At 56.6% G+C, this 57671-nt stretch carries 44 protein-coding genes and 3 pseudogenes (1 of these 47 running past the window's edge); 19 read left to right on the top strand and 28 right to left on the bottom strand.

Translation table 11 applies throughout. The features are described from left to right. Positions 1 to 7 carry the 3' portion of a ribonucleotide-diphosphate reductase subunit beta gene (locus tag RYA97_RS01085; RefSeq protein ID WP_002554639.1) on the top strand. The gene continues 1241 nt to the left of window position 1, outside the view, so the window shows 7 of its 1248 coding nt (coding positions 1242-1248); its start codon lies off the left edge, out of view; the stop codon is at positions 5 to 7. 1139 nt (positions 8 to 1146) lie between these two features. Here the strand turns inward: RYA97_RS01085 and RYA97_RS01080 are convergent. The 8 genes and pseudogenes from RYA97_RS01080 to RYA97_RS01045 all read right to left on the bottom strand — a co-directional run. Beyond that, positions 1147 to 3207: an AIPR family protein gene (locus tag RYA97_RS01080; RefSeq protein ID WP_316891733.1), complete on the bottom strand. Its 2061-nt coding sequence runs from the start codon at positions 3205 to 3207 to the stop codon at positions 1147 to 1149. Then, positions 3207 to 4223, bottom strand: coding sequence for a PD-(D/E)XK motif protein (locus RYA97_RS01075; protein ID WP_316891731.1), 1017 nt, complete (start codon positions 4221 to 4223; stop codon positions 3207 to 3209). The genes RYA97_RS01080 and RYA97_RS01075 overlap by 1 nt, the downstream gene beginning before the upstream one ends. Further along, positions 4213 to 6975: a Z1 domain-containing protein gene (locus RYA97_RS01070; protein ID WP_316891729.1), complete on the bottom strand. Its 2763-nt coding sequence runs from the start codon at positions 6973 to 6975 to the stop codon at positions 4213 to 4215. The genes RYA97_RS01075 and RYA97_RS01070 overlap by 11 nt, the downstream gene beginning before the upstream one ends. Then, positions 6976 to 8490 carry an ATP-binding protein gene (locus tag RYA97_RS01065; RefSeq protein WP_316891727.1) on the bottom strand — a complete coding sequence of 505 codons (1515 nt, stop codon included), beginning with the start codon at positions 8488 to 8490 and terminating at the stop codon, positions 6976 to 6978. Continuing rightward, positions 8468 to 8899 (bottom strand): very short patch repair endonuclease, encoded by a 432-nt coding sequence (locus RYA97_RS01060; protein WP_316891726.1) that lies wholly within the window; start codon positions 8897 to 8899, stop codon positions 8468 to 8470. Before RYA97_RS01060 ends, RYA97_RS01065 begins: the two co-directional genes overlap by 23 nt. 2 nt (positions 8900 to 8901) lie before the next feature. Then, positions 8902 to 10428 carry a DNA cytosine methyltransferase gene (locus RYA97_RS01055; RefSeq protein WP_316891724.1) on the bottom strand — a complete coding sequence of 509 codons (1527 nt, stop codon included), beginning with the start codon at positions 10426 to 10428 and terminating at the stop codon, positions 8902 to 8904. 97 nt (positions 10429 to 10525) lie between these two features. Continuing rightward, complete coding sequence (mads1, locus tag RYA97_RS01050) at positions 10526 to 10708, bottom strand: methylation-associated defense system helix-turn-helix domain-containing protein MAD1 (protein ID WP_316891722.1); 183 nt, start codon at positions 10706 to 10708, stop codon at positions 10526 to 10528. Positions 10709 to 10851: 143 nt separating this feature from the next. Next, positions 10852 to 11043: pseudogene (locus tag RYA97_RS01045) on the bottom strand (ATPase); the annotation flags it as partial. 431 nt (positions 11044 to 11474) lie between these two features. Here RYA97_RS01045 and RYA97_RS01040 point away from each other — a divergent pair. Then, a complete protein-coding gene (locus RYA97_RS01040; RefSeq protein WP_316891720.1) occupies positions 11475 to 12050 on the top strand; it encodes a Bro-N domain-containing protein in 576 nt (191 codons plus the stop codon). Positions 12051 to 12102: 52 nt separating this feature from the next. On the opposite strand, the gene RYA97_RS01035 is transcribed toward RYA97_RS01040, so the two are convergent. From RYA97_RS01035 to RYA97_RS26360, 5 genes and pseudogenes are all read right to left on the bottom strand, one after another. After that, on the bottom strand, positions 12103 to 12393 hold the full coding sequence (locus RYA97_RS01035; RefSeq protein WP_316891718.1) for a hypothetical protein: 291 nt from the start codon (positions 12391 to 12393) through the stop codon (positions 12103 to 12105). Between the two features lie 357 nt (positions 12394 to 12750). Continuing rightward, complete coding sequence (locus RYA97_RS01030) at positions 12751 to 15867, bottom strand: autotransporter domain-containing protein (protein ID WP_316891716.1); 3117 nt, start codon at positions 15865 to 15867, stop codon at positions 12751 to 12753. A 113-nt stretch (positions 15868 to 15980) separates the two neighbouring features. Next, positions 15981 to 18986, bottom strand: coding sequence for an autotransporter domain-containing protein (locus tag RYA97_RS01025; RefSeq protein WP_316891715.1), 3006 nt, complete (start codon positions 18984 to 18986; stop codon positions 15981 to 15983). Between the two features lie 916 nt (positions 18987 to 19902). Beyond that, positions 19903 to 20937 (bottom strand): methyl-accepting chemotaxis protein, encoded by a 1035-nt coding sequence (locus tag RYA97_RS01020; protein WP_410478501.1) that lies wholly within the window; start codon positions 20935 to 20937, stop codon positions 19903 to 19905. Positions 20938 to 21186: 249 nt separating this feature from the next. Beyond that, positions 21187 to 21456: pseudogene (locus RYA97_RS26360) on the bottom strand (PAS domain-containing protein); the annotation flags it as partial. Positions 21457 to 21718: 262 nt separating this feature from the next. Here RYA97_RS26360 and RYA97_RS01015 point away from each other — a divergent pair. After that, entirely contained in the window at positions 21719 to 22069 is a 351-nt protein-coding gene (locus RYA97_RS01015) for a topoisomerase DNA-binding C4 zinc finger domain-containing protein (RefSeq protein ID WP_316891711.1), read from the top strand. 39 nt (positions 22070 to 22108) lie between these two features. Here the strand turns inward: RYA97_RS01015 and RYA97_RS01010 are convergent, their stop codons facing one another. The 3 genes from RYA97_RS01010 to recQ form a co-directional block, all read right to left on the bottom strand. Beyond that, the gene (locus RYA97_RS01010; protein WP_316891708.1) at positions 22109 to 24316 is read right to left on the bottom strand and encodes a FimV/HubP family polar landmark protein; all 2208 of its coding nucleotides are present in this window, start codon (positions 24314 to 24316) and stop codon (positions 22109 to 22111) included. A gap of 95 nt (positions 24317 to 24411) precedes the next feature. Further along, complete coding sequence (locus RYA97_RS01005; protein ID WP_002552570.1) at positions 24412 to 24846, bottom strand: MarR family transcriptional regulator; 435 nt, start codon at positions 24844 to 24846, stop codon at positions 24412 to 24414. A 93-nt stretch (positions 24847 to 24939) separates the two neighbouring features. Beyond that, on the bottom strand, positions 24940 to 27069 hold the full coding sequence (gene recQ / locus RYA97_RS01000) for a DNA helicase RecQ (RefSeq protein WP_005746239.1): 2130 nt from the start codon (positions 27067 to 27069) through the stop codon (positions 24940 to 24942). Positions 27070 to 27245: 176 nt separating this feature from the next. Between recQ and RYA97_RS00995 the strand changes: the two genes are divergently transcribed. Both RYA97_RS00995 and RYA97_RS00990 read left to right on the top strand, forming a co-directional pair. After that, positions 27246 to 27833, top strand: a complete 588-nt coding sequence (locus tag RYA97_RS00995) for a YecA family protein (protein WP_002552569.1) — start codon at positions 27246 to 27248, stop codon at positions 27831 to 27833. A gap of 10 nt (positions 27834 to 27843) precedes the next feature. Continuing rightward, complete coding sequence (locus tag RYA97_RS00990) at positions 27844 to 28248, top strand: YbaN family protein (RefSeq protein WP_316891707.1); 405 nt, start codon at positions 27844 to 27846, stop codon at positions 28246 to 28248. 52 nt (positions 28249 to 28300) lie between these two features. On the opposite strand, the gene pap is transcribed toward RYA97_RS00990, so the two are convergent. Continuing rightward, positions 28301 to 29797, bottom strand: coding sequence for a polyphosphate:AMP phosphotransferase (gene pap / locus RYA97_RS00985; RefSeq protein ID WP_005779594.1), 1497 nt, complete (start codon positions 29795 to 29797; stop codon positions 28301 to 28303). Between the two features lie 162 nt (positions 29798 to 29959). Between pap and mnmC the strand changes: the two genes are divergently transcribed. From mnmC to RYA97_RS00965, 4 genes are all read left to right on the top strand, one after another. Then, positions 29960 to 31942 (top strand): bifunctional tRNA (5-methylaminomethyl-2-thiouridine)(34)-methyltransferase MnmD/FAD-dependent 5-carboxymethylaminomethyl-2-thiouridine(34) oxidoreductase MnmC, encoded by a 1983-nt coding sequence (mnmC, locus tag RYA97_RS00980; RefSeq protein ID WP_316891705.1) that lies wholly within the window; start codon positions 29960 to 29962, stop codon positions 31940 to 31942. A gap of 174 nt (positions 31943 to 32116) precedes the next feature. Then, positions 32117 to 32785: an ABC transporter ATP-binding protein gene (locus tag RYA97_RS00975; protein WP_316891703.1), complete on the top strand. Its 669-nt coding sequence runs from the start codon at positions 32117 to 32119 to the stop codon at positions 32783 to 32785. Next, positions 32785 to 35265, top strand: coding sequence for an ABC transporter permease (locus RYA97_RS00970; RefSeq protein WP_316891702.1), 2481 nt, complete (start codon positions 32785 to 32787; stop codon positions 35263 to 35265). Before RYA97_RS00975 ends, RYA97_RS00970 begins: the two co-directional genes overlap by 1 nt. After that, complete coding sequence (locus RYA97_RS00965; protein WP_316891700.1) at positions 35255 to 36334, top strand: lipocalin-like domain-containing protein; 1080 nt, start codon at positions 35255 to 35257, stop codon at positions 36332 to 36334. The genes RYA97_RS00970 and RYA97_RS00965 overlap by 11 nt, the downstream gene beginning before the upstream one ends. A gap of 16 nt (positions 36335 to 36350) precedes the next feature. Here the strand turns inward: RYA97_RS00965 and RYA97_RS00960 are convergent, their stop codons facing one another. Beyond that, positions 36351 to 36755 carry a type II toxin-antitoxin system HicB family antitoxin gene (locus RYA97_RS00960; RefSeq protein ID WP_024661723.1) on the bottom strand — a complete coding sequence of 135 codons (405 nt, stop codon included), beginning with the start codon at positions 36753 to 36755 and terminating at the stop codon, positions 36351 to 36353. Between the two features lie 35 nt (positions 36756 to 36790). Then, positions 36791 to 36973 (bottom strand): type II toxin-antitoxin system HicA family toxin, encoded by a 183-nt coding sequence (locus RYA97_RS00955; protein ID WP_003434313.1) that lies wholly within the window; start codon positions 36971 to 36973, stop codon positions 36791 to 36793. Positions 36974 to 37256: 283 nt separating this feature from the next. Between RYA97_RS00955 and RYA97_RS00950 the strand changes: the two genes are divergently transcribed. From RYA97_RS00950 to RYA97_RS00935, 4 genes are all read left to right on the top strand, one after another. After that, positions 37257 to 39029 carry an N-acetylglutaminylglutamine amidotransferase gene (locus RYA97_RS00950; protein ID WP_117139721.1) on the top strand — a complete coding sequence of 591 codons (1773 nt, stop codon included), beginning with the start codon at positions 37257 to 37259 and terminating at the stop codon, positions 39027 to 39029. A 3-nt stretch (positions 39030 to 39032) separates the two neighbouring features. Then, a complete protein-coding gene (ngg, locus tag RYA97_RS00945) occupies positions 39033 to 40781 on the top strand; it encodes an N-acetylglutaminylglutamine synthetase (protein WP_117139722.1) in 1749 nt (582 codons plus the stop codon). Positions 40782 to 40861: 80 nt separating this feature from the next. Further along, entirely contained in the window at positions 40862 to 42058 is a 1197-nt protein-coding gene (locus RYA97_RS00940; RefSeq protein ID WP_002552559.1) for an osmoprotectant NAGGN system M42 family peptidase, read from the top strand. Positions 42059 to 42125: 67 nt separating this feature from the next. Then, a complete protein-coding gene (locus RYA97_RS00935) occupies positions 42126 to 42353 on the top strand; it encodes a YheU family protein (protein ID WP_003314533.1) in 228 nt (75 codons plus the stop codon). Between the two features lie 47 nt (positions 42354 to 42400). Here the strand turns inward: RYA97_RS00935 and csrA are convergent, their stop codons facing one another. The 4 genes from csrA to RYA97_RS00915 form a co-directional block, all read right to left on the bottom strand. Further along, complete coding sequence (gene csrA / locus RYA97_RS00930; protein ID WP_002552557.1) at positions 42401 to 42595, bottom strand: carbon storage regulator CsrA; 195 nt, start codon at positions 42593 to 42595, stop codon at positions 42401 to 42403. A 169-nt stretch (positions 42596 to 42764) separates the two neighbouring features. Beyond that, a complete protein-coding gene (locus tag RYA97_RS00925; protein ID WP_029240841.1) occupies positions 42765 to 43097 on the bottom strand; it encodes a YnfA family protein in 333 nt (110 codons plus the stop codon). Positions 43098 to 43261: 164 nt separating this feature from the next. Continuing rightward, positions 43262 to 44077, bottom strand: coding sequence for an SDR family oxidoreductase (locus tag RYA97_RS00920; RefSeq protein WP_005746252.1), 816 nt, complete (start codon positions 44075 to 44077; stop codon positions 43262 to 43264). Positions 44078 to 44180: 103 nt separating this feature from the next. After that, entirely contained in the window at positions 44181 to 44558 is a 378-nt protein-coding gene (locus RYA97_RS00915; RefSeq protein ID WP_005746253.1) for a DUF2784 domain-containing protein, read from the bottom strand. 314 nt (positions 44559 to 44872) lie between these two features. On the opposite strand from RYA97_RS00915, the gene RYA97_RS00910 reads away from it, so the two are divergent. Then, complete coding sequence (locus tag RYA97_RS00910; protein ID WP_002552554.1) at positions 44873 to 45031, top strand: DUF3309 family protein; 159 nt, start codon at positions 44873 to 44875, stop codon at positions 45029 to 45031. Positions 45032 to 45136: 105 nt separating this feature from the next. On the opposite strand, the gene RYA97_RS00905 is transcribed toward RYA97_RS00910, so the two are convergent. The 3 genes from RYA97_RS00905 to RYA97_RS00895 all read right to left on the bottom strand — a co-directional run bounded on the left by RYA97_RS00905 (position 45137) and on the right by RYA97_RS00895 (position 48194). Then, on the bottom strand, positions 45137 to 46795 hold the full coding sequence (locus tag RYA97_RS00905; protein ID WP_005746255.1) for a cation acetate symporter: 1659 nt from the start codon (positions 46793 to 46795) through the stop codon (positions 45137 to 45139). Next, on the bottom strand, positions 46792 to 47103 hold the full coding sequence (locus tag RYA97_RS00900) for a DUF485 domain-containing protein (protein WP_002552552.1): 312 nt from the start codon (positions 47101 to 47103) through the stop codon (positions 46792 to 46794). Before RYA97_RS00900 ends, RYA97_RS00905 begins: the two co-directional genes overlap by 4 nt. Positions 47104 to 47339: 236 nt before the next feature. Further along, positions 47340 to 48194 carry a glycine betaine ABC transporter substrate-binding protein gene (locus RYA97_RS00895; protein ID WP_002552551.1) on the bottom strand — a complete coding sequence of 285 codons (855 nt, stop codon included), beginning with the start codon at positions 48192 to 48194 and terminating at the stop codon, positions 47340 to 47342. A gap of 1276 nt (positions 48195 to 49470) precedes the next feature. Here RYA97_RS00895 and RYA97_RS00890 point away from each other — a divergent pair. The 3 genes from RYA97_RS00890 (at position 49471) to RYA97_RS00880 (ending at position 52308) form a co-directional block, all read left to right on the top strand. Then, complete coding sequence (locus tag RYA97_RS00890) at positions 49471 to 50769, top strand: serine protein kinase PrkA (protein WP_005733991.1); 1299 nt, start codon at positions 49471 to 49473, stop codon at positions 50767 to 50769. Then, a complete protein-coding gene (locus RYA97_RS00885; protein ID WP_005733992.1) occupies positions 50762 to 51574 on the top strand; it encodes a VacJ family lipoprotein in 813 nt (270 codons plus the stop codon). Before RYA97_RS00890 ends, RYA97_RS00885 begins: the two co-directional genes overlap by 8 nt. 143 nt (positions 51575 to 51717) lie before the next feature. Then, positions 51718 to 52308 carry a polyribonucleotide nucleotidyltransferase (polynucleotide phosphorylase) gene (locus RYA97_RS00880; RefSeq protein WP_002552548.1) on the top strand — a complete coding sequence of 197 codons (591 nt, stop codon included), beginning with the start codon at positions 51718 to 51720 and terminating at the stop codon, positions 52306 to 52308. Between the two features lie 31 nt (positions 52309 to 52339). Here the strand turns inward: RYA97_RS00880 and RYA97_RS00875 are convergent, their stop codons facing one another. Continuing rightward, positions 52340 to 53248, bottom strand: coding sequence for a LysR family transcriptional regulator (locus tag RYA97_RS00875; protein ID WP_016980778.1), 909 nt, complete (start codon positions 53246 to 53248; stop codon positions 52340 to 52342). Between the two features lie 109 nt (positions 53249 to 53357). Between RYA97_RS00875 and RYA97_RS00870 the strand changes: the two genes are divergently transcribed. Then, positions 53358 to 54560: an MFS transporter gene (locus RYA97_RS00870; protein WP_005746258.1), complete on the top strand. Its 1203-nt coding sequence runs from the start codon at positions 53358 to 53360 to the stop codon at positions 54558 to 54560. A gap of 301 nt (positions 54561 to 54861) precedes the next feature. After that, positions 54862 to 55938: a diguanylate cyclase gene (locus RYA97_RS00865; protein WP_117139724.1), complete on the top strand. Its 1077-nt coding sequence runs from the start codon at positions 54862 to 54864 to the stop codon at positions 55936 to 55938. A gap of 4 nt (positions 55939 to 55942) precedes the next feature. On the opposite strand, the pseudogene RYA97_RS00860 reads toward RYA97_RS00865, so the two are convergent. After that, positions 55943 to 56814, bottom strand: a pseudogene (locus RYA97_RS00860) (hypothetical protein). Between the last annotated feature and the right edge of the window lie 857 nt (positions 56815 to 57671).

The following is a 57671-nucleotide window of genomic DNA, read 5'->3' as shown; positions in this document are numbered from 1 at the left end:
GGATTGAGCTTCATAATTATAATATGAAAAGAAAAAAGACCACTTATGTGGTCTTTTTTTAGTAGAAAAATTGAAAAATATCACACCTGCACAATGGACAGTCATTGTGACACTCTCAACAAAAAAATGCGATTCTCAGCCCAAACGCAGCCCCTGTTTTAAAGATGTTTTATTCATAGCCGCAATTGTACTGTACAGAATTTCTTTTTATCCACAATTAGTCTCACTAAAGCTTATGCCGAAAGCTCAAAATCGCTTGAAGGCTTCCTAGCTTTATACATTGATGCAATATTATTTTTTGCTTAAGCATATTTCTTGACTCTACAAAGGACTCTAAAGAGAAAATAATTTATGGAGTCGAAACAATATACATGAACCAAAAGTGCTATAAAAGCCTTATAGAACAAAGCCTTTATATAGCAATGGCTTTTTTAGACTGCACTATTTGATGCATATTCACAATGACTACTTCCGGAGAAACTAGTATCGGCGTAAAAAACTTTGGGGGTCGCTCGCTCACAGAGATACAGCTTATAACCACTGCCTACATATCAATAATATAGCTAGCCAAATACCTCTCCAGACAATCAACTGAAGAACTTACAAATACAAAGAACTCTACAACTAAAGCCATACAAGCTTAGAGAGCCTAAACTTTAACACCACCAAAAATATCAATTCTCAAAAAATCATAACCTTTATAAAAACCAATAAATTATTAAAAAATTAAGAACCATGAAATATCACGCATCTTAAATTCAAATACCCCCACAACTTCCGCCACTTAGAGCTTTAATCCTACAGAACCTCAACAACGCCATTGTAATGACCTAATAATTCCGGACACTCATTTAGGCGAGAACATCGCCACATAGAGATGTCTGATGCCCCAATAACGCTGCACCTTCGCCACTAAGTTCAAACATGAGGCCGCGGACCTATTGCTCGATCAGTGCTATAGCCGTGTCGAAGCCTCGCGCTCGCTTGAGATAATCGAGTCTACGCTACGTTGAGGATGAGCCAGCTCCAGCAGGGGCGCAATTTCGGCCACACCAGTTCATGATGGCCCTACACCGCTCAATACGAAAAGACATAACTTCGTATCTAGGATAAGTTAAACACTACAATCGTGCCCTCGATGTTATTTTATGCATCATCGATCCCTGCATCTTTTTGCTCTTTAAAACCTAGGCGCTTTACTTCCTCAAGGATGACTGCACCGTGTTTTGCCTGCTTAATACTTACATTACCCGATGTACCCACCAGCCTACCTATCGAAAAAGCAAGACTTCTCTGCCAAGGCTGGAGATTATTTGTTTCCTTTGACCACTTGGCAATTTGATACCACATGTCAGCGCGAACGTCTGTAACGGATGTGATTAATTGCTGCTCATTTTCATTAGGAGCACTTACGCCTTGATTTCCTTTCAACGAACCCGTTTTTCTTGAAAAATCGATAAGTTCTTTCCCTAATGCGGAGCCAATATTAAAACTTGAACCCCTGATCTTTTCCCAGCATTCTTTGCGCTTACACCACTCAGTAACATTCTTTCCATTGGGCGGACTTACGATGATACGGTGCACGGCCATTGAGACTTCTTGAATAACATCATGAAGCACTGGTGAAATATCTTGGTTTTTCCAGATACCGTCGAGATCTATGCATTGAGATGTACGATTGGATATCCAAGCTATTGTATATGTAACAATGTTAGCCTTATACCCACCAAAACTTTTTTCACGCACAATGCGGTCAGCTTTATTAAAGATAATAGCCTTGGCTATCAGATGCTCAAAATATCGTACGTCAACGTCAACCCGCCCACGCTCCTTAAGCCTGATGGCAAAATCATTAAAGTTTTTCTGAGCCCCTAAGCTGACAACGTGTGGAAGCTGCATCCAAGTATTTTCGTATTTCGCCAAGTCAGTTTTTGTAAATTTTTGACGTGTGGGGAACGTCGCGTCAAACTGTCGTTTTCTGGCATGCGTTCCTTCTCTCGCTTTGGCGTCGAGATACTGCCCTCTTGCCCGCTCGTAAAACCATTTGGATTGCTTGCTGGAACCGTCTACTGCTGGTGCCCAGACAGTTCTGGAGAGCCCTTCAATTTCTACATGGAATGGATCATTAGCATAAAAATCGGCGTCGTTGACTTTATTCTGGCTGTTGGCAAACCGGGAGATCAGCGGAACAATATGCTCAAGCTGGTCTTCAGGAATGACAGATATTTTTGCTTGAACAAAAATCCCTTGGAGGTCAGCTTTGTCTTTCTTTGCCGTGTAGTAAAGGGAGGCAGTAGTCTGGCCTCCATTCACAATTTGCAGGTTACGAATCTTTGTAATTGACAAGCCATCCTTGCCGAACTCAATATTATCTGCAGTGGCCGACACTCCATTGTTGTAAGCAAAAAAGCGATGAGGCTCTTCCAGAATAGTTTTTCTAATCCCTTTATTGACATTACCACGGGCCTGTAAAAAAGACCTGACATTACGTTCAAGAAGACGTGGACCGTACTTTTCATAGATACCAGCTAGAACGTCCCCGGGAATTACTGCGAGATAGCCTTTATAGTCCGAATTTGGATCGGCCAGAGAAAGACAGGAAATATTCTCTCCGAACTCTTCCGTAAAATCAATCTCGATGGGTTCAAACTTCTTTCCGGAGGTGGCAAGGCGATATAGCCGTGCAGCATCCCATACATGCAGTGTAACTGAGATGTCTCCACCTTCTTCCGGGTGAAAGATATCCTGATTCACGACTCCATCCGTCAAGAGAAAGATTCTACAGCTGGCGAGGCTATCCCTTAGCTCATGTATTCGCTGAAAGGCGTCGTAGCTTTCCGACGACTCTTCAAGGGTGCTGTGAAAACCAGTCAAGCCCTTGCGCAGACAGGTTTCGGCCTGCCTGAAAGCAGCTTCGCACTGCGCTTTTGTTACAGTAACGGGGGGAGTCTGCTGATTGAATAAAGCTACAAAAATATCTAGACCATCCTCATCCTGGTTTACGTTGTAACCATTCAGCTGCATGCCCCGAGATTTATAGAAGCATATATTTACGTCTTCGACTTCACCTGCTTCAATTAGGTAGTCAGCAACCGTTCGCGTGAACTTATCTATCTTGAAGCCGCCGTATTCAGAATCACTTGTACCTGCTAGGATATCCTGTATGAGATCCTCACAGAATGAATTAAGTCCCTCCTTTTCACTCATCAGCAGGCCTCCTTAATCAACAAAGCAAGCTCAGATAAGGGAATCTCATAGTTCTTACACTGCGCGACTGAAATTGAATACTTGACATCGCCAACACCTGCTCGAATCTCATTTTCGCGAATTCTCGGAAAATCTTTCTCCACAAGAAATACTGCAGACTCCCTAGTGGCGTATCCAGTAGAGTCATACTTGCTTCTATGCGAGTCTATATACCCAGCTGCAATCAGCAGATTATTAAACTCAGACAACGCTCCAGTATGAAGAGAAAGGCGGGCGCGTATGTCATCTACCAAGGAAGGCAAGGTATCAGACCCTCTTTCAATGAGTGCGACTGAAATATAATAAAGATAGAGCTTCCCCACGGTTGTTTCGTCAAGCTGCTGCTCGCTTGTAATCTGGAGCTTCTGGTGCTGTTTCGATGCGCTGGTTTTTATCTCTACAGCTGCGTGTCCAAATTGAAAATCGTGCTGTCTGCTTCTGGGACCAGTCCATGAAATTACTGCTTTCTCTAAATTATGGGCTGAGCCAAAAGCGTGATTTTTAAGGAATCGGAGTTCGCCGTACAGCCCTCTCTGTGCCTCCTCAGACAGGCCATCATCTCCCTGCTTTTCAAAAAATGCCTGCCACAAGCGTACACGACTGAGAAAGCCAGCAATAACTTCTCTTTGTTTGGTGAGTGCATGAAGCTTGCTGTAGATGTCGTCCGCTATAGAGGCGAATATATCGTTGTACCCCACAGCTGAAGAGAAAAGTATCAGGCTCGCGTGGTTTGAAAGTATTTCATCCCCCGTAATCTGAACAGTGAAATACAGTCCACGAGACGCAGGGATGATTTCTGGTAACGGAGCGCTGTCCCTTGGCACCTCAAGAATGAAAGTGCGCAGCATTCCTGGAGCTCTAACGCCAATGAACATGGGGCATATGGCATTCAGGCCGATTAGGCGCTTGGCAGTACCTGGCCCGATCTTGTTGAGCGCGGATGCATGAAGGTCGATCCATAGATCCTTAAACATCATCTTCGTCGTCCCCATAACGATCAAGCCAGTACTTAGTGTTGACCTGATATTCGACGGTAGTTTTGCTGCTGCTGGCAGGGAAGCTCATGGCCATGCCGATGATGGGCATGTCTGTGAACCGCTTCCCATCCAAAAGCACATTACTGGAGTCCAGCGGATAAATCAGAAGGAGCCCTCGCTCAGGACTTCTTGCTCGACGGATGAAGGGCCCACTTGGCGAAGTGGGCTGTACCTTATGTCGTGTTTCACCTTTTGCCCATGAGCCAATCGTGGCATTCAGAGCTGCATCGAATTGGAGATCGGTGAGATCTATATGCTGGTCCTCAGGACTAATGAGGTTGGCATTACGCAGCCAGTAAAGATCTTTATCTGACTGAACCTCATTACGCTCGATCAGTCCGGTCTCATGCCCGCCGATTGGTAGACTGGTCTTGGCCGTGCCACTCGATATCAGAACAACTGTCCAGCCCTTAAGCTCTCCAAAGTCATTGACCTTCTCGATGTATTTGCTGATGAGTTCGGGGTCAGCACCGCGCGAAAAGGGATGTATTTTAAATCCAGCCAGTAGTTTGTGAATTAGATCTGGTTTGACGTCGTTCCACAGGTAATTATTCTTCTTCTGAGCACTGAATAGGCCAAGACCGCTAATCCATTCATCGACTTGTCTGAAGTTATTTGCCTGTGTGTTTTTATTTTTATCAAAAACTATCGTTTGAGCCAAGCTGTCGGAAAATGTGACCTGCATTTTTTTGCCGCTTCTGATCTTGTTAGCGGCTGTAATACTCAGCCCATTGGCATGCGTTCTGACTTTTAGACCGTAAGCCTCAGGATCAAGATTACTAAGCTCCATAAGTTTAAATTCGCGCTTCAACTCTTCGGTTGCTACTGCGATATGCTGATACCAGCCTTCAATTTCTTTAGTAGTATAAAGACGGCACAAATCGAGATACCCTGGTCTATATCCGAACCAGCGCCCCATCTGAAGTAGGGTGTCATAGTTTTTGGCCGGACGGCTATAATAACTAACACTCAGCCCATCAAGAGTAAGACCTCGTGAGAGTTTGTCACCTCCAACTGCGATAACATTCAGTCCTTTGGGATGCTCCGCATAGTCAAGTACACCTTCAGCCAAGCCATTAATACCTCTGACCTGGACTTTCAGTGCAGCCTCTGTAAGCTCTCTAAACACCTCGCTCCACTGGATCGGAGTTATAAGAGAATCACCCGTCAGCTCAATAATAGAAGAGGTTTTTTTGACAAAATCATCTTCCCAGAGCCTCTTCAATTCTGCGAGAAGATCCTTACATTGCGGCCCCGTATTAAACTCCAAGGTTCTTTGAATACTGACAAGCTCATCTCCAACTAGGCCAATGACCTGTTCTTGGACGTCATTGAATCTGGTGACATGAATAAGCATTGTGTTGTGAACATTCTTCTGTCCCCTGACTCGGCGGGCAGCGCAGGACAGAATGAACATCCGGATCGCCTCGATCATCGTGTAAGGAAGGCAATCTACCGGAAGATTCTTTTTGTGTTTGGCAGGGAAAAACTGCTCGGCATCTTCGGCGTGTTTGATCAGTGGAAGGCTCTTATCTACGGAAGCCAGGCCGTCGATGCTTTCTGAAAGCCCAAAAACTTTGGTCGCCCCGATATAATTATCCGGCGGATTGATATAGTAAATAAAATTTCGTGGGAACAGATCCTCGCCATATTTCGATTTCTCACTCCCATCATCAGGTGGCAAAATAAAAATATTAGCGAAAGGTGTGGCTGTATACCCAATGTATGAACTCTGGGAAAACGTCTTGAGTATTTTCCTAATAGCTTGGTTGATTGTAGTAGGGTCTTCTTCAGGATCTTTGGTGTTTACGGATGCGTTATCAGCTTCGTCATCAAGTAACAGCAGAGGAATACCGTTAACAATTTTACCCCCTGTTTCGGGATTGGTTTGCCCCTGCCCTTCGACCCAAGTCAGTATTCGGTTGAGAACGGATGTGTTTTTTTTGACGACAAGAAGAAGAGGATTCCCTCCCAACTGGGAGTTTGTGCCCTTCCTAGCCCTGAAATCACCACCGTGAGCACTATAAGTAAGGGGTTGAACAATCAGTTGTCCATGGTCTTCAATCTTTCCTACTCCAATGCGGCTTCCGTTCTCATGAAACTTTCCGATTTCACTTTCAAAACCAAGAAATTCAGCATCGAGTCGGGATTGCGTCTGGCTGCGGAGGTCATTCGTCATACCAGCCATCACAATGACGAGCTTGTACCCGGCATCTACGGCCTTGCAGATGAGCCCAGTGTAGTTTGCTGTTTTTCCTGACTGTACATCACCGACAACCATTCCGCGCCGGTCCCATGCACCTGACTGCGCAGGGTTTCCGATGTCACCCAAGGTAGCATCTGTGACTTGATCCAGTTTTCCGGTGACAACAGAAGACCAGCTCTTCTCTTCTTCCAGATACTGGCGATAACGCTTCCAGAACCCCCAGCTGATCTCGGTTTTACGTTCTGGAAGCCAGTTTTTATGTTTTTTGTCACGCAATACAGATGGATCAGGCTGCCATACGCTGACCTGACTGGAAATTTCCCGAAACAGCAGATTGCGGTCAATTTCCTCAACCAGTCCTGCCGCTTCAAAAGCGTCGAGTAGAGCATTAATTTCTTTTGAGATTTGTTCAGAAGTGACGGTCTCTTCTTTTCGAAGCCTTTTCATAACCGTTGCCTTGACTTCATCGTATCCGTACTTATCCATCTAAATACCTCCTTCGGGCTCTTCTCTAAAGGCTTCTACAAACTCAGGTGTCTGGCTGAATGGCTCCATCGTTACGAGACGATCAAATATTTCTTCCCGGCTGAAGCCGTTTTTCTGGAATGAGCTGTAAATCTTCTGCAGGAGAGGCCTTACCTCTGAGTATTTTGCGCCCTCCAGCGGGCCGCCCATCCTGTCTGGCTCTTCAGAACTGGTGATTATAATATGGGACGCAGGAATGGTCTCCTCCAGCAGGCGCAGAATGGGCTCAATTTTGTCGGCCCCGATTTCGCGGAGAGAAGACTTAATAAGAGGGTGCTCACGGTTTATCTCGTAGAAATATTTTCCGTGCCTTGTCTTCTGCTGCCAAAGAAAGACATGGCCCTGAGATGACCTTCTGGCAATGACCTTTCCTCGATGGCGATATACCTGAACAGCCTGCTCTCGCGTCAGTTTGGCAATTCTCTTCAGATCTGCTCGGAGATAGCCAGGAGGTCTGGCCCGAGATTTCTTAACGTCTATCTGCCACTCATCATCCATGCTGTTGGGCAGGTCGATCTGGATTCTTGCAAGCTTATGGTGCTCTTCCTTCTGAAAACCGAGCCCCAACCAGTCACCAGAAACGAGGAGACGTTCATTTCTATAAATATAGAAGCCCTGCTGAGCATTCCAACCTTGGGGGCCCGAAGCCGCGCGGTGCGTATCCTGAGTCAGCTTAGATAGGTGCGGAAGCACGTAAGGAGTGACGGAGAGCTGTGCGCCATTGCAGAAGAGCTTTTCCGAGGGGAGCTCCTGAGTTGCCTTTTCTCCCTTCAGGAATGGGTTCCATCCTTCAATCCTGCGGCCATTAATGAAGATGTTAATGCCGCCCCGCTTTTCCAAGTAACGATGAAATACCATTGCAAGATGCTCTTTGACTTCTTCAATGGCTTCAAGAAAACGCTTGTAGGCCTTATTGTCATCAGCTCCCGTAGAGCCGGTAACGCGATCCATCTCTTCCCATAAAACTATCGTGCCCTGCTGAGCTATCTGCTCTCCCACCTCCATGAGCCGGTCTCGGTTAACTTTTTTCAGGAGACGCCATTCCCCTGCAGAATTGATGTAATCAAGATCCCAGCAGCGAGCAGCAGAGGTGCCGGTTTCTGTCTTGGATATAACAGACATTCGCCTGCATTGAGAGAATGAAGCAGTCTTGAGCCCCAGTCCAAACCTGCCAAGGTCTCGCGGCTCTCGGTCCTCTAGCGGGCTTTTTGAGCCAGGCCTCATCGCCGCCACCAACTCATTTTCGGTCATTCCTCTGCCATCATCTCTAATGGATATAAAGGATTGAGCACCATCCCACTCAAACCTGATACAAACGTTTTTTGCTATGGCAGAAATGCTGTTATCTACAAGGTCAGCAACAGCAGTACGCAGACTGTATCCGAAGGCCCTCAGTGACTCGACGAGAGCAGAGGGCTCTGGCTGTGCCACATCATAATCATCCGGTGACAGCTCAATGTCGGGAGCTCTTTCCATTTTCACCCAAGAACCCTCTCAGCAGGTTTTCAATTATATCGCTGCTTTTTGTTTCGCACTCCCAGATTATGAGGTGTCTCCAACCTAATTCTGAAAGTTGTTTCTTTACTACTTCGTCACGACGAACATTTGCTTCAAATTTTTTTGTCCAGAACTCTTCTCTGGATTTTGGCGTATACGCAAATTTGCATCCAGGATGCCTGTGCCAAAAACAGCCATGAACAAAAATAACGGACTTGAACTTGGCTAATACAATATCTGGCTTTCCCGGCACGATTGCGCTATGCAGTCTGTATCGATACCCCATTCGAAAAAGTACTTTTCGCACTGCCAGTTCCGGAGCGGTGTCCCGTGACCTGATACGGGACATATTCCAACTGCGCTTTTGGCTGGTCAGCCTGTCTACCATTGTTAGTCCTTAATTCTTTCTAGAACATCTCTAACTATAATTGCAATCTTTAAGGCTAGATATGCCGGGACTGCATTCCCAACCTGATGATACTGCTCGGTTCTCGGACCTTCGAAAAAGTAGTTATCCGGAAAAGTCTGTAGTCTGGCTGCCTCTCTGACCGTAAGGCTTCGGCACTGAGATGGATCATAGTGTATGAAATAATGTCCATCTTTTGATATATGAGAAGTCACGGTTGTTGATGGCTTATGCGCAAGCTGAACCCTGAAGCGGTCATTAAACATTTTCCCGCTAACGCCAACTTTTACGTTTTTATGATTGGGCAATAGAAGCGTCGGAAAATCCGCAAGCACAGGAGAGGTTCCGAATGTTTTCGCATAGGAGGCTGCGAACAGGTATCGGTAAAGATCATCTCTCATATGAGAGCGCGCATCATGATGGGTCAGCGTCATAAGCCGGTCATCCCCATACCAGCTGGTCATTGTCTCTGGCATTACGTATCGATTCGAGCATTTTTGCGATGGGAGGCGCGATGTCGGAGAAACGTAATTTTTCATTATTTCTGAAACAGCATAATCTGAGCCGGTAGACATTTTGTACCAAAGTGTCGTGCTTGCCGACCGAACTATCTGCTGCCACCGCTCTGCGCTGTCCTCATCCTTTGTCACACCGCTTCGAAGGCGCGGCAAACCTCCGATAGTGGCTTGAACACTTGGAGATTCTCGTTTTGTCAGGATCTCTGGCACTACCTTTATATCGTCACGAATCCCAATGATGAAGATTCGGTGTCTTGCCTGCGGAATTCCATACTCTTCAGCTTTGACGAGAAATGAAGCGGGGTCAGCTCCTATACTGAACTCACCTTTTTCGCTGAGAGAGTAGAGGCGATATGTAAGCCCGTTATCACTTTTCCCAATGGCGGATTTTGGATGCGTCAGATCGCGCAGAATCTTTTGGATTACAGGCTCGCCTTTTACGTTTGCAGAAAGCAGCCCTTTTACATTTTCCATCACAAACACTGGCGGATTGTGATCAACAATGATCTTCAAATACTCACGGTACAAAAAGTGTCTTTTATCGTCTTCAAACTCAGGAGAGCCACTCATCCTGGAGCGCCCGACGAGAGAGTATGCCTGACAGGGAGGACCACCAATCAGGACCCATTTTTTTGTATTTCCTAATCGTGTATTTATAATTTTTTGAACGGTATCATGGTTTTCTGGCCCGAGGGAAATGCAAAGTGCCGAACCTTCAACTTTTTTCCATTGTTCTGGATATGCTGCAATCAGCTCTTCTTTAGTTAATTTTCCGCTAATGTATTCATAGTACTCTTTCGGAGCCTTACCTTTTCCAAACAAGCGGAAGAAATGTCTGAGCGTGAGGGTTTTATGGGCAACCTCGTTATGCTCTATCGACACAATGCTGTGAAACGACGAAACCCCATTTCCATTGTGCAGAGCGGAAAAGCCTTCCCCCAGCCCACCAGGACCGGCGAAGAGATCAACTATTGGGTAAGAAATGTTAGTCACTCTCATTCCATATAAATCTTTAATTTTGTCCGACCATAGGCTCTGCAGTCTGGCCTGATCGGCTTCCTCACCGATACGTCACCTAGCGAGCTTCTGATCAAGGCCGCCTGCTTTCGGTTTGCTGATCAATCCAGTTCTCTATCGCCTCTTTTCTGAACCGCCAGCTACCTCCCACTTTGAAGCCGGGAATCTTTCCCTCAGCGGCAAGCCGGTAGGCCGTCTTCTCCGCGAGTTTGAGGTACTCAGCGACTTCTTTAAGGGTCATTATCTCTTCAGGCATCCCATGCGCCTCTATTTTGATAATTGAGAGAATAGAGGAAAATCGGGAAATGACCAATTATAAACGTGAACCTCTGCGCCTCTTGGCTGGGTTCTCTAACGTGATGACGATAGGGAGCATTTGAGCTAGCCAGATCAAGCTGAAGCCCTGTTAATGGTCACAAAGCGCACGTCACCTGCTGCAAGCAGCTCGTCAAACCGAGCTTTTAACGCTGATCGGCTACCAGCATTCTTAACAAGAAAAGGCTGATCAAGGATCTGCAACGTCGCTTCGACTGTGGCGTAGGTTTTCCCCGTACCGGGCGGACCGAAGAAAATCTGATTGAGCGAAGGCATTGCCGAACGTCCTTGTAGGAAAAGTCCGACAACAGTATCTAGATTGCCAGCATGGGTAAAGCGAAGCCTCGGTGGTGTCGTATTTATGTAGCAGCCCTGAGAATGCGACGCAGAGCGTCGCGAACTGCATTCCCACGCGGAGCGTTGGAACGATATGGGTTGCTGAGCCCGATACCTCGCCTGAAGATCGGAATTCCCTGACATCCCCTCCCTCCCCAGTCCGATATCGACACTTTGCCAGCGCCGGTATGCTATGCGCCGGTGCCTAAGAAACACCCAACGTAGATGCAGTGAGTTCATGCATAGCTCCAGATTCCAATCGTTCTAATTGAACGGAAAATCTCGGCTTTGCTGATTCGCTCAGTTGGGTTTTCTTACGCCCGCTCTACGTTGGTCTTTAACGTCATTTCAGTTCATACGTAGAGGTCAGCATGTTAAGCAATCTATTTCGGGCAAGTGCTCGTCAGCCGCACGAGGTGTGTGTCGGTTTAAACCCAACCCCCTTCCACCGCCACAACCGCCAACTCCTCGCCCTCCTCCTCGAAAACCAGCCCTGGTTCAGCGCCCGCGATCTCGGTCGCATGATCGGCTGGCCGTTGAACGAGCGGACGCTGCGCAAGCTGGACGCAGACCAGCACCAGATGATCACGCTCGACCTGCACGGTGAAGCACAGCCAGAACTGATGGTCAGTGAGTCGGGGGCGTACGCGATGATGGTGCATCACTATCACGCGGAGAATCGTGGGTTGCGGCAGTGGATTACTAATGAGGTGGTGCCTGCGTTGCGGGATGGGCAGGTGCCGTTTGATGACTGCACGCCGCACCTGAGCATGCTGCAGTGGCCGGGGTTGTCGGTGAGTATGTTGCACTGGCACAGCGAGCCGTGGATACGGTTGCGAGATATGCCGATGCTCTTGGCGCATCCGCAGATGCAGGTTGATGCGCGGCCGCACCGCTTGGCGAAGTCGTGGTGGCGGGCGGTGTTGCCTGTCTCTCGGTTGGGTTGAATGTGGCGTGATGGTCGTGACGCTGAGTGACGACCATCGTGTTTTTACGGAATCAGTCTTTCAGGCGGCGTCGGTAGTCGCTGATCATTTCTTTGGTGACATCTTCCTTGTAGCAGATCGGTGCGTAACCGCCTTTGCGGCTGTACGCGCTGCGTTTGCCGCATTGGCTGCCGTTGCGAGCGGAATTGTAGGGGCACGGACAATTACCGGGGTAGCTGTCGATGGATTCCTGGATGATGGCTTTGACGATTGAGGCGTCTGTTACCTGGGCTTCTCTGGCGTTTGCGGAGAAGGCACAGAGGAATGCGAGTATGGCGACGAAGCCTGTCCTTGTCTTTTTCATGGCTATTCCTTAGCGAGTGCAGACGAGTGTCTGTTGCAAGGTTTTACCATGATGGTAATGAGCCATCAAATTTTGTTTATTGAGGCGATCTGGGGAGGCATGGCTAGGCTGAGCCTGAAATTTGGTTCGCAAATGATGTACCGCATACATAGGTTTTGCTGCCGGTTCCCGGCAGATCGCGAACAAGTTCGCTCCCACGCCCTGCGGGCAGAAGCTTGGACTTATGAGTGATCCAGCATTCGCGTGAAGGCTTGGATGTGACGCAGAGCGTCACGAGATGCGTGCCAACGCGGAGCATTGGCACGATAGGTATTTCCGAGTGCCTGCGGGGCTACTGCACCCCGCAGGCATCCTCCATCAGAACTGCCAATCCAGCGACAGACCCACGCCGTGGGTTTTATCCCGTGCACCGAGCAAGCCGTTGTAGTCCAGGTTGATGCGTGCATCCTTGCCCAACGCCAGGCTGGCGCGGGCGCCGACTACAGCGGCGTCGCGGTCCATGGAGACGCTTTGTACGTTGAAGCTGTTGCCGGCGCTGGCGAAGGCCAAGTGTTGTTCCGACGAGGTGTCGCTCAGGTTGTGCTGCCAGCCGAGAGTGGCGGAGACGTCGAGTTTTTGTGTGTCGTTGAGGTTGAAGCGGTTTCCGGCGCGCATGCCCAGGGTCGAGAGCACGGTGTCGCGGGTGTCGTCGCTGCCTTTGAGGGCCGTGGCGCCGCCTTTTTCGGTGAAGCTGTCGCTGTCGAAGTGTACGTAGGCCAGGTTGGCAAATGGCTCCAGTGCCAGCGGTTGCAGGTTCAGGCGGTAGGCGGCTTCGGTGAAGACCTGGCTTGACTGGGCGTCGCGCTTGACCTTTTGACGGTCGGAAAACGCGCCGAATTGCAGGTCGCGTTTCACGTCGATGCGGTGCCAGCTGTGCGACGCGCCTGCGGTGAGGCGCAGTGCGCCCTGTTCGTGGCCGATGTAGGCGCCCAGGTGGTAGCTGTCTGCCGAGGCCCGCGAGTGGGTGTCGTCGCCGAGGCTCAGCGAGGTGTCGCTGTAACCTGCCATCGCGCCCAAACGGGTGTGTTCGCTGATCAGGCCGTCGACGCCTGCCAGCAGGCCGCCCAGCGATGAGGTCGAGCTGGCGCTGTCGCTGCTGCCGCTGTTTTTGCCCCATGCGCCGAGCGCTTTGACCCATACCGAGTTATCTTCAGTGCCCGCTGCTGGCTGGTCGTACAGCCCTTCGACGCGCAGGCGATCACCCACGGCGTCGCGCAGTTGGCGGCTGTCGTTGATCAATTGCGTGGCGATGGCCGGGTGCACTTCGCCGGACAGTTGGGTGAATGCGCGACGTGCGCTGGCAGTGTCCTGGCTGAGGATGATGCTCTCATAGACGGAGTTGCCCGCACTCAGTTGCTCAATGGCCTGGGCCACGCTGCGTTGATTGGACGTTTGCGCCGCGCTGGCGAAGCTGTCGCCATTGCGCTCCAGGGCCAGGGTTACGCCAGTGCCGGTGTAAGCCAGGTTGCCGTCGAGGAATGCGTAGTTATCCGTCACCGAACCAAACTGACCCTGAATGCCGCCAGACGCTTGCAGTACGTTGAACTGCTGACCCAGAACGCTGCGGGTCTGGCTGCTGCTGAGCAGTGCGGGATTGTCGTTTTCCAGAGACAGGGCCATGTTGGCACCGCTCACAGTCGCGGTGCCGCCGACCACGATGCGGTCGCTGGCAGTGGGCGAGAATTCAACCGCGTAGGTCGAGCCCGGTGCCAGGTTGAGGTTGCCCGCCACTTGCAGGGTGCCGATGGAGTTGCCCGGCGCGACGGTGCCGCCACGGTTGGCGGTCAGCGACGCGACGCTGCCATTGCCGCCCAGTACGCCGCCGTTGTTGACGGTGACCGCAGAGGCCAGCGAGCCGTTGATGGCCAGGCGTCCTTGATTGACCAGCGTTGGGCCGCTGTAGCTGTTGGCCCCGGTCAGCACCAGGGTGCCGATGCCTTGTTTGGTCAGGCCGCCATGGCCGGAGATGTTGTTGCTCCACACGTCCAGCCCGCATTGTGGCCCGGTGCAAGTGCGTTGGGTCGGTTTGCCTGCGTCGACAATCGCACCGACGCCGGGCAAGTCCACAACGAACTGGCTGTCGCCGTAGGCGCCGTCGATACGGAATTCGGCAGGAATATCTGCCTCGGTGACGAACATGCTCGGGCCGTTGACTGCCTTGCCGAGGTTGATCATGCCCCAGCCGTATAGCGCGTCGACGCCCGGTGCGCCAAGGTCGGTGGCGGTGGTTTTCAGCACGTCGGCGACCTGCGCGCCGGTCATGTACGGGAAGCGCTCCATCAGCACAGCCATACTGCCTGCGACGTGAGGTGCGGCCATCGAGGTGCCGTTCTTGTTGGCCCAACCGACGGTCAGGTCTGCAAGGCTGGTGCCGTTGAGCACCGAGCTGTAGATGCGCGTGCCTGGTGCCGAGACGCAGAAGCTGGCGGTGTAGCCGCAGCGTGACGAGAAGGTGCTCAGGGTGTACGGCGTGGTTGCAGCTGCGGCGGCGTCGGGGTTTTGTTGCAGGGCGGCGACGGTCAGCCAGTTGGGTGCGATTTCCGGTACGAAGTAGCCGAGCCCGGCCATCGCGTCCGGGTTGTTGAGGTTGTAGTCGTTGCCCGCGGCGAAGATGGTCACGACACCGCTGCGTGCGGCATCGATAGCGCCCTGATACGCGCCGCCTGGACGGGTGCCGAGGATCTGGCGGATCTGATCGAACTGCACTTGCGCGTCCTGCACGGTGAAATGCGGGAAGGCCGGGTCGCGACCGCCCTTGCTGAAGCGATCAGTAATGCCGATGCCCCAGCTGTTGTTGATGACCCGCGCGCCGCTGTTGACCAGCGCGTTCCAGCCAGCCTGATACACCGCGCCGTCGTTGCCCAGCACGATGCCGTCTTCCGGGCCTGGGTCGCCGTTGTCGGCGCTGATGATTTGCGCGTTGTAAGCCACGCCATGCATCGGCCCGCCATCACGATCGCCACCGGCGATGCCGCCCACGTGGGTGCCGTGGTTCCCGAGTTTGCCGCCGGAGTCCAGGCTCGGTGCGCCGTCGTAACGGAAAGCGTCGCCCGCCTTCACCGGGATATACGGGTCGGTGTATTCACGGATACCGCTGGTGACCAGGTTGATCACCTTGTTGGCGCTGGAAAACTCCGGATGCGGGGCATAGACCGGCTGGTCGAAGATGCCCAGTTTGATGCCCTTGCCGGAGTAACCAGCGGCGTAGGCTTGATCGGCATTGATCGCGCCCAGCCCCCAGTCGGCGTTGAATTCGGCGCTGCGCCAGCTGGCAGCATTGCCGGCCTGCCCTGCTTCCACATAGGGTGCGGCATGTGCCACGCCCAAGGTCGCGAGGTAGCAGGCCAGTGCGCCGCAAGAGGCGCGGTTGATGGCGCGAATGGCCTGACCGAGTGGTTTGACAGAGGTGTGTCGGGTGGTGGATGCATCTTTCATGAAACGACCGTCCTTAGTTAACGCGCACGAATCTCCGCGCGCATGCATCTGCATGCGCGTCGTTCTTTTTGATTGGGGGGTTGGTTTGAGGGTTGGTTTGGGTGAGGCCGGGTTTAGAACTGCCAGTTAAGGCTCAGGCCGACACCGTGGCTTTTTTCCCGGCTGGCCAGTTGGCCGCTGTAGTCGAGGCTGACCCTGGCGTCCTTGCTCAACGCTAAGCTGGCATGAGCACCGACCAGCGCGGCGTCACGGACCAGCGGCGAGCTTTCGATACCGAAACTGCCACCGCCCGAGGCAAATGCCAGGTGCTGCTCGGAATCGGTGTTGCTCAGGTTGTGCTGCCAGCCGAGGCTGCCCGACAGGTCGATTTTCTGTCGGTCGCTGATCGCGATGGTTTTCAGCGCCCGTACACCGAGAGTGCTCAGCACCGCATCGCGGTTATCGCTACCGGCAGACAGCGCCGCCGCATCGCCCTTCTCACTGAAGCTGTCGGTGTTGAGGTGGACGTAGGCCAGATTGGCGAACGGCTCAAGCGTCGCGGGTTGCAAGTGGATGCGATACGCCGTCTCGGTGAACACTTGCGTGCTCTGGGCATCGTGTTTGGTTTTCTCTTTGCCAGCAGCACCGCCGACCTGCACGTCGCGTTGTGCGTCGATACGATGCCAACTGTGCGCGCCGCCGAGGGTCAGGCGCAGTGCGCCGATTTCATGGCCGAGGTAAGCGCCCAGGTGGTAGCTGTCCACCGAAGCCCGGGAATGCGTGCCGGAGCCCATGTTCAATGAGCTGTCGCTGTAGCCCGCGACCACGCCCAGACGTGTGTCATCGGCAAGGTTGCCATCGACACCGGCCAGCAGACCGCCAATCGAGGTGGTGTAACCGGCGGTGTCGTCACGCGAGTCGGTCTTGCCCCAGGCACCCAGGGCTTTGATCCAGACATTGTCTTGTGCAGCCGTGTTGCCATCCGTGCCGAATACGCTGGCCCCGAGACGCTCACCCACTGCATCGCGGATCTGCCGGCTGTCGTTGATCAGCACGCTGCCAATGGCCGGGTAGATCTCGCCGGACAGTTGCTGAAAGCTGTCTCGGGCAGCAGCTGCGCTTTGAGTCAGCAACAGGTTTTCGTACACCGCGTTGCCTGCGCCAAGCTGTTCGGCAGCGGTTGCTACGGCAGATTGATTCGGGGTTTGGGCGACGCTGCTGAATGCGCTGGTTTGCTCGACGTTCAGCGCGACGCCGGTGGCTGCGTAGTCGAGTCGGCCACCCAGAAACGCGTAGTTCGAAGTCACTGAGCCGAACTGGCCGTTCACGCCATTGGCGGCTTGCAGCACGTTGTACTGGCGACCTACGACGCTTTGGATCGGTGCAGAACTCAAGGCCACCGGCGTCGCGTTCTCCAGCGCCAGCGTCATGTTCGCGCCTGACACGGTGGCGCTTCCGGTGGCGACGATGCGGTCACTGGCGGTGGGCGAAAGCTCGACGGCGTAGGTCGAACCCGGTTGCAGGGTGACATCACCGTTGACCTGCAACGTACCGATGGAATTACCCGGCGCAACGATACCGCCACTGCGCGCTGTCAGCCCACCGATCTGGCCGTTACCGCCCAGCGTGCCGCCCGCATTGACCTGCACAGCGGAAACCAGCGAGCCGTTGACCGACAGCACGCCGCCATTGACCAGGGTATCGCCTCGATAGGTGTTGGCACCTTGCAGAATCAGTCGACCGGCACCGGATTTGATCAGGCTGCCTTGGTACTGACGCTGAGCGGCTGCGGCGGCACGCGCGGTGCCGGTGGCGTAATCGGCTTGGTCCTGCTGGCTGGCGGTGCTGGCAACGCCGTTTTGCCAGCCTTTGCTGATCAGGGTTTGCTGCCAGGTGGCCTGCTCGGCAGTGTCTTCGGCCTGACGCTGAAGCAGCGCCTGATCGGAAATATCGTTGCTCCATACATCACTCACACCGGCACCCAGGTTGGCGTCGAAGGTGCCGAGCAATTGACCGGGACCGCGCATCGCCCGCTCAAGATCGGCCACGCCCCAGCCCACGCTGTTGGTCGGTGCCTGAGTGACCGAGCCATCGAGCTGGGTGGCGGTGGTCAGCAACACTTGCAGCGCCTGCTCGTTATTCAGGTACGGGAAGCGTTCCATCACCAGTGCCAGCGCCCCGGTGGCGTGCGGTGCAGACATCGAGGTGCCGGACTTGATCCCGTAACCGCCGCCGGGCACGGTGCCGTTGATCAGACGCCCGGGCGTGGTGATGCACCAGTATTTGGACAGGCCGCACTGGTTGTAGCGCTGACCGTTGCTGCTGTCGAGGCCCGATACAGCCAGCCAGTGGCCTTCGAGGTCTGGCTCGAAATACGGCAACGACGCCCGCACGCTGGCATTGGCGTAACCGCTGTTGCCTGCGCTGAACACGTTGATCACGCCCTTGCGCGAGACGTTCGCCGCTTCGTCCAGCCAGGTTCCACGGTTGTAGTGCTGAGCGTAGGCCGCACGCACACCTGCCTCGGTGGCGTAGGTCACGTCGGATGGCTGGCTGCCCCAGCTGTTGTTGATGGCGCGTACTCCGGCATCTGCCAACGCCCCATACACCGCCTTGAAATACTGCGGGTCCGGGCTCGGGCCGAACAGGAAGCTGTCGTTTTGATTGGTGTTGCCGACGTAGATCTGTGCGTTGTACGCCACGCCATGCACGCCGACGCCATCGCGCGCTGCGCCCATGGTGCCGGTGACGTGCGTGCCGTGGGTGTCGTTGTTCGGGTTGATGGCGCCGGTGATGCTGAACGGCGAGCCGTCAACGTAAGTGCCGGTAGCGGTGACTGCGTGGTAGCGGGATGGCGTGGCTTCCGGGTGGGACGGGTCGAAACCCGAGTCCAGCGCACCGATCTTGACGCCTGCGCCAGTGATACCAGCGGCGTAGGCCTGATCAGCCTGAATACGCCCCAGGCCCCAGTCGCTCTGGAATTCTGCCGAACGCCAACTGGCAGCGTCATCCGGTTTGCCCTGCTCGACATAATCCGCGTAGGCAGAGCAGCCAAACGTAAAAGACAACGCACAAAGAGCACCGCTTGCTACTGGTTTAAACGAATAACGGACAGCACCCAAACGCTTGGACTTTCGCATCCCTGCACACCTGATAATGGTCGGCTCTTCATTGAGCGATTCCAGAACATAGTCTGCAGTTATGCACTTGGCAACAGATTTATTTCAATTCTGATACAAGTTTCAGGACATAAGGATAATGCATCACTGGATATATAGTTCAGTGATATCCGATTGAATGCATTGAGTTTGTTTGGTTTTTTGATATGGAGGTAATTGAATTGAGTAGTGGCAATTTAATTGCACGCTCTCCACTTTTTCTAGTTTTCCAGTCAGTATCTTCAACAACTTCAGTTAAGCGTCTTATTTATTCGGATATACCAATAATTGTCCGACAATAATTGATAATCACCCAAATGGAGTCTGCGTTACGGCAAACAGATGACGCGGAGCGTCATGAAATGCATGCCCACGCGGAGCGATGGGCACGATAGGTGGTGGGGTCGAGATTTGTGTGAACGCACGCAGCCGCAATACCGCGACCCTCGTTACCACGCTGCGCGTGGTAATGCCGCTCAGGACGCCTGTGTCCTCTTCGGGCTACGTCTTCTGAAGTCAGGCTGGGGTATGGGTAGCGGTTGCTGTGTGAACGCAACCAGGCGCAATACCCCCAACTCTCGTTACCACGCTCCGCGTGGTAATGCCGTTCTGGACGCTCTGCGTCCTCTTCGGGCTACGCCTTCTGAGGTCAGGCTGAGGTCCGGACAATGGAGTTGTAGTGTGAACCCACCCAAGCGCAATACCCCCAATTCTCGTTACCACGCTCCGCGTGGTAATGCCGTTCTGGACGCTCTGCGTCCGATCCAGAGAGCGCGGAACAGCGCAGATAGATTCTGGGGTCTGCGATCAGCGCACATGGCCAAATCCAACCCAGATCATCGTTACCACGCTCCGCGTGGTAATGCCGTTCCGGACGCTCTGCATCCTCTGCGCATGCTTAGCGACTGAACCGCTCGGCCAGGCTGTGCAGGTACTGCGCCATTTCTTCCAGTTCGCCGCTGATCTGCGAGCCTTGCTGCGCCTGGCTGGCACTCTCGTCGCAGAGTTGCGCGATACGGGTAATCTGCTGGCTGATGTTTTCCGCAACGTGGCTCTGTTCTTCAGACGCCGAGGCCATTTGCTGGCTCATGCCGGTGATGCGGGTCACCGACTGGCTGATGCCGTCCAGCGCCTTCTGCACGGCTTCGACGCTGGCGACGCTTTCCTGGGAGATCTGCTCGCCTTTGTTGGCGGTCTGCACCGCACGGTCAGCACCATCACGCAGCGAGGTGATGATTTGCTGGATCTGCTCGGTCGAGGACTGCGTACGGGAAGCCAGTGAGCGAACCTCGTCAGCCACCACCGCAAAGCCACGCCCCTGCTCACCGGCACGGGCCGCTTCGATGGCTGCGTTAAGCGCCAGCAGGTTGGTTTGTTGAGCGATGGAGGTGATCACATCGACCACGCTGCCGATTGATTGCGTGGCGCTGGCCAGTTCACCCACAGCGTTGCCGATGTCGGTGACCGAGTTGGCCATGTGCCGAATCGCCAACAGGCTTTCATCAGCCAGACCACGCCCCTGCTGCGCCAGTTTGTCGGCTTCCTCGGCGGCGTGGGCAGTGTTCTGTACGTTATGGGTCACTTCCTGAATGGTCGCCGCCATCTGATTGATGGCCGTAGCCGATTGATCCGCCTCACTGCGCTGCTGGTCCAGCGACTCGGCCTGACGCAACGACAGTTGCGCAGAACGCCCGGCATGCTGGCGTACGCTCTCGCCGGTATCGGCCAGGCGCGTCAGGGCAGTTTGCAGGCGGGCCTCTTCGCTGAGCATGGCCAGATCGAGTTGCGCCTGCGGGCCACGGTTGTCGCTGTAGGTCAGCGCAACCAAAGAACTGATGAACGCTTTGGGGTGTTCTTCGAGGGTGTTGCGAATGCTGCGGCGCTGACGCATTTCCAGAAAACCGCCCAGCACCACCATTACAATCGGAATCATGATGATCGAAGGCAGATCGTCGAGCAGGTAGACGCCGACAGCGAGTGCCAGGGCGCAGAGGATCATCGGTAGCTGACGAACCAAGTGATAGGCCGCCGAGCTGGTTGCCGACACCGCCGACTTACCAGCACGCAGCCGTGCATACAGTGCTTCTGCTCGACGAACCTGGTCGCGGGTCGGCAACGAGCGTACGGACTCATAGCCGACGATTCGACCGTTTTCATACACCGCCGTCACGTAGGCGCTGACCCAGTAATAATCACCTTGCTTGGAGCGATTCTTGACCACGCCCATCCACGGCTTGCCCTGCTTGATGGTTTCCCACATATGGGCGAACACCGAAGCCGGCATATCCGGGTGGCGCACAAGGTTATGCGGCTGGCCGACCAGTTCTTCGCGGGTAAAACCGCTCAACGCGACGAACGCATCGTTGCAGTAGGTAATGTGGCTATTGAGGTCGGTGGTGGAGATGAGGCGTTCAGATGCCGGAAAAGTCCGTTCAGTCTGCGTGATAGGCATGTTGACGCGCATTAATAATTCACTCCGTGATAATGCTTGATATGCCGGGCGTGTGCTGAAGGTGTAGCACAACCCTTCAGGGTGGCAACCGGCAGTCCTCGTGCACTGTTATCGCCCACAAAACTCAGGGCTTTAGCGACAGGCGGCAATTAGGTGTGGCGGGGAACAGCAGACGGGCATGATTGCCACGTGGGAGTTTGCGTCCTGACGAGGATGCCTGCACCATGCCGCCCCTGGACGCGACGCGACTCAAGGCACCTTTATGGCACGCAACACGACATCTGCTCTGGCGGCATTGATCCGCACGTTTCGCAGGCTACTGAGCAGGGTTGCCGGTCAGACAGCGGATCAGCAACAACATGTGCAGCCCACCAAACCCGCAGCACACTCACCGCAACCGCAAAAGCCTGTCAAAACCAGCCGCGCCAAGCGCCCGGAAAAGCGTCGTGAACCGGCCACACCAAAGCTGCCGGCAAAGCCCGCAGCGCCCGCGTGTCCGCACTGTAAAAAAAACATGGTGATCAAGGTGGCCCGGACCGGCAAGAATGCCGGTGAGTTCTGGGGCTGCGTGGCGTATCCGAAATGCCGGGGCATTCGGCCGATCTTTCGTTAAACGCCAGACCGGTCACGCCCGCTCAAGGAAACAACGGGTTCAGCTGATGCCCGCCAACAGCTCCCGCGCCATGCGCCGATGCTCCTCGTCGGACTCGGCAATGACCTGTTGCAGAATTTCACGAGCCGACTCGAGATCGCCCTCCTCGATCAGCACCTGCGCCTGATTGATCTGGCTGAGTGGTGGCTCTTCAAGGTCCAGCAGGTCGAACTCTGCGTCGTCGCTCATGAAACTGTCGAGAAAGTCATCGCTCAGGTCGTCAGCAGCGACAGGTGCCACCACTTCGATGGGCTCGATGACATCGGGCTCGGAGAAATCACTGAGGAACTGCTCATCCGAGAGCTCAAAGACTTCCGGCAGTTGAGTCAGGTCCGAAGAAAAACCAGGGTCGACGTCAGCGGGAGCTGGCGCAGCAGTCGCCGCTGCTGGCTTGATGCGCGGCGGCGGGCTGTCGAACGGATCGACCAGATCCCAGTCGGCATCCATCGACAGGTCATCGAGGTTCAACTGAAACTCGTCCTGCGGATTCAGCGCCGCTGCGGCGGTTTCGTCCAGCTGCGCCGCGGTTTCAGGCTCCAGGTCGGGCTGCAGGTAGGCGGCAGACTCGGGCTCGGGCTCGGACTTTTCGAAAGACAGCGCGGTAGCCGCGACCGCAGCGGCAGGGACGACCGCCGCCACAGGCGCAACTTCGGCGGCCTTGATTTGTGGAAAGCGGTCGCGGATGTCTTGAATGGTCTGAGGATCAACACCGTGCTCCAGCGCCGATTGCTCTTCCCGAACAAAACCGCTGCCGTCGCCCTGCTCCGCCAACAATTCCAGCAAGCGGATGCGAATGTCATCACGCTCCGGCTGCTTTTCCAGAGCGCTGCGCAGAATGCCCATCGCCTCGGTAAAGCGCCCGTAGGCAATGTAAATGCTGACGCCGTCCAGCGCATCCGGCGTAGAGCCAGCCGAACGTTGCGCTGCCGGTGGTTTGGTCGCTGGCGGGGTCGGTGGTGGCTGCACCACGGGCTGTGGCGCAACGGCGGGCACTTCGAACACCGGAAGCATGGTCGCCTGAGCAGGTTTGATCAGTTGCTCATCCGGCGCAACAGCAGGTGCTGCGGACTGTTTGCGCTGCTGGCGTCGTCTCGAATAAGCAAACGCTACAAGCAGAAGCACAATCAACACGGCAGCAAGCAGTATCGGCAGGCTCAGGAATGAATCGGTGCCTGGCGTGGGGGCAGCGACCGGTTGAGCAGGAGTAGCCGGAGTTATTGCAGGTGCGGCAGGCGTGGCAGGTCGGGCAACGGATTGCGCAACGGCAAGATCACTGCGCAGCGCGGTGATTTGCTTGTCCTTGCCACTCATCTGCTCTTGCAATTCTTGAGTCTGGGCTTTGAGCGCCTCCAGCGATTGAGCCAGTTGCTGGTTTTCAATGGCTGCCGCCGACAGTTGCTCGGCGGTGCGCTGCAACTCGGCAGGCTTGGGTGACGACGCCTCCGGGCTGGCGGCAGGCGCAGCGGCACTTGGCAATACCGCGGAATCGGGCAGCAACAAATCCTGGCCAACTTTAAGCGCGGAACCGGCGCCCGCCGCGAATGCCTGCGGATTGAGCAAACGAATGCCGTCTGCCAGCTGGCTTGCCGAAACCTTGTTACCCGGCCCTTGCAAACGGCTGGCAATGCCATTCAGGGTATCGCCATTGGCAACCGTGTAATGCTTGCCCTGCACGGCGGCCGGTGGCGCGACCGGCATGCGGCTTTCCTGCGCCGAGGCCGTCGAACGTTGCGTGTTGCGGCTGCGCGTGGCGGCCAGACCTTGCGGTGAGGTGGCAGGATCAAGCAACACCGTATATTCGTGCAGCAAATCGCCATTCGGGCGCGCCAACTGGACGAGAAAACTCAGGTAGGGCTCGGTGACCGGTTTGGTGGAAACCACCCGGATCACGCCGCGATCGCCGCGCAGCACAGGGGTGAAGCGCAGGTCGTTGAGAAAGAACACCCGCTCTATGCCCGCCTTGGCAAAAGCCTCGGGCGACGCAAGCCTGGCAACAACGTCTTCGTTGCTCAGACCGCCAGTCTCCAGCAGCTGGATCTCGGCATTCAGCGGCTGGTTGAGCGCCGAGTGCAAAGTGATTTCACCCAGCCCAAGCGCAGACGCCAGCGTAGAGCAGGCCAGCAATGACGCCGCTATGACGCTCTTGCAAAACACCCTGCGCGCCCTGCGACCTGCACCTTCAACAGCAGCCAGTGAACTCTTCAGCATGCGAACCCTTATAGAAACCACAGCAGGCTTCTCACGTAATCAGTTGGACTTCAGTATCCGTTGCACGATTATGGTTGAGAACGCCCGGCTTCGTCTCAGGATCTTTCCAGATTGGCCAGAATCTGCGAGTGCACCCGCATGCTGACGCGCAAATCTTCCTCGCTCACGCCCTCGAACAGCTCGATACGCAGCACATTGGCGATGGTTTCAATTTTTTCAATCAGTGGCAAGGCAGTATCACTGAGCAGGATCTTTTTCGCGCGTCGATCCTCGACCACCGCCTGGCGCTGAACCAGGCCCTGCTTTTCAAGACTGTCGAGCAAACGCGCCAGGGTCGGCCCTTCGACGCCCACGCTTTGCGCAAGCTCGCGCTGGGTGGGCGGTTCGGTGAACCGGGCGAGGTGCAGCAGGACCAGCCAACGCGCCTGAGACAGGCCAAGATCGGCAAGCCGACGATCCAGTTCGGCGCGCCAGCCCCGGGTGAGATGTCCGAGTTGCATCCCGAAACGGTGTTCATCAGTCAATGGCATAAGGAAACTCATGATTCAAACTAATTATTAGCGAGCTAAGCATGGTCCTTATGTTCAGGCAAGCGCGGGACGGTGACGTTTCGTCGCACGCTGTTATACCTCAAATTCCGATTGCAACGCCGCTCGCACGCAATACAAAACGCCCTCCGGCACCCGCCCGGCAAACTGCTCGGCAATCGCCGACACCGGTGGTAGTTCTCCTTCGCCATCGAGAAAGGCATCCTGAACCTCGCCCAACAGGTCTTCCGGTAAGTCCAGTGCCTGCTCGATGGACAGCTGCTGCTTGCCGATGGCCTCGGCCAACAGGGTGTAGACATTCTTTTCCGAGCACTGCAACTGACCGGCAATCTGCGTAGGGGTCATGCCGGCACGCGCCAGGCTGATCAGCTCATGGCGTACATCGGCCACCACCCGTGGCGCCTCGGCCTTGCCACTGAGCACTTCAAGAAAGGCCTCGCCGTAACGCTCCAGCTTGCGCGCGCCCACGCCGCCCACTCGGGCCATCTCGGCCATTGATCCGGGTTTGCTGCGCAGCATTTCCAGCAGGGTCGAGTCCGGGAAAATGACGTAAGGCGGCACGGCATGTTCCTCGGCCAGCTTGCGCCGCAAGGCACGTAAGGCCTCCCACTGCTCGCGCTCTTCGCCGCGCACCAGTTGGCTCGCCGGGCTGCCGGAACTGCTCTTTGAAGTGGTTTGTGGCTTGAGGTCGCGGCGCAGTTCCAGAGTAACTTCGCCACGCAGCAGAGGCCGGCACGTGTCGCTCAAGCGCAGGCCGCCATAGCCTTCAAGGTCGATGTCTGCCAGCCCGCGCGCCACCAGTTGGCGGAACAACGAGCGCCATTCGGCCTCGGTGCGTGCCTTGCCGACCCCGAACACCGACAGATGCTGATGGCCGAAGCTTTCTACCTTGTCGTTGGATTTGCCCAGCAGCACATCGACCAGATGACCGACGCCATAACGCTGGCCGGTACGGTAGATGGCCGACAGCGCCTGACGCGCAGGCTCGGTGGCATCCCAGGTCTGCACGCCATCGACGCAGTTGTCGCAATGGCCGCACGGGTTGGGCATGTCTTCGTCGAAATAGGCCAGCAGGGTCTGCCGACGGCAACGGGTTTCTTCGCACAAGGCGAGCATGGCGTCGAGCTTGTGCTGCTCCAGACGCTTGTGGCGCTCGTCGCCTTCGGAGTTCTGCAACATCTGCTTGAGCATCAGCACGTCTTGCAGACCGTAAGCCATCCAGGCATCGGCAGGCAGGCCATCACGCCCGGCCCGGCCGGTTTCCTGATAGTAGGCCTCAAGCGATTTGGGCAGGTCCATGTGCGCCACAAAACGCACGTTGGGTTTGTCGATGCCCATGCCGAACGCGATGGTCGCCACCATGATCAGCCCTTCCTCATTAAGGAAGCGTTTCTGGTTGGCAGCACGTGTTTCCGAGGGCAGCCCGGCGTGATACGGCAGCGCGGGATAGCCGTTTTCGCTCAGAAAAACGGCCACTTCATCGACTTTCTTGCGCGACAGGCAGTAGACAATGCCAGCATCGCTGCGCCGTTCGGAGAGGAACGCCAGCAGCTGTTTGCGCGGCTGTTCCTTGGGCACGATGCGATAGAAGATGTTTGGCCGGTCGAAGCTGGACAGAAAGCGCTCGGCGTTCTGCAGGTGCAGGCGCGTGACGATTTCTTCGCGGGTACGCTTGTCGGCGGTGGCGGTCAGCGCGATGCGCGGCACATCCGGAAACAGCTCGGCCAGTTGCCCCAATTGCAGGTACTCAGGGCGGAAATCATGACCCCATTGCGATACGCAGTGCGCTTCATCAATCGCAAACAGGGCAATTTGAAGGTTTTGCAGGAACGACAACATGCGCGGCTGCACCAGGCGCTCCGGGGCGAGGTAAAGCATTTTGACTTCGCCCAGGCGAATGCGGTTGGCCAGCTCACGCTGTTGCTCGGCACTGAGGGTGGAATTGAGTGCAGCAGCGGACACACCCAGTTCATCCAGCGTGGCAACCTGATCGTCCATCAGCGCGATAAGCGGCGAGACGACCACACAGAGCCCCTCACGCAACAGCCCCGGCACCTGAAAACACAGGGACTTGCCACCACCGGTCGGCATCAGCACCAGTGCATCGCCACCGTTGGCTACACGCTCGATAATGGCACCCTGGCGACCACGAAAGCTGTCGTAACCGAAGATGTCTTTAAGTACGCGTTGTGCCTGCTCAAGCATAGAAACCCCGGAATATCCTGCTGCACTGCAAAACGGGGGAGTATACCCGAGCGCTCGGGAGCAATGGATGGCTCGGACATGAGCGGTCGAAATTAACCGCAATTGGCCTGCGCGCTGGCGCCAAGGACGCTCAGGGCCTAGAATCCAGCATCGTTTATTTTCAAGGTAGCGCTTCCATGTCCTTCGCTGAGCAATTAACCCGCCTGCAAGTCTTCCTCGATGCAGATGAACTGCACGAAGAAGCACTGGACTACGTGGCCGCTCATGGCTACCTGACCGCCCTGTCCATCTGTGCCGAAGACGTGCCGGAGCGCGAGTGGATCGACGCGCTGTTCTCCGAGCCGCCGCAGTACAGCAGCGAGGCGCAACAGACAGAAGTCGAAGCCACGCTGATCGCACTCAAAGCACACATTGCCCGCCAGCTGGCGTCGGACGAAGAGTTCGAACTGCCGTGTGATCTCGACCTGGGCGACGATCCGGATGATTCGGACCTGCGTGGCTGGTGCATCGGCTTCATGGAAGGCGTATTCCTGCGTGAAAACGCCTGGTTCGAAAGTGCCGAGGAAGAAGTCAGCGAAATGCTCCTGCCGATTATGGTCGGTTCGGGCCTGTTCGATGAGCAGCCGGAGTTCGCCGACATTGCTCAGGACGCCAACCTGATGGACGACATGATCGTACAAATCCCCGAAGCACTGACCGCCCTGTACCTGCTCTGCCAGGCTCCGGACGAAAAGCCGGCGATCCTCAAGCCCCGCCACCACTGAGTCGGCGCCTATGGCGCAAGACTCACCGCGCACCAGCCGTCACCGCTCGGTGCGCTATCTGCTGATAGCGGTTGGCTGGTTGAGCGTGGTATCGGGCGTCATCGGGATATTCCTGCCGGTGTTGCCCACCACGCCCTTTCTGCTGCTGGCCGCCGCCTGCTTCGCGCGCAGCTCTCCACGTTTCTACCACTGGCTGGTCAACCACCCGCAGCTCGGCCCGTGGATTCGAGACTACCTTGAAGGCAACGGCATCCCGCTCAAGGGCAAGGTGTACGCAATCGGCCTGATGTGGTTGAGCATCGGCCTCTCGTGCTACCTGATCGCACAGCCTTGGGCACGAGCCTTCATGCTGACCAGCGCGGTGCTGGTGACCATTTACATCGTCAGGCAGAAAACGCGCCCGCCTCGCAAATGATGCCCCGCTGCGCCCGCCATTGCCGATGCAGGCAGGCAAGCGGTTCAGACGATCACTTCTTCTTGTCTTTGCCGAACGCCTTTTCCAGCGCCTCGTTGATCGTGCGTAACACCTTGACCCTCGCCCAGCGCTTGTCGTTGGCCTCGATCAGCGTCCACGGCGCAATTTCGGTGCTGGTGCGATCCACCATGTCACCCACTGCCTGGCGGTAATCCGGCCATTTCTTGCGGTTGCGCCAGTCGTCTTCGGTGATCTTGTAGCGCTTGAACGGGATCTTTTCGCGCTCTTGAAAACGTTCCAGCTGGGTCTGCTGATCGATGGCCAGCCAGAATTTGACCACCACAATGCCTGCATCCGTGAGCTGCTCTTCGAAGTCATTGATTTCGGCGTAAGCGCGCTTCCAGTCGGACTCGCTGCAAAAGCCCTCGACCCGCTCGACCAACACCCGGCCGTACCACGAACGGTCAAAAATAGTGAATTTGCCGCGCGCCGGTATCTGCCGCCAAAAACGCCACAAATACGGCTGAGCGCGTTCATCCTGAGTCGGTGCAGCAATCGGTACGATAGCGTACTGCCGCGGGTCGAGCGCCGCTGCAACACGACGTATCGCGCCGCCCTTGCCTGCCGCGTCGTTGCCTTCGAACACGGCCACCAGTGCATGGCTTTTCATGCGTTTGTCGCGCATGTTGCCGGACAGGCGAGCCTGCTCGGTGATGAGCTGCTGTTGGTAGTCGTCCTTGCTCAGGTGCAGGCTCAGGTCGAGGCTGTCCAGCAGAGTCAACTCATTGTCATGGATCGCCAACGGGCCAACGGTGAGCGCAGCGGGCTCGGGTTCGACCTTGTTCAGTGCAGCCTGCATGCCTTCCAGCAGCAGGCGGCCAACCGTCAGGCTGCGGTAGTTGGCGTCCACGCCTTCGATCACATGCCAGGGCGCATATTCGCGGCTGGTGCGGCGCAGCACCCGCTCACCGAAGCGCACGAACTTGTCGTAAGTCTTGGACTGCTGCCAGTCCAGCGGGCTGATGCGCCAGCTGTGCAGCGGATCATCCTTGAGGGTTTTGAGGCGCAGCTTCATCTGTTTTTTGGACAGGTGAAACCAGAATTTGAAGATCAGCGCGCCTTCGTCACAGAGCATCTTTTCCAATCGCTCGGCACCGCTGATGGCCTGATCGAGTACCGCGTCCTTGAAGCGCCCGTGAACCCGGTCCTGGAGCATCTGGCTGTACCAGTTGCCGAAGAAAATACCCATGCGGCCCTTGGCCGGCAATTGCCGCCAGTAACGCCAGGCGGGTGGATGGGCCAGCTCTTCGTCGGTCTGCTGATCGAAGGTGCGTACCTCGATCAGGCGCGGGTCCATCCATTCGCTGAGCAGTTTGACGGTCTCGCCCTTGCCTGCGCCCTCTATGCCGTTGATCAGCACGATGATCTGCCGACCGGCCTGCTCGTGCAGGTCTATCTGCGCTTCCAGCAAGGCTTCGCGCAACTCGGGCAAAGCAGCTTCGTAGGTCTCGTCGTCAATGGCATGACCGATTTCAGCGGATTCAAACATGCACAACTCCTGATTGGGGATGGCTCAGAGAACGCCCGGTGGACAACCCTCAGTGAGCATTCTGACCACCGATTGCAGGCATCGGTCAATCCGCGCAGCAGTGATCGCACTTTTATCCTCGCACACGGCTAAAATGCGCCCACTGCCACCGCTGAGCCTGACATGACCATTACCCGCCACGCCCGGATAGACTGGGACGAACAAGGCAACCCGCGTTCCCGCGATTTCTCCGATGTCTACTTTTCCACCGAGTCCGGTCTGGACGAAACGCGCCATGTGTTTCTGGTGCAGAACGACCTGCGTCGGCGTTTCAGCGAGCTGCCGGAGGACGGCAGGCTGATCATTGGTGAAACCGGATTCGGCACCGGGCTGAATTTCCTCTGTGCCTGGCAGTTGTTCGACGAGTGCGCGCCCGCCAATGCGCGCCTGCAGTTCGTCAGCGTCGAGAAATACCCGTTGAGCCGCGCCGACCTGCAACGCGCCCTGGCATTGTGGCCGGAGCTGTCGCCGTTCGCGGGTCAATTGCTCGATCAATATGTGGCTGTGCATGAAGGCTTTCAGCGTCTGGTATTCGATGACGGCCGCGTGACCCTGACCCTGCTGATTGGTGACGCGCTGCAGATGCTGCCGCAGCTGGTCGGGCAGATTGATGCGTGGTTTCTCGACGGGTTTGCGCCAGCGAAAAACCCGGAAATGTGGACACCCGAACTGTTTGCCGAACTGGCGCGGCTGTCTGCACCGAGCACCACGATAGGCACGTTTACCAGCACCGGCTGGGTGCGGCGCTCGCTGAACGCAGCAGGCTTCAAAATGAAGCGGGTGCCGGGCATCGGCCATAAATGGGAAGTGCTGCGCGGCGCGTTTATCGCCTGGCCTGAAGATGCTGCACCCTCTCCTGCCGCCAAACCCTGGTTCGCCCGCCCCGCGCCGATTGGCGGCGAGCGCAAAGCGCTGGTGATCGGCGCGGGGCTGGCCGGCTGCGCCACCGCGCAGAGTCTGGCGCAACGCGGTTGGCAGGTCAGCCTGCTGGAGCGCCACGCCGCACCGGCACAGGAAGCATCCGGCAACCCGCAGGGCGTGCTGTACCTGAAACTGTCGGCGCACGGTACAGCGCTGTCACAGTTGATCCTCAGTGGTTTCGGTCATACGCGAAGGCTGCTTGAACGCTTGCAGCGCGGAGTCGACTGGGACGCTTGCGGGGTGCTGCAACTGACCTTCGACGACAAGGAGGCGCAACGTCAGAAACAACTGGCCGATGCCTTCCCCGAATCACTCCTGCACCTGCTCGACCAACCGGCAGCCGAGGCGCAAAGCGGCGTTGCGCTGAACAGTGGCGGGCTGTTTTACCCCGAGGGCGGCTGGGTTCATCCGCCTGCGCTGTGTCACGCACAGGCCGCGCACGCCAATATCCGTCTGATCGCTCATCAGCAGGCATTGGAGCTGAGACGCGTCGATGATCAGTGGCAGGTCTGGAGTGACGAACAGTTGATCGACAGTGCTCCGGTCGTCGTGCTGGCCGGGGCGGCGGATATCAAGCAGTTTTCGCAGAGCGCCGATTTACCGCTCAAACGCATCCGCGGGCAGATCACCCGTTTGCCGCAGACTCAGGCCAGCGCGGCATTGCGCAGTGTGGTGTGCGCCGAGGGTTATGTGGCTCCGGCGCGTCTTGGCGAACATACGCTGGGGGCCAGTTTCGACTTCAACAGTACTGATCTGACCCCCAACCTGGCCGATCATCTGGACAATCTGGGGCTGTTGCGGGAGATTTCAGAAGACCTCACTTCGCGCCTCGACACCGCCGATTTGTCGCCCGAGCAATTGCAGGGTCGCGCAGCCTTTCGCTGTACAAGCCCGGACTACCTGCCCATCGTCGGGCCGCTGGCCGACCGCGAAGCATTCCTTCAGGCCTATGCTGCCCTGGGCAAGGACGCGCGCCAAGTGCCCAACATCGCCTGCCCGTGGCTGGACGGCCTGTACGTCAACAGCGGCCACGGTTCGCGCGGGCTGATCACCGCGCCGCTGTGTGGCGAGCTGATCGCCGCCTGGGTCGACAACGAGCCCCTGCCCTTGCCGCGCAGCGTTGCCGAAGCCTGTCACCCCAACCGGTTTGCCCTGCGCGGGCTGATTCGTGGCGGCGGGAAGTAGCTTTATGATTGTCGTTCGGGAATGCTGGTCGCGACGCTCTGCGTAGCAAAGAGGACGCAGAGCGTCCTGAACGGCATGACGACGCGGAGCGTCGCACGATAGCTGATATCTGGTCGCGACGCGCTTGCGCTCAGGCGCTACTCTTTTAACTCAGTCAGAACCATTGAGCCGCTCATGCTGCAAGTGCGAAACGTATTCAAGCGCTACACCACGGCACAGGGGCCGCTGAATGTATTAAAGGGCGTGGACCTGCACCTGACACAGGGCGAAAGCCTGGCGTTGATGGGCGAATCCGGCAGTGGCAAAAGCACCTTGCTGCATCTGGTCGCGGGCCTTGATCAGGTCGATGACGGCAGCATCGAGGTTGCCGGCCAACGCCTGGACCTGATGAACGAAAGCCAGCTGGCGAACTGGCGGCGGACTGAAATCGGTCTGGTGTTTCAGCAGTTCAACCTGATCGGCAGCCTGAAAATCGCTGACAATCTGGCGTTCCAGGCACGACTGGCCGGGCGATTCGACGCGCTCTGGCAGACGCACCTGATCGAGCGTCTGGGGCTGGGCACGCTGCTGAATCGCTATCCCGAGCAACTGTCCGGCGGACAACAGCAGCGGGTAGCGATAGGTCGCGCCCTTGCTTCACGGCCCAGCCTGCTGCTGGCTGACGAGCCCACCGGCAATCTCGACGAGACCACCAGCGACGAAGTGCTGCAATTGTTGCTGGATGTGCTCGCCGACAGCCCCACCAGTCTGTTGATGGTCACTCACAGCCCGCGGGTCGCTGACCGACTGGAGCGTAAAGTGGTACTGCACATGGGTCGTCTGGCTGTCGAAGGCGAGCGCTGATGCGGGTTTTCTACTGGACGCTGCGCGCATTGATGAGCCACTGGCGACGTCACCCCGTGCAGTTTTTCAGCGTGCTGACCGGCTTGTGGCTGGCCACCGCACTGCTGACCGGCGTTCAGGCGCTCAATAGTCAGGCACGGGAAAGCTACCAGCGGGCCAGCCAGTTGATTGGCGGCGAGCCGCAGACCCGTATCGCCGCCAGCAGCGGCGGGCTGTTCCCGCAGGCATTGTTTATCGAGTTGCGCCGCGAAGGCTGGCCCGTATCGCCCATGCTGCAAGGCCGTATCGTGCTTCAAGGGCGCGAAGACCGTCGCCTGCAACTGATGGGTATCGAGCCGGTGACCTTGCCGACCGGCTCGGCACTGGCCGGGCAGACGCTGAACGCCGAACAGGTCGTGGACTTCCTCACGCCGCCGGGCATGACCTGGATTGCGCCGCAGACCCTGCAAGCGCTGGGGCTCGAAGAAGGCCAGCAACCGTTGACCGAAACCGGTGTTCCGCTGCCCCCCTTGCACGCTAAACCCGATATGGCGCCCGGCGTTTTGCTGACTGACATAGGCTTTGCGCAACCGTTATTGGGCCAGCCGGGGCAATTGTCCGGAATGCTGCTGGCCAAGGATTTTGCCCGGCAGAACCCTGCGCTACCGGCAACCCTTAACGATCTGCTGGTGATCAAGAAAAGCGGCGAAGAAAACAATCTGGAGCGCCTTACCGAAAGCTTCCACCTGAATCTGAATGCGCTCGGGGGGCTGTCCTTCATCGTCGGCCTGTTCATTGTCCACGCGGCCATTGGCTTGGCCCTTGAACAGCGCCGTGGGCTGTTGCGTAACTTGCGTGCCTGTGGCGTCAGCGCACGCCTGTTGATAGCTGCGCTGGGCGTAGAGTTGGGCGCACTGGCTCTGTTGGGCGGTATTTTCGGCGTGGTCAGCGGCTACTTGCTGGCCAGCCTGTTATTGCCGGATGTCGCGGCCAGCCTGCGCGGCTTGTACGGCGCGGAGGTCGCCGGCCAGTTGAACCTCAGTCTGTGGTGGTGGCTGAGCGGTATCGGCCTGAGTCTGCTTGGCGCGTTGCTGGCCGGTGCCAATAGCCTGTTGCGGGCTGCGCGCTTGCCGTTGTTGGCACTGGCCGATGCCCAGGCATGGCAGCAAGCGCATGCGCGATGGTTGCAGCGCCAGGCGTGGGTGGCGGTGCTGGGCGCGTTGGTGGGCGTGAGCGCGCTGTTATTCGGCACCAGTCTGATGCTGGGGTTTGTGATGATGTCCGCCCTGCTGCTCAGTGCCGCGCTGGCCCTGCCGGTTTTGCTGGACACCATGCTTGGCGGTCTGTTGACGCGCAGCCGCTCGGTGCTCGGGCAGTGGTTTCTGGCGGATTGCCGTCAACAGTTGCCCGCCCTGAGTCTGGCGCTGATGGCCCTGCTGCTGGCGATGGCCGCGAATATCGGCGCAGGCAGCATGACCTCGGGTTTTCGGCAAACATTCAACAGTTGGCTGGAGCAACGCCTGACCGCCGAACTGTATGTCAGCCCGCAGAATCCGGAGCAGGCCGAGCCGCTGAACACCTGGCTGAACCAGCAACAGGATATCCGCGCCGTGCTGCCCAACTGGCAAGTGCCGGTGCAAGTCCAGGGCTGGCCAGCGGACCTGTTTGGCGTGATCGATCACGACACCTATCGCCAGCATTGGGCGTTGCTGGAATCCGTCGCCGGTGATCCGTGGAATCTGTTGCGCGATGAAGACACAGTCATGCTCAGCGAACAATTGGCCCGCCGCCTTCAACTGGGTCTGGAAGATACGCTGAACATCCCGGTGCCCACTGGCAAGTGGACCCCGCGCATCGTCGGGATCTATGCCGACTATGGCAACCCCAAGGGCCATCTGCTGGTCAATGCCCGGCACCTGCTCGCCCACTGGCCGCAATCGATGCCGGTGCGTTTCAACCTGAGAGTCGATCAGGCGACAATCCCGTCGCTGGTCACCCGGCTGCAAGCGCGTTTCAAGCTGGACGACAATCACATCATCGATCAAAGCCAGCTCAAGGGCTGGTCGAGCCAAGTCTTTGAACGTACGTTTGCCGCCACTGCCGCACTCAACAGCCTGACACTGGCCGTGGCTGGCGTGGCGCTGTTCATCAGCCTGCTGACCCAAAGCCAGAGCCGCCTCGGGCAGCTCGCCCCGTTGTGGGCGCTGGGCGTCACGCGACGGCAACTGATGCTGCTCAACCTGGGGCAGACCTGGCTGCTGGCGGTCCTGACACTGGTGCTCGCGCTGCCACTGGGGCTGCTGCTGGCCTGGTGCCTGGATGCGGTGATCAACGTTCGCGCCTTTGGCTGGCGCCTGCCGCTGCAGGTGTTCCCGCTGCAACTGCTGCAATTGATGGCGCTGGCGATGCTGGCGACTTTGCTGGCCTCGGCCTGGCCGTTGCTGAGGCTGTACCGTAGCCGTCCAGCGGATCTAATCAGGACATTCGCCAATGAACAGTAAATGGGTGGTGCCGCTGGTCGTCGCGGTGCTGCTCACCGCCTGCGACGACAAACCGCAACCTGAAAGCGGTTTCGCCGGTCTGGGCAATACGGCCGACAGCTATGCGCAGGTGACACCCGGCAAGGTCTTTTCATTCCCGCAGGACCACGGCCAGCACCCCGGCTTTCGTATCGAGTGGTGGTACATCACCGCCACCCTCAAGGATGAAGCGGGCCAGCAGTTCGGCGTGCAGTGGACCTTGTTCCGCAATGCCCTGCGACCCGGCCAACAGACCGGCAGTGGCTGGAACGAAGGCACGATCTGGCTGGGCCATGCAGCAGCCACATCAAGCAGCGGCCATTACGTGGCGGAGCGTTACGCACGGGGTGGAGTCGGCCAGGCAAATGTGACGTCGGCGCCCTTCTCGGCGTGGATTGACGATTGGGCATTCACCAGCACTGCTCAAACCGGAGACCCGCTCGCATCAATGCAACTCAAGGCAAGCGGCAAGGATTTCCGCTACGACCTGCACCTGACCTCCAGTAAGCCGCTGGTGTTGCAGGGCGAACAAGGCTACAGCCAGAAATCGGAAGCGGGCCAGGCATCGTACTACTACAGCCAGCCTTTCTTCGACGCCAAAGGCAGTGTGGTAATTGAAGGAAAAGCCTATCAAGTCACCGGTAACGCCTGGCTGGACCGGGAGTGGAGCAGCCAGCCACTGACCGCCAACCAGAGCGGCTGGGACTGGTTCTCGCTGCAACTGGCAGGCGGCGACCGCTTGATGCTTTACCGCATCCGCCACAAGGACGGCACACCCTACCTGACCGGCAACTGGATCAGCGCCGATGGCACCACCCGGATGCTGCACGCCAACGAGATCAGCCTGGAGCCACTGAAAAAAACATTGATCGGCGAGCATAAAGTGCCCACCCGCTGGAGAGTCAGGGTCCCCGGCAAAGACCTGGATATCACCACCGATGCGCTGAACCCGGCCGCCTGGATGGGCGTGAGCATTCCCTACTGGGAGGGGCCGGTGAGGTTCAGCGGGAGTCAGGAAGGCGTGGGGTATCTGGAGATGACCGGGTATTGAGCACTCCGATTAGCCGTCATGCCCGGCCCAGTTTTTCCAGCGCCGCGTCGGCCAGGAAGGTGGAACGACTCTTGATGCTGTGATCCCGTACATAGCGATCGATCTGCTTGATCACGAAACCAGGCAGTGTGACGTTGACCTTCTCCGTCTTACCAAGATAAGGCGTTACGTCAATCTCGATCATGCCCCAGCCCATTCCGGCGAAATCGGCATTCCTGGCGTGCTCGGCCACAGTGCCGGCCTTGGGTATGGTTCCACCACCAGCTGCTATTTCCTGCAGCATGATATGAGCAATCTCCACCGCCGCGGCGTGGGCTTCCTCGAACGTATCGCCTGCGGTTACGGCACCTGGGATATCGGGAATCTGGATACCAAATGCCGTGGTTTCGCTTCCCCATTCTATGCACATTGGATATTTCATTTTTTTCTCCAAAAGGGTATCAGGGCAAAACTGGACTAAACCAGCCCGGCAAGCTTTTTGATGGCCCGCACCGTTCCGAATGGCAAGTCTTTCTTGGGATGCGGCACGGGGACTGTCTGAAGTTTTTCAGGATGCTTGAACATATGGTGACTGCCTGAAACACGATCCAGAATCCATCCATCTGCTTCAAGCTCCTTTATCAATTGCCTGCTCTGCACCCCCACCTCCAGTCATTTGACTTAAAAAATATAACCCTGGGCGCATGTTAAGACAATACAAAAAAGGCACCCAGAGTTATCTTTTTTATTCCTTCACAACTTATTTCGCGAAGACTAGCCTGTGGTTGCCTGGCTCGACGAGGGAGCCAGCCAATGCAGCCAAACCAGCTGAAAACAAACTCTTATAACTTTTTGATCTAAAACTACCATGCCCGCACTGGGTCAGTTTCTGGGTGACTGCACTTTCTCAGTCACCTCCCCAACGGAAACCCGGTAAGGACTTATGTGCGGATTAGCAGGTGAATTACGTTTCGACCATCAACCAGCGGACCTGGCCGCTGTTGAGCGCATTACCCATGAGCTGGCGCCTCGCGGCCCGGACGCGTGGGGGTTTCACAGCCAGGGGCCGGTTGCCCTTGGTCATCGCCGTCTGAAAATCATGGACCTGTCGGATGGCTCGGCGCAGCCGATGATCGACAGTCACCTGGGCCTGTCCATGGCCTTCAACGGTGCGATTTATAACTTCCCGGAATTACGTGCCGAGTTGGAAAGCCTTGGCTATCAGTTCCATTCCGGTGGCGACACCGAGGTGTTGCTCAAGGGCTATCACGCCTGGGGCGCAGACATGCTTCCCAAGCTCAATGGCATGTTCGCCTTCGCCATCTGGGAGCGTGACAGCAAGCGGCTGTTCATCGCCCGTGACCGCCTCGGCGTAAAGCCGTTGTACCTGTCGAAAACCGACAAGCGCCTGCGCTTCGCGTCTTCGCTGCCTGCCCTGCTCAAGGGTGGTGATATCAGCGGAATGCTTGATCCGGTGGCGCTCAATCATTACCTCAACTTCCACGCTGTGGTGCCTGCCCCGCGCACGCTGCTGGCGGGCGTCGAGAAGTTGCCGCCAGCCAGCTGGATGCGCATCGACGCCAGCGGCAAGGTCGAGCAGAAAGTCTGGTGGACCCTGCCTTACGGTCCTCATGAAGACGAGAAAAACCTCACGCTCGAAGACTGGCGCGACCGCGTATTGGACAGCACCCGTGAAGCAGTGGCGATTCGTCAGCGTGCCGCGGTAGACGTCGGCGTGCTGCTTTCCGGCGGTGTCGACTCCAGCATGCTGGTCGGCCTGTTGCGTGAAGTGGGGGTCGAAGACCTGTCGACCTTCTCTATCGGCTTTCAGGATGCCGGTGGCGAGCGTGGCGACGAATTTCAGTATTCCGACCTGATCGCCAAGCATTACGGCACACGCCACCACCAGTTGCGTATTCAGGAAAGCGAGATCATCGAACAGCTGCCTGCGGCGTTCCGCGCCATGAGCGAGCCGATGGTCAGCCACGATTGCATCGCCTTCTACCTGCTGTCGCGTGAAGTGTCCAAGCATTGCAAGGTAGTACAGAGCGGCCAGGGCGCTGACGAGCTGTTTGCCGGTTACCACTGGTACCCACAAGTGGACGGCGCGAGCGACCCGGTTGCGGCCTACCGCGATGCGTTTGTCGACCGCAGCTATGCGGAATACGCCGAGACGGTGCAGCCGAAGTGGCGCACAACTAACGACGCAGCCGGTGATTTCGTTCGCGATCATTTCGCCCAGCCCGGTGCCAGCGCGGCGGTCGACAAGGCGTTGCGCCTGGACAGTACGGTGATGCTGGTCGATGACCCGGTCAAACGTGTCGACAATATGACCATGGCCTGGGGCCTGGAAGCGCGCACGCCGTTCCTTGACTACCGTCTGGTTGAGCTGTCTGCGCGTATTCCGGGCAAGTTCAAATTGCCTGATGGCGGCAAGCAAGTGTTGAAAGAAGCGGCGCGTCTGGTCATTCCTTCAGAAGTGATCGACCGCAAGAAGGGCTACTTCCCGGTTCCCGGCCTCAAGCACTTGCAGGGCGACACCCTTAACTGGGTGCGTGAACTGTTGACCGACTCCAGTCAGGACCGCGGCCTGTTCAATCCGGCCATGGTCGATAAGTTGCTGACCAACCCAGAGGGCCAGCTCACGCCATTGCGCGGCTCCAAGTTGTGGCAACTGGCAGCGCTGAACCTGTGGCTCAGCGAACAAGGACTGTGATTGATGAAACAGAACGCGACGACTTATAGCCAGCGCTTGTTGCGTGGCCAGTCGCCCTCGTACGAACGTCTGCAAGCGCGTCTTGCCGAAGATGGCAGCCAGATAGACGCAGAGCCTTTGGCGCTGCATTGTGGCTGGGGTCGCTTGCTGATCGGTCACACTTACCCTGATCCGGCAGCACTGGCCCAAGACCTGCTCAACGAAAAGCCCGGCGAGCGTGACATTGCCTTGTATGTGGCGGCGCCGCAGCAGGTATTGGCCCAATCGCCGCAGCAGTTGTTTCTCGACCCGTCGGACACGCTTCGTCTGTGGTTCAGCGACTACCGACCGGCGCACCGGGTGTTTCGCGGGTACCGCATCCGCCGGGCGCATAACGAAGCGGACTGGCAAGCCATCAATAACCTGTATCTGGCACGCGGCATGTTGCCCATCGACCCGGCCCTGCTCACGCCGCGCCATGAAGGTGGCCCGGTATATTGGGTGGCCGAAGATGAGGGCAGCAACACGATCATCGGCAGCGTCATGGGCCTTGATCATCAGAAAGCCTTCAATGACCCGGAAAAAGGCAGCAGCCTCTGGTGCCTGGCGGTTGACCCGCAATGCACACGTCCCGGCGTGGGTGAAGTGCTGGTGCGGCATTTGATCGAGCACTTCATGAGCCGCGGTCTGAGCTACCTTGATCTGTCGGTGTTGCATGACAACGATCAGGCCAAGGCGCTGTACGCCAAGCTGAATTTCCGTAACCTGCCGACCTTCGCCATCAAGCGCAAGAACGGCATCAACGAGTCGTTGTTCCTCGGCCCCGGTCCGCAGGCGGATTTCAATCCATATGCGCGAATCATCGTCGAGGAAGCCCATCGTCGTGGTATTGACGTGCAGGTGGATGACGCCGATGCCGGCCTGTTTACCCTCAGCTACGGCGGTCGCCGGATCCGCTGCCGCGAGTCGTTGAGCGATCTGACCAGCGCAGTGAGCATGACCCTGTGTCAGGACAAGAGCCTGACCCATCGTGCGTTGAAGGCGGCCGGGCTGCGCTTGCCCGCGCAGCAGCGGGCAGGCAGTGCGGACGACAACCTGGCGTTTCTTGAAGAGCACGGGCAAATCGTGGTCAAGCCGCTGGATGGCGAGCAAGGCCAGGGCGTTGCCGTCGATCTGCGGACCATCGAAGACGTTCAGAGCGCTATCGAACAGGCCCGTCGGTTCGACACGCGCGTCATTCTGGAAAGCTTTCATGAAGGCCTCGACCTGCGCATCGTGGTGATCGGCTTTCAGGTGGTGGCTGCAGCGATCCGTCGTCCGGCTGAGGTCATTGGTGATGGACGCCATACCATCAAACAGTTGATCGAGGCCCAGAGCCGTCGCCGTGCCGCCGCGACTGATGGCGAAAGCCGTATTCCGATGGACCAGGAGACCGAGCGCACAGTGCGCGAGGCCGGTTTTGACTATACCGATATCCTGCCGATGGATCAGCGTCTGGCCGTGCGCCGCGCTGCAAACTTGCACACCGGTGGCTGCCTTGAAGATGTCACGGCCATTCTGCACCCGGTGCTCAGCGATGCAGCAGTACGTGCAGCGCGGGCTCTGGACATCCCGGTCGTCGGCCTGGACCTGATGGTGCCGGCCGCCGATCAGCCCGAGTACGTGTTCATCGAAGCCAATGAACGCGTGGGCCTTGCCAACCACGAACCGCAACCCACCGCCGAACGTTTCGTCGATCTGTTGTTTCCGCACAGCCTGCCTGTGCATATCTGATCGCAGTTGCGGACACAGGCTGCAAAAGGGCTATCAGCCCTTGCAGCCTGTGGCTTGCAACTGTTCCATAAGGAGCATCCATGACCCCTGCAAATATCCCCGATCCGGATCTGAAATACCTGCAGAAAGTTCTGTTGGAAATGCTCGCGATTCCAAGTCCGACCGGTTTTACCGACACTATCGTGCGTTACGTGGCCGAGCGTCTTGAAGAACTGGGCATCCCGTTCGAACTGACCCGCCGCGGCACGATCCGCGCCACCCTCAAGGGCAAGCAGAATAGCCCTGACCGTGCGGTATCGGCGCACCTGGACACCATCGGTGCCAGCGTTCGGGAAGTCAAAGACAATGGCCGCCTGGCGCTGGCGGCAGTCGGTTGCTGGTCAAGCCGGTTTGCCGAGGGCAGCCGTGTCAGTGTATTCACCGACACGGGCGTGATTCGTGGCAGCGTTCTGCCGTTGATGGCGTCCGGTCATGCGTTCAATACCGCCGTGGACGAGATGCCGATCAGTTGGGACCACGTCGAGCTGCGTCTGGATGCCTATTGCACCACACGTGCCGACTGCGAATCGCTGGGCATCGGTATCGGCGACTTTGTGGCTTTCGACCCGCTGCCGGAGTTCACCGAGAGCGGTCACATCAGTGCACGCCATCTGGATGACAAGGCCGGTGTCGCGGCGCTGCTTGCGGCGCTGAAATCCATTGTCGACAGCGGTGCAGAACCGTTGATCGATTGCCACCCGCTGTTCACCATCACCGAAGAAACCGGTACGGGCGCAGCGGGCGTACTGCCTTGGGACGTGAGCGAGTTCGTCGGTATCGACATCGCGCCGGTTGCACCGGGCCAGCACTCCAGTGAGCACGCGGTGAGCGTGGCGATGCAGGACTCGGGCGGTCCGTACGACTACCATCTGTCACGCCACTTGCTGCGTCTGGGCGTAGAGAACGAACTGCCGGTACGCCGTGACCTGTTTCGCTATTACTACAGCGATGCGCATTCGGCAGTGACGTCGGGGCACGACATCCGCACGGCCCTGCTGGCCTTCGGCTGCGACGCGACTCACGGTTATGAGCGCACGCACATCGATAGCCTGGCAGCGCTGAGCAAACTGCTGGGTGCTTACATATTGAGCCCACCTGTGTTCGCCAGCGATGCCAAACCGGCCCAGAGTTCACTGGAGCGGTTCAGCCATCAGATCGAGCATGATGCGCAGATGGAATCCGACACCCGTGTGCCACCGGTCGACAGCCTGATCGGGCAGAATCGCGAGGAAAGTTGAGGGCCTGTGAATTGCGGTGCCTGGCACCGCAGTTCTATCATCGCTGCTCATCGACACGAGAACCGCCATGCTGATCCCCTACGACCAACTGGAACCCGACACCCTCACCCGCCTGATCGAGGATTTTGTCACCCGTGAGGGCACCGATAATGGCGACGAAACACCGCTGCAAACCCGCGTGCTGCGTGTGCGACATGCGCTGACCAAAGGCCAGGCGGTAATCTTTTTCGATCTTGAGAGTCAGCAATGTCAGTTGATGCTCAAGCACGATGTGCCCAAGGAGTTTTTTGAATAACCTTGGGCGGGCCTGAATCGGGTTTTCAATGAGGCGAACAACGTCGCCTATTGAAGCGGCGTTGTCGCTTGTTGCGAAAGTTTGTTGGCGATGCGCTTGTAGACCTCGGCTCGGTGAACCTTGATGTCTTTCGGGGCATTGATCCCGAGCCTCACCTGATTGCCGTTGATACCCAGAATCTGCACGGTGATGTCATCACCGATTGAAAACGTTTCACCAATTTCCCGCGTCAGTACCAGCATTTTTCCCACCCTTCTCGTTGCGCAAAAAGGCAGGGTGCATTGCGAAACCGAGCGCTTCAATGCGCTGATGGCAAATCAGTAACGCCCTTCAAACGCATCGGAAAAGACTGAAGGAAGGGTCTTACTTTCTAGCTAAATCTGTAGGAAATATCGCTGGCAGCCGCAGTTTTCATGGAGCTGACCAGCGCGGCCCGAGCAGGATGATAGTCGCGCCGATCACGCAGAAAGCCAGACCCAGCCAGTCCGTACCCAGCGGCCTGACCCGCTCGACCAGCCCCAGCCAGGCAATCGACGCGACGATGTAAATCCCGCCATACGCCGCATAGGCTCGCCCCGCATAGGCCGCTTCCACACGTGTCAGCAACAGCGCGAACAGTGTCAGGCTGATGAGTGCCGGAATGACCCACAGCGCGCTTTTGCCTTGGCGCAGCCATAGCCAGAAGGCATAGCAGCCGAATATCTCGAACAGGGCTGCGAGAAAGAACCACAGGTAATTGAGCACGATGGACTCGCTGAAAGGGGCTTAAAAGAGGGGCGTAACCCTATCAGAAAACAGCGCGGTCATGAGACCCTGATGACCTTGAACACGTCGCTCAAGAGGACGCAGAGCGTCCAGAACGGCATGCGACGCGGAGCGTCGCACGATAGTGAAACTTTGGGGCGGCGTCAGGCGTGCCCTTTCTGCGCCTTGGCGCGCATCTTTGCGCACATGATGGTCATTTCGTCATACATCGCTTGTGGCTGGTTGCGCTTCAGGTCCCAGGCCATTCGGCCTTCTTCGTGGGGCAGGATCATGAACTCGCCTGCGGCTACTTGCCTGAAGATGTAGTCGGCAATATCTGCGGCAGTGATCGGTGACTTCTCCAGCAGTCTGCCGATCTGCGCTTTCATGGCAGGCGTCGGGCCTCGAAACGAATCCAGCAAGTTGGTCTGAAAGAACGACGGACAAACCACATGCACGGCAACGCCCTGATCATGCAGTTCAACCAGCAGGCTTTCAGAAAGTGCCACAACCCCTGCCTTGGCGACGTTGTAATTGCTCATGGCCGGGGCCTGCATCAGCGCAGCCATCGACGCAATGTTGATGATTTTGCCTTTGCTGGCCTGCAACATAGGCAAAAACGCCTTGCAGCCTTTGACGACCCCCATCAGGTTGATCGCGATCTGCCAGTCCCAGTCTTCCAGCGACAGCTCGTTGAAGAAGCCACCCGATGCCACGCCCGCGTTGTTGACGATGATGTCGATGCCGCCCAGTCGCTCTTCACATGCCTGAGCAAACGCCGTGAGCTGACTGTAATCGCGAACATCGCAACGCTGAACGAACCCGTCACCACCCGCCTCGCGCACCAGCATCAGGGTTTCCTGCAGACCGGCATCGTTGATGTCCGACAGCGCCAGCCGCCAGCCTTCGCGCGCCCAGCGCAGTGCAATTTCACGACCCAGACCTGAGCCGGCGCCAGTAATCATGATGCGGTTTTGCATAGCCGAGTGCCTTGTGATGTGCAGGAGTTGCCTGAGTGTAATCACAGCCGGGGCCCTACAACCCCACCATCAAGGCGCTGAATGCCTGGGGCAAACCCGAAGCTTATGAATGCCGCACGCGTGATACGAAACGCATCAATAACAGGCCGTACACCGACACATTGACCAACAGCACAATGCCCCCCAGCCACAGCTGTATGCCCGGCGTAAGCCCGGCCGGGTAGATCAGCGGAATCAGATAATGCTCGACGAAGCCGCCGTCATATCCTTGCTCACCGGCTGTGCGGCGCAGTGTGTTTTCCAGCGGTGTCAGTGGGCAATACAGATGCAGAAACTCAACCGCAGCCCCCCACGCAACTGCCGGAACGTGTAGTAATGCCAGCCACGGCCTGCTCACTACCAGCAGACCGCCGAACAGCACGAATACGATGAACAGTAGATGAAACGCGACCACGGCATCTGCCGCCACTCGATAAAACATCTGCGCGCCCTCTGCTGGATTTCAATCAGGTCATCTGTGCAAATCAGCGGAGAATTTTCACGCCATTTAGTTCAATTATTTTTAAGATCATTTCAGGCACTTTCCATCAACTAGACCCGAATTATTGTCGGACAAAAACACATCAAGCCCATGATTTTAATGATTTTTTAGATATGTAAGAAATTATTAAAAATAGATGAAACCTTTCCCGAGTGGCCATAGTCGGATGAGTCAAGCAGGCAAATTCAGTGCCGTTGGGTATGAAATTCTGTACTGCATCTGTTAACTAACTTAAATGAAAGAGGGAACTCATCATGGGCATCGGCACTATTCTTATCATCGTTCTGATTCTGTTGCTGGTTGGCGGTCTGCCGGTATTCCCGCACTCGCGCAGCTGGGGCTACGGTCCGTCGGGCATCATCGGTACTATCCTGGTGATCCTGCTGATTCTGGTATTGCTCGGCAAGATATAACCTGTTGCTTCAAGCAACAGGCAAAAGCCCCGCCTCTCCAGGCGGGGCTTTTTTATGGCCCATGAAAAAGCAGCCCGAAGGCTGCTTTATTTACTGCTTCAGCGCTTAGTGCGAAACCGCACCGCTGGCACCCAGGCCTGTTTGTGACCGGACGAATTGCGGGTAGAACAAGGCGCGCTCGCCCTCTGCCGCTTTCGACTTGTCGGTGATGGAGAAGAACCAGATACCTACGAAGGCGATGGCGATAGAAAACAGCGCCGGGTATTCGTAAGGGAAAATGGCTTTCTCGTGATGCAGGATCTGCACCCAGATGGTTGGCCCCAGGATCATCAGCACCACGGCACTGATCAGGCCCATCCAGCCGCCAATCATAGCGCCACGGGTGGTCAGGTTTTTCCAGTACATGGAAAGCAGCAGGATCGGGAAGTTGCAGCTTGCAGCGACCGAGAACGCCAGACCCACCATGAACGCGATGTTCTGACTTTCGAAGGCAATACCCAGAAGGATCGCCACGACTGCCAGCGCAATGGTGGTGATTTTCGAGATACGGATCTCGTCTTTCTCGTTGGCCTTGCCCGCTTTGATCACGCTGGCATACAGGTCATGGGAGACCGCCGAAGCACCTGCCAGGGTCAGACCGGCAACCACTGCCAGAATGGTGGCGAAGGCGACTGCCGAGATGAAGCCCAGGAACAGGCTGCCACCGACCGCATCGGCCAGGTGAACCGCTGCCATGTTGTTACCGCCCAGCAAGGCGCCCGCTGCATCCTTGAACGCCGGGTTGGTGCTGACCAGCAGGATCGCGCCAAAACCGATGATAAAGGTCAGGATGTAGAAGTAGCCGATGAAGCCGGTTGCGTACAGCACAGACTTGCGGGCTTCCTTGGCATCGCTCACGGTGAAGAAGCGCATCAGAATATGCGGCAGGCCAGCAGTACCGAACATCAGCGCCAGACCCAGCGAGAACGCTGAAATCGGGTCTTTCACCAGACCGCCAGGGCTCATGATCGCTTCACCTTTAGGGTGAACCTTGATCGCCTCGGAGAACAGCATGTTGAAGTCGAAGTTAACGTGTTTCATAACCATCAGGGCCATGAACGACGCACCGGACAGCAACATGACCGCCTTGATGATCTGCACCCAGGTAGTGGCCAGCATGCCGCCGAACAATACGTAAAGGCACATCAGGATGCCGACCAGTACCACCGCAACCGTGTAGTCCAGACCGAACAGCAGTTGGATCAGCTTGCCGGCACCGACCATTTGCGCAATCAGGTAGAACGCCACTACCACCAGCGAGCCGCAGGCGGACAAGGTGCGAATTTCCTTTTGCTTGAGGCGATACGACGCAACGTCAGCAAATGTGTATTTACCCAGGTTACGCAAGCGTTCGGCGATCAGGAACAGAATGATCGGCCAGCCCACCAGGAAGCCGATCGAGTAGATCAGGCCGTCGTAGCCGGAGGTGTAGACCAGTGCGGAAATCCCCAGAAAGGACGCTGCCGACATGTAATCACCGGCAATTGCCAGACCGTTCTGGAAACCGGTGATCTTGCCGCCTGCCGAGTAGTAGTCCGACGCGGTCTTGTTCTTTTTCGACGCCCAGTAGGTGATGTACAGCGTGAAGGCGACGAATACCACGAACATGACAATCGCGGCGATGTTAAGGGGTTGCTTCTGCACGGCGCCCGTCAATGCGTCTGCCGCCCAGAGAGTCGGCGCGAAGGCGGCAAGGCCAAGTGCTGCTGATAGGCGCCGGATCATTGCTGAGCCTCCTTCAGGATGGCGTTGTTCAGATCATCGAATTCGCCATTGGCACGGCGAACATAGATGGCGGTCAGCACAAACGCGGAGAGAATCAGCCCTACGCCTATCGGCATTCCCCAGGTAATGGTTGAAGTCGGGCTCAACTTGGCCCCCAGAATATGGGGTCCGTACGCAATCAAAAGAATAAAGGCCGCATACAGGCCAAGCATGATCGCCGAGAGAATCCAGGCGAACCGCTCTCTTTTGGATACCAGCTCCTTGAAACGCGGGCTGTTTTGAATCGAGAGGTAAATGCTGTCGTTCATTGTTTTTGTCCTCGCAGCACAGATGAGATGTCACGTAACGCACTTTAGTCGGGTCCGGCGCGCACTCCAGACGACCTTAGTATTAGAACGACACTAGCCGCAGATGAACCTCTTTGCACGGCACAGGTCCGCCATCAGTCAGCCTGTGCAGAAAATACCGTGGTCCAGAAACGCCAAAGGCCGTCTGGCGATGGCACCAGACGGCCTTGAAACGGCTTTTGCAGAGGGCTGCAGAACTATTTAGCGGTCCATGCAGCAACCCGATCCGGGTGCTTGGCTACCCAGTCCTTGGCAGCGGCTTCAGGTTTGGCACCGTCCTGAATCGCCAGCATCACTTCACCGATTTCATCCTTGGATGCCCACTGGAATTTTTTCAGGAAGGCCACGACCTCGGGGGCTTTTTTCTCCAGGCCAAGGCTGGCGACGTTGTCGACGGTTTCAGCTGCACCGTAGACGCCTTTAGGGTCTTCCAGGAAACGCAGTTTCCACTTGGCGAACATCCAGTGCGGCACCCAGCCGGTGACGACGATGGCTTTCTGCGCTTTCTCCGCACGAGTCAGTTCGGCAATCATGCCTGCGCCGGAACTCGCCTGCAGTTTGTAACCGTCCAGACCGTAATCCTTGATGGCCTGATCTGTCTTGAGCATAACCCCTGAACCGGCATCGATCCCGGTGATCTTCTTGTTGAAGGAAGCATCGGTCTTGAGGTCTTCGATGGTTTTGGCTTTCACGTATTCAGGCACGATCAGGCCGATTTTGGCGTCCTTGAAGTTGGGCCCGTAGTTGACGACCTGATCCTTGTACTTGGTGTAGTACTCGCCGTGAGTGCCCGGAAGCCAAGCAGACAACATCAGGTCGAGCTTGTCGGTGGCCACGGCCTGCCACATGATCCCGGCCGCGACCGATTGCAGTTTGACGTCGTAGCCAAGCTTCTGCTTGATCACTTCGGAAGCCACGAAGGTGGTGGCGACGCTGTCGGACCAGCCTTCCACATAGCCGATAGTCAGGGTTTTGGTTTCAGCAATCGCCAGCGTGGAGCTGACAGCAAGCACCAGAGCGGCACCCGCCCCCAGTATTTTTCGCATCATCATTGTCGCTTCCCCGGAAGTCTGCACCGACGGTTGTCGGGCTTCGTCAACGTTGTTTTCAAGCGCACACCCACGCTTGGCTCTCATCGTCATACACACGTTGCTTGTGATTCTGGCTGAAGGCCGTGGGAGCGAACTGGTTCGCGAAGGCTGTATCTCAGACGATGCATATTCAGAGATTGTACCGGCCCTTTCGCGAACAGGTTCGCTCCCACGCCCTGCGGGCAGAAGCTTGAAAGCATCACTTCCCGGGCTCTCCGGGGCTGATGTATAACGCTGAGCGTCCAGTTTCGGGGCACGCTGCGCTCTGATCGCCGCCACGCGCAGTGACACGCAGCAAATTGCCACCGTCATCATCAACCTGCCGGGCAAGCAGACATGCTCTGGCTACGACACTCGGGCAACGGGAAACGACAACATGCAGTCATCAGCGACAAGCGCTGCTGAAAAACGTCTCAGCCTGCTCGTTTTATAAAAGGAAACAGGATGTGTTACCGCCGACTCACATCCACCGGCCCGAACGGGTAACACGGGAACAGTTTTTCCAGCGCAGCCCACTCACCTCTTCCCGCAGAACAGCTAAATCGTTGTTTTAAAAGCACTTTAAAAAGTTGGCACAGCTTCTGCTATCTCTCTTGTACAACAAAAACAAGAAACGAAGCGGCAAACCAATAAAAACAAGACGTAACGGCTCTGACATAACAAGAACAAAACGGACAGAGGCGCAGCTAACAGATTTTTTTGGAGTGGATAAGCTTTACAGGGACCTTTCGGTGAAAGGCCTCGCGACCGGACAGAGAACAATAAAACTACCTTCAGGTAGCTTCCGAACCGGTGGGATCACGATGTTGTGAAGACAGGTGATTAAAGCGAGTCAGCGCTCAAAAAAATACGTTTGCTCTTGACCCCGGATGGGGGTCGCTCAACAACGCTGTAAAGGGACTGGCCATCAACAACAATAACAGGCCGCCCTACAACAATAAAAAGAGCAGGTAAAACACATTGGAGGAGAGCTACGGCTCTCCTTTGTGTTTTTCGTCCCCAGGAAGCTGCAGCGTAGCGGCATGTAGCGGCAGTCAGTCCCCCGCCTGTATGGTCAAACCGAGCCAATCTACGTCGCCTGCGAAAAATAAACCGCATAACTGCATTGCAAAATCCAAAGAACGTGTATTGTTCCGTCATAATTTACACGGTTAACCGGTGGATGCGGCACTTTGGCACTACACCTTGGTCATAGCCTGCGTATCTCATCAGCACTTCTTTCCCAAGGGATTTAGTCATGCTCCGTTTTCTGCGCTTCGCTACCGTTATAGGTGGCTTGTGTTTAAGTGCGTCCGCTCTGGCAACCACCGTCGACTCTGCTACCTATGGCTACCCGCTGACTAATCCGTTTGAAGCGACCATTGCGACCACACCGCCTGATCTGCGCCCCGATCTGCCTGACGATGAAGACATCGATCAGGACGTCTACACCCTGAACCTGCATCCCGAGCGCGAGTTCACCCTGCCGGACAACTTCTGGGCGGTAAAAAAGCTGCACTATCGCCTGGCGAAGCAGGACCACGCTGCCCCGCTGATCTTCCTGATCGCCGGCACCGGTGCGCCGTATAACAGCACCATCAATGAATTCCTGAAAAAACTCTATTACGGCGCGGGCTACCACGTCGTGCAGCTGTCTTCGCCCACCAGCTACGACTTCATGAGTTCGGCCTCGCGCTTCGCCACTCCTGGCGTCTCCACCGACGACGCAGAAGACATTTATCGCGTCATGCAGGCCATTCGGGCTCAGCAGGCGCAACTGCCGGTGACCGACTATTACCTGACCGGTTACAGCCTCGGCGCACTGAATGCCGCCTTCGTCAGCAAACTGGATGAAACCCGCCGCAGCTTCAACTTCAAGAAAGTGCTGCTGCTCAACCCGCCGGTCAACCTTTACACCTCAATCAGCAACCTCGACAAACTGGTGCAGACCAACGTCAAGGGCATCAACAACACCACCACGTTCTACGAGCTGGTGCTGGCCAAGCTGACCCGTTACTTCCGGCAAAAGGGTTACATCGACCTCAACGATGCACTGCTGTTCGACTTTCAGCAGTCCAAGCAGCACCTGACCAATGAGCAGATGGCGATGCTGATCGGTACCTCGTTCCGCTTCTCGTCGGCCGACATCGCGTTCACCTCGGACCTGATCAACCGTCGCGGCCTGATCACGCCACCAAAATTCCCTATCTCTGAAGGCACCAGCCTGACGCCGTTCCTCAAGCGTGCCCTGCAATGCGACTTCGATTGCTACCTGACCGAACAGGTCATTCCGATGTGGCGCGCCCGCACTGACGGCGGTAGCCTGCTGCAGCTGGTCGACCAGGTCAGTCTTTACGCACTCAAGGATTACCTGCACAGCAACACCAAGATTGCCGTCATGCACAACGCTGACGATGTGATTCTGGGCTCGGGTGATCTGGGCTTCCTGCGCAAGACCTTCGGGGATCGTCTGACCGTTTATCCGTACGGCGGGCATTGCGGCAACCTTAATTACCGCGTCAACACCGACGCCATGCTGGAGTTTTTCCGTGGCTAAACGTCTTTTACTTCTTGCCGCTCTGCTCTGTGCCGGCACAGTCCAGGCCGCTGACGCGGATACCAGCAACAAGGCTCAGCACCCGGCCACTGTGGCCCGTCAGACCGATGCTGACGGTTTCACTCAACCGCTGAAGTCACTGCAATTCAACCCGGGGCTAGATCAGCGTGAGTTCGAGCGCGCCTCCATTAACGCGCTGGAAGTCTACGACCCGCTGGAATCCTGGAACCGTCGGGTGTACCACTTCAACTACCGCTTTGATGAATGGGTGTTCCTGCCGGTCGTGGACGGCTATCGCTACATCACACCCGGCTTCGTGCGCAGCGGCGTGAGCAACTTTTTCAGCAACCTGGGCGACGTCTCCAACCTGCTGAATAGCCTGCTGCAGTTCAAGGGTGAGCGTTCGCTGGACACAACCGGTCGTCTGCTGCTCAACACCACCATCGGCATCGCCGGTCTGTGGGACCCGGCGACCATGATGGGCCTGCCGCGCCAGAGCGAAGACTTCGGCCAGACGCTGGGCTTTTATGGTGTTCCTGCCGGCCCTTATCTGGTGTTGCCATTGTTCGGTCCATCGAACCTGCGTGACACGGGCGGTATGCTGTTCGACTACACGGCTGAAAACCAGATCAACTTCCTGAACGTTGCCGAAGTCAGCGACGACCATCCGGAAATTACCGTGCTGCGTGCGATTGACCGCCGGTATGTCACCAGCTTCCGCTATGGCCAGCTGAACTCGCCATTCGAGTACGAGAAGGTGCGTTACGTCTATACCGAGTCGCGCAAACTGCAGATCGCCGAGTAAGCGAAACGCAGTAAAAGGACGGCCAGCTGGAGTGATCCTGCTGGTCGTTTTTTTATGGGCACTTTTACCTGCCGGGCCACTCACATTCCTCGGGCACACAGGCCTCGATCCATCTCCATTTAATAGACAAACAAGGAATTTCCATGCGGTCTTTCGGTTTCAAGGCAATCGTTGTGTGTGTCGCGCTGGCAGCCTGCCAGAGCATGGTCAGCGTTCAGGCCGCGACCAAGCCCCAGGCCGCTGCGCCTGCCGCCGCTGCGGTACAAAAGGCGTCGCTGCTGGGTGGCAAACTGGCGTTTACCATTCCTGCGGGCTACGTGCAGGGCGAGATGCCCGAGATTGACGCGAAGGCCAAGGCTCAGGGGGTGACGGGTGCGCTGTACACCAATGCCGCTGAAAAGCGCGTGCTGATCGTTACCGAGACGCCTATGCCAATGGGCGTCCAGGCCAGCGACAACGACGGCGTAGTGCTTGATGGCCTGGTCACCGGGATACTTGCCCAGCAGAGTACCGGCTACAAAGACTTCAAAAAGCTGGGTGACAAAAAGATCGTCAAGAAGAACGGTCTGGGTGTACGGCAGCTGGATACCTCGGCGACCATGAGCGACGCCCAGGTTCTGAGCACCTCGATCATTGCCGCCTCGGGTGCCCGCGCAGCCGTGCTCAACGTGGTCTCCAACGCGAAAAACCCGAAGGAACACGCAGCGCTGGTGAAGGCCGTCATAGGCGAATGATTCGAGTATCGGGTGGCTGAACCCCTGTGGCTTAATCCACCCGCAACGCCTCTGAAAGTCGCTCGACCAGCGCCTGCACCTTGGGCAATGACTCGCGGTTGCGCGGCCAGGCCAGATGCAGCGCCAAACCGTCAGTGGCCAGTTGTGGAAGGATCTCCACCAACTCGCCACGCTGCAACTGCTCCCTGATCAGCCAGGTCGCCAGCTGCGCAATGCCCCACGCCGAAGTCACCGCAGCCACCTGGGCTTCGCCGTTGCCAATAACCAGCCGCGCTTCGACAGCGCGCGCCTCCCGCTGCCCTTGATCGTCAACAAACAACCAGGGGCTGGTGCTGCCATCGCCACGACCAAACAGAATACATGCGTGACTGGCGAGGTCCTCGAACGTCGTCGGTACGCCGTGGCGCTCCAGATAAGCCGGTGCCGCACAAAAGATCACCCGCTCGGTGCCCAGGTAACGGTGCGCCACGCCCGCTGGCCAGACAGCAGGACCGCCGATGCGCACGGCCAGGTCGATACCTTCCTCAAGAATGTCAACGAAACGATCAGTGAAGGTTATCCGCGGGCGCAGCTTGTGATGCTGCCCGGTGAAGGCGAGGATCAGCGGCAGCGCGTGCAAACGACCAAAGGTCGCAGGCAGATCGATACGCAGTTGTCCGGCGGGTTCTGTACGCTGCGCCGCCAGCGCGGTTTCGGCAGCCTCCAGGTCGGCAAGCATGCGCGTGCACACAGCGTGATAGGCCGCCCCCTCCTCCGTCAGCGCGAGACTTCGGGTAGTGCGCTCGAACAGACGCATGCCCAGGCGGCTCTCCAGGCGTGCAACGCTTTTGCTGACTGCGGAATTAGTCAGACTCAAGCGGTCAGCGGCTGCCGTAAAGCTCCCAGCATTGGCAACGGCGACAAACGTTTCGATGCCCTTGAGGCGGTCAGTGGACAGCACATGGAAGACCAATTAGTGAATTTAAGTCCATAATGTAATGAATATTTGCCAAAGATAGGAATCATTTTCTGCAATAAGCTGGCGAACTTATTTTTTATGGGTTCGTATCATGCCGTCTCTGGAAACTGCCGCCTCCGGCACCAAGAGCGAAAGCTCGACCGGTGCTGGCTTGTCCATCGCGATCCTGGCGCTGGCTGGCTTCGTAATCGTTACCACTGAATTTCTCATCATAGGCCTGCTGCCTTCACTGGCCCGCGATCTGGGAATTTCCATTTCTACTGCCGGTTTGCTGGTCACGCTATTCGCCTTCACGGTGATGCTGTTTGGCCCGCCGCTGACAGCCATGCTTTCGCACCTGGACCGCAAGCGTACGTTCATCGTCATCCTGCTGATTTTCGCGGCCTCCAACGCTCTGGCTGCGGTGTCGAGCAACATCTGGGTGCTGGCACTGGCGCGATTCATTCCAGCATTGGCGTTGCCGGTGTTCTGGGGCACCGCCAGTGAAACCGCAAGCCTGCTGGCCGGACCGAAGCGCGCCGGCAAGGCTGTGGCGCAGGTCTACCTCGGTATCTCCGCCGCGATGCTGTTCGGCATCCCGCTGGGCACCGTATTTGCCGATGCAGTGGGCTGGCGCGGCGCGTTCTGGGCGCTGACGCTGCTGTCTGCATTAATGGCAGTGCTGCTGGCGTTGTCGATGCCACGTATTGAACCTACCGCAAAGGTGGGCCTCGCCGAGCAGGCAAAAATCCTGCGAGATCCGCTGTTCCTCGCCAACCTGCTACTGTCCATTTTGCTGTTCACTGCCATGTTTGGCGCCTACACCTACCTGGCAGATACGCTGGAACGCATCGCAGGTATCGAGTCGGCTCAAGTAGGTTGGTGGTTAATGGGCTTTGGTGCAGTCGGCCTGATCGGCAATGCGTTGGGTGGCCGGTATGTGGACCGCAGCCCGCTGGGCTCAACCATGGTGTTTGCGCTGCTGCTGGCGCTGGGCATGACCGCAAGCGTACCTGCCGCAGGCTCGATGCCGTTACTGGCCGTGGTGCTGGTGATTTGGGGCATTGCCCACACAGCGTTGTTCCCTATCTGTCAGATCAGGGTGATGAAAGCGGCACCGCAGGCCCAGGCACTGGCAGGAACCTTGAACGTCTCGGCCGCCAACGCAGGTATAGGTCTGGGATCGATCATTGGCGGTCTGACCATTGAGCATCTGGGCCTGAATGCAGTTGGATATGTCGCAGCCGTCGTTGCATTGCTGGCCATTGGTGTCGCCTGGATGACCGGGATTCAGAAAAACAAGACAGCCGCATAACCTGGCCCGGCTCGATTAGCCGGATGTCACCGGGCAGTACTTTTGCAAAGACGCAACTACACTGCCCGGTTATTCCAATGTGCCGCTGCTTGTATGTTTCGTCATATTTTTGAACCTGTTTCCTGGCTGTTTTTGTCAGTTAATTGACTCCGGAACAGGCAAGCCTTCCCAATGTGCAGCTAATTGACACAGCACTGCAAAATGCTCTTCCCATGACACTGTCGAACGCTCAAACTCCAGCCTTTCGGTCAAGGAGTCATGGTTTCTGACCGATTCAAGACGTTATGTCCGGTAAGGAACTATGAGCTCATATCACCGCAAGGGACTGGCATTCGCCAAGCGGATCTACGCGCCGAGATCTCTCGGTGTCAGCGTTGGCTTTATTACTGTCGCTGTGTCTTTGTATTACGTGAATGCCGCACACTGGCTTTGGACGCTGGCACTGCTCAATGCCTTGGTCTGGCCACATGTTGCTTACCAGATTGCGAAAAAGTCGCGCGAACCCTATCAGGCTGAATGGCGCAATCTGCTCTTCGATTCGCTGATGGGCGGGTTCTGGATTGGCGCGATGGGCTTCAGTGCCGTTCCCGGCGTTACGGTCATCGCGATGATGGCCATGCATAACATGGCTGCTGCCGGGCCACGCCTGATGCTGCAAGGCTTGTGCGCACAGGCACTGGGTGTACTGATCTCGCTGGCCTTGCTCAACCCTGCTGTCAAGCTGTATGGCAACATGGCACAGATCTACGCCTGCCTTCCCGTACTGGTGATTTACCCTATTTTCATCGGCTGGATGAGCCATCAGGTCACCCTGAAACTCTGGGAGCATCGCAACATCCTGCGCAAAATAAGCCGCACCGACAGCCTCACTGGACTGCTCAATCATGGCGCATGGAAAGACCTGCTTGATCTGGAGTACGTAAAAAGCCAGAACCAGCATCAGCAGTGCGTCATCGCACTGATCGACATTGACCATTTCAAAGTCATCAACGATACCTATGGCCACCTCATGGGCGATACAGTGCTGCAGAACATCAGTGAAGCACTGATGGAAAACCTGCGTGACTCGGATCTGATCGGACGTTGTGGCGGGGATGAGTTCTGCGTCATTCTGCCGGACACCCACTTGTTTCAAGCGCGGGAAATCCTGGAGCGCACGCGTCTGGCGATAGATGAAATGACCTACTCTCTACAGCGCGATCTCAAGGTCAGCCTCAGTATCGGCATAGCCGCCTACTCTCCTGAACTGCCGGATGCCTCATCCTGGTTGCACGAAGCAGACAAGGCGCTGTACCTCGCCAAAAGCACTGGTCGCAACTGCGTGGCCAGCGCTCAGGATATGCCGTCAGAGCTCCAACCACTGAGTGCCGATGCCTGACCGGTCAACGCCGGTTCTTGAACAGGACGTCAAACAGGGATGAGAAGTTCTTGATGCCCATTGCCTTCATGAACGAGTTGCGCATGTCTTCTCGCAGGCTTTCCAGGGTGATTTCCTTGGGTTTTGCGGTTTTTTGAGCGGGGATGCCGGTTTCCCGAATGTCACCCTCGCCAAGGGCGTACTTTTCCTTTGACAGAGTCTAATGTAGTCGTTTTTCTGGCTTTTATAGGTAGCATAGTCAGGTCCAAGTTGCTGGTCCCTTTCCCCCGACGTCGAAAAACGATTGATGACTTTTTCCATGAACTCAAAGTGGTTGTGACCAAGGGCACCGTAGTCTTTGTCCGTGATAAAACGAATAAAACCCTGATCCAGCCGTGTCGTTGTTAAAGCGCTTCCCTCAATAATACGCTTGGCCGTCGCCGCATTTGTATCTGTAAAACTGTAAAAGACCTTGTGCCCTTCCATGTCATAGGTCTTGCCTTCGTTATGACGAGACCAGATCCTTCCATCGTCTTTCTCCCTGTAGGATGCCAGCCCAAACGCCAAGTCATCGACGTAGAAAAGATCAGCCCCCTGATCTCTGGCCCACTCATAAACCTCGCCAAGAAGCCTTCGGTCATCCCGTGTTAAAAAAGAGGTTTCAGGCATGGACGTGCCGCACTCTGCCTTACCTAGCATGGGTGCTGGAAATTTAGGGTCTGTCAGTCCGAAAATTCTCTGTTTGAGAATCGCCCCGCCGCTGATTGTCACGGAGGGGTCCAGAAAGTCTGGATGACTGGATGAGCTAGCAAGAATGGGTATTTTTTTAGAGGCTATTTTTTCATCAAGTTGCCTTGCTGTTACCAGCGCTTCTATTCCAGAGCTGATTACCCGCATAATGTGGACTCCTGGCCTATAGAACCCCTGACGTTTATCGTCAGGGGTCGACAATCAATACGTTAAATGAAAGGTGACTGTTTCCGCCCCCAACGGCTTACTTTGCCAAGGTCCACTTTCAGCGTTGTGCCGAATGATCACATCCGACGCGTAGCTAAAACCGAGATTATTGAAGAGCTCAGTACTACCTGGAGCGCCAGGAATAATAGTTACACAATCGATATCGTGTACACCCGTGGTTCGAAAGCAAAGATTGGCGCGCTCAACTTTACTGTCCGGAAATGATGTCGCCGTCCATGAGATTTTCCGCAATCGGGAGTTATTGGCCGCCCCGCGAGGGTAATCGGACAATCTCAACTGGTGCCTGGAGAATGCATTATGCCCAGGTCCGTTTATAGTCGTAGGTGTTCTTGTAGTTGTCACCGAGTAATCTGCAGCTTGACTGGCCGAAGACAAAAACAACAGCAACAGAGGTACTAATTTTTTCATAACACTTTTCCCAATGATTTATCATTAAAAACACGCGGCATTTGCGATTCTTCTTACTACTCTTTTGTTGTATAAGCCACTGATAAAAACATGCGGTATTTAATGCTACGCCTTCAAAAAGCTCGAAAAAATTTAAAACCGTTACTGAAAAAATCGTAAACCCCGAACAGCTTTATATATCCATATCAAATACTTTTCAGAAAAAGCCTTAGCCCGTGGACATCCAGAGCGGGTTCTCAATCAATCGAAAACTCAAAAGAGGAAAGATTTTCCAACAGCCATGCAGGGGTATGTACTTCAAGCAGTGCGCTAAGGAAACTCTGAAAAAGACTTCCTAATTTGGCAAAATCTCCGGACACCAGTCGCCG

The organism is Pseudomonas syringae group sp. 26L6 (assembly GCF_032587815.1).
Classification (GTDB): domain Bacteria; phylum Pseudomonadota; class Gammaproteobacteria; order Pseudomonadales; family Pseudomonadaceae; genus Aquipseudomonas; species Aquipseudomonas amygdali.
Note: the sequence above shows the minus strand (reverse complement) of the source record. Positions and strands in the feature narration are given on the sequence as shown.

Bases quoted from the DNA above. Each gene is read 5' to 3' on its own strand.
- RYA97_RS00995 (WP_002552569.1), top strand. From the start codon at position 27,246: ATGTCCTTCGCTGAGCAATTAACCCGCCTGCAAGTCTTCCTCGATGCA.
- recQ (WP_005746239.1), bottom strand. From the start codon at position 27,069: ATGCTTGAGCAGGCACAACGCGTACTTAAAGACATCTTCGGTTACGAC.
- RYA97_RS00900 (WP_002552552.1), bottom strand. From the start codon at position 47,103: ATGAACGACAGCATTTACCTCTCGATTCAAAACAGCCCGCGTTTCAAG.
- RYA97_RS01040 (WP_316891720.1), top strand. From the start codon at position 11,475: ATGTTAAGCAATCTATTTCGGGCAAGTGCTCGTCAGCCGCACGAGGTG.
- csrA (WP_002552557.1), bottom strand. From the start codon at position 42,595: ATGCTGGTACTGACGCGGGAAATTGGTGAAACGTTTTCAATCGGTGAT.
- pap (WP_005779594.1), bottom strand. From the start codon at position 29,797: ATGTTTGAATCCGCTGAAATCGGTCATGCCATTGACGACGAGACCTAC.
- RYA97_RS00965 (WP_316891700.1), top strand. From the start codon at position 35,255: ATGAACAGTAAATGGGTGGTGCCGCTGGTCGTCGCGGTGCTGCTCACC.
- RYA97_RS01015 (WP_316891711.1), top strand. From the start codon at position 21,719: ATGGCACGCAACACGACATCTGCTCTGGCGGCATTGATCCGCACGTTT.
- RYA97_RS01080 (WP_316891733.1), bottom strand. From the start codon at position 3,207: ATGAGTGAAAAGGAGGGACTTAATTCATTCTGTGAGGATCTCATACAG.
- RYA97_RS01005 (WP_002552570.1), bottom strand. From the start codon at position 24,846: ATGCCATTGACTGATGAACACCGTTTCGGGATGCAACTCGGACATCTC.
- RYA97_RS00910 (WP_002552554.1), top strand. From the start codon at position 44,873: ATGGGCATCGGCACTATTCTTATCATCGTTCTGATTCTGTTGCTGGTT.
- RYA97_RS00960 (WP_024661723.1), bottom strand. From the start codon at position 36,755: ATGAAATATCCAATGTGCATAGAATGGGGAAGCGAAACCACGGCATTT.
- mads1 (WP_316891722.1), bottom strand. From the start codon at position 10,708: ATGCCTGAAGAGATAATGACCCTTAAAGAAGTCGCTGAGTACCTCAAA.
- RYA97_RS00895 (WP_002552551.1), bottom strand. From the start codon at position 48,194: ATGATGATGCGAAAAATACTGGGGGCGGGTGCCGCTCTGGTGCTTGCT.
- RYA97_RS01065 (WP_316891727.1), bottom strand. From the start codon at position 8,490: ATGGAAAGAGCTCCCGACATTGAGCTGTCACCGGATGATTATGATGTG.
- RYA97_RS00940 (WP_002552559.1), top strand. From the start codon at position 40,862: ATGACCCCTGCAAATATCCCCGATCCGGATCTGAAATACCTGCAGAAA.
- RYA97_RS00935 (WP_003314533.1), top strand. From the start codon at position 42,126: ATGCTGATCCCCTACGACCAACTGGAACCCGACACCCTCACCCGCCTG.
- RYA97_RS00915 (WP_005746253.1), bottom strand. From the start codon at position 44,558: ATGTTTTATCGAGTGGCGGCAGATGCCGTGGTCGCGTTTCATCTACTG.
- RYA97_RS00905 (WP_005746255.1), bottom strand. From the start codon at position 46,795: ATGATCCGGCGCCTATCAGCAGCACTTGGCCTTGCCGCCTTCGCGCCG.
- RYA97_RS01025 (WP_316891715.1), bottom strand. From the start codon at position 18,986: ATGCGAAAGTCCAAGCGTTTGGGTGCTGTCCGTTATTCGTTTAAACCA.
- RYA97_RS01030 (WP_316891716.1), bottom strand. From the start codon at position 15,867: ATGAAAGATGCATCCACCACCCGACACACCTCTGTCAAACCACTCGGT.
- mnmC (WP_316891705.1), top strand. From the start codon at position 29,960: ATGACCATTACCCGCCACGCCCGGATAGACTGGGACGAACAAGGCAAC.
- RYA97_RS01010 (WP_316891708.1), bottom strand. From the start codon at position 24,316: ATGCTGAAGAGTTCACTGGCTGCTGTTGAAGGTGCAGGTCGCAGGGCG.
- RYA97_RS01060 (WP_316891726.1), bottom strand. From the start codon at position 8,899: ATGGTAGACAGGCTGACCAGCCAAAAGCGCAGTTGGAATATGTCCCGT.
- RYA97_RS00865 (WP_117139724.1), top strand. From the start codon at position 54,862: ATGAGCTCATATCACCGCAAGGGACTGGCATTCGCCAAGCGGATCTAC.
- RYA97_RS01020 (WP_410478501.1), bottom strand. From the start codon at position 20,937: ATGATTCCGATTGTAATGGTGGTGCTGGGCGGTTTTCTGGAAATGCGT.
- RYA97_RS00890 (WP_005733991.1), top strand. From the start codon at position 49,471: ATGCTCCGTTTTCTGCGCTTCGCTACCGTTATAGGTGGCTTGTGTTTA.
- RYA97_RS01035 (WP_316891718.1), bottom strand. From the start codon at position 12,393: ATGAAAAAGACAAGGACAGGCTTCGTCGCCATACTCGCATTCCTCTGT.
- RYA97_RS00975 (WP_316891703.1), top strand. From the start codon at position 32,117: ATGCTGCAAGTGCGAAACGTATTCAAGCGCTACACCACGGCACAGGGG.
- RYA97_RS00870 (WP_005746258.1), top strand. From the start codon at position 53,358: ATGCCGTCTCTGGAAACTGCCGCCTCCGGCACCAAGAGCGAAAGCTCG.
- RYA97_RS00970 (WP_316891702.1), top strand. From the start codon at position 32,785: ATGCGGGTTTTCTACTGGACGCTGCGCGCATTGATGAGCCACTGGCGA.
- RYA97_RS01075 (WP_316891731.1), bottom strand. From the start codon at position 4,223: ATGATGTTTAAGGATCTATGGATCGACCTTCATGCATCCGCGCTCAAC.
- RYA97_RS01070 (WP_316891729.1), bottom strand. From the start codon at position 6,975: ATGGATAAGTACGGATACGATGAAGTCAAGGCAACGGTTATGAAAAGG.
- RYA97_RS00990 (WP_316891707.1), top strand. From the start codon at position 27,844: ATGGCGCAAGACTCACCGCGCACCAGCCGTCACCGCTCGGTGCGCTAT.
- ngg (WP_117139722.1), top strand. From the start codon at position 39,033: ATGAAACAGAACGCGACGACTTATAGCCAGCGCTTGTTGCGTGGCCAG.
- RYA97_RS00920 (WP_005746252.1), bottom strand. From the start codon at position 44,077: ATGCAAAACCGCATCATGATTACTGGCGCCGGCTCAGGTCTGGGTCGT.
- RYA97_RS00950 (WP_117139721.1), top strand. From the start codon at position 37,257: ATGTGCGGATTAGCAGGTGAATTACGTTTCGACCATCAACCAGCGGAC.
- RYA97_RS00880 (WP_002552548.1), top strand. From the start codon at position 51,718: ATGCGGTCTTTCGGTTTCAAGGCAATCGTTGTGTGTGTCGCGCTGGCA.